50 protein-coding genes (2 of these 50 running past the window's edge) are annotated in these 57671 nt (G+C 57.4%); 29 read left to right on the top strand and 21 right to left on the bottom strand.

Annotated features, from left to right (window positions below):
- Positions 1-56, bottom strand: partial view of a bile acid:sodium symporter family protein gene (locus tag AU11_RS10855; RefSeq protein WP_043319340.1) — the 5' portion only. Its footprint begins 859 nt before the window's first position; 56 of the gene's 915 nt are visible here — the first part of the coding sequence; the start codon lies at positions 54-56; the stop codon falls past the left edge of the window.
- Between the two features lie 480 nt (positions 57-536).
- Here AU11_RS10855 and AU11_RS10850 point away from each other — a divergent pair, with 480 nt between their 5' ends.
- Complete coding sequence (locus AU11_RS10850; RefSeq protein WP_043319339.1) at positions 537-2042, top strand: DEAD/DEAH box helicase; 1506 nt, start codon at positions 537-539, stop codon at positions 2040-2042.
- 31 nt (positions 2043-2073) lie between these two features.
- Here AU11_RS10850 and AU11_RS10845 read toward each other — a convergent pair whose 3' ends face one another.
- The 7 genes from AU11_RS10845 to AU11_RS10815 form a co-directional block, all read right to left on the bottom strand.
- Entirely contained in the window at positions 2074-2928 is an 855-nt protein-coding gene (locus AU11_RS10845) for an SDR family NAD(P)-dependent oxidoreductase (RefSeq protein ID WP_043319337.1), read from the bottom strand.
- A gap of 61 nt (positions 2929-2989) precedes the next feature.
- Complete coding sequence (locus tag AU11_RS10840) at positions 2990-3793, bottom strand: DUF4437 domain-containing protein (protein ID WP_043319335.1); 804 nt, start codon at positions 3791-3793, stop codon at positions 2990-2992.
- Between the two features lie 77 nt (positions 3794-3870).
- Entirely contained in the window at positions 3871-4854 is a 984-nt protein-coding gene (locus AU11_RS10835) for a zinc-dependent alcohol dehydrogenase family protein (RefSeq protein WP_043319333.1), read from the bottom strand.
- A 131-nt stretch (positions 4855-4985) separates the two neighbouring features.
- Entirely contained in the window at positions 4986-5915 is a 930-nt protein-coding gene (locus AU11_RS10830; protein ID WP_043319331.1) for a LysR family transcriptional regulator, read from the bottom strand.
- Between the two features lie 71 nt (positions 5916-5986).
- Complete coding sequence (locus tag AU11_RS10825) at positions 5987-7303, bottom strand: M20 family metallopeptidase (protein ID WP_231491852.1); 1317 nt, start codon at positions 7301-7303, stop codon at positions 5987-5989.
- Between the two features lie 158 nt (positions 7304-7461).
- Positions 7462-9063 carry an AbgT family transporter gene (locus AU11_RS10820; RefSeq protein WP_043319329.1) on the bottom strand — a complete coding sequence of 534 codons (1602 nt, stop codon included), beginning with the start codon at positions 9061-9063 and terminating at the stop codon, positions 7462-7464.
- A gap of 282 nt (positions 9064-9345) precedes the next feature.
- Positions 9346-10083 (bottom strand): OmpW family protein, encoded by a 738-nt coding sequence (locus AU11_RS10815; protein WP_043319328.1) that lies wholly within the window; start codon positions 10081-10083, stop codon positions 9346-9348.
- 216 nt (positions 10084-10299) lie between these two features.
- Between AU11_RS10815 and AU11_RS10810 the strand changes: the two genes are divergently transcribed.
- Positions 10300-11007, top strand: a complete 708-nt coding sequence (locus AU11_RS10810) for a gamma-glutamyl-gamma-aminobutyrate hydrolase family protein (protein ID WP_043320415.1) — start codon at positions 10300-10302, stop codon at positions 11005-11007.
- A gap of 221 nt (positions 11008-11228) precedes the next feature.
- Here AU11_RS10810 and AU11_RS10805 read toward each other — a convergent pair whose 3' ends face one another.
- The gene (locus AU11_RS10805; protein WP_043319326.1) at positions 11229-11777 is read right to left on the bottom strand and encodes a thioredoxin family protein; all 549 of its coding nucleotides are present in this window, start codon (positions 11775-11777) and stop codon (positions 11229-11231) included.
- 196 nt (positions 11778-11973) lie between these two features.
- Between AU11_RS10805 and AU11_RS10800 the strand changes: the two genes are divergently transcribed.
- From AU11_RS10800 to AU11_RS10765, 8 genes are all read left to right on the top strand, one after another.
- Positions 11974-12885, top strand: a complete 912-nt coding sequence (locus tag AU11_RS10800; protein ID WP_043319324.1) for an urease accessory protein UreD — start codon at positions 11974-11976, stop codon at positions 12883-12885.
- A 36-nt stretch (positions 12886-12921) separates the two neighbouring features.
- A complete protein-coding gene (locus tag AU11_RS10795) occupies positions 12922-13224 on the top strand; it encodes an urease subunit gamma (protein ID WP_043319322.1) in 303 nt (100 codons plus the stop codon).
- 15 nt (positions 13225-13239) lie between these two features.
- Positions 13240-13575 carry an urease subunit beta gene (locus tag AU11_RS10790; protein ID WP_043319320.1) on the top strand — a complete coding sequence of 112 codons (336 nt, stop codon included), beginning with the start codon at positions 13240-13242 and terminating at the stop codon, positions 13573-13575.
- Positions 13572-15302, top strand: coding sequence for an urease subunit alpha (ureC, locus tag AU11_RS10785; RefSeq protein WP_043319318.1), 1731 nt, complete (start codon positions 13572-13574; stop codon positions 15300-15302). The genes AU11_RS10790 and ureC overlap by 4 nt, the downstream gene beginning before the upstream one ends.
- A gap of 47 nt (positions 15303-15349) precedes the next feature.
- Entirely contained in the window at positions 15350-15889 is a 540-nt protein-coding gene (locus AU11_RS10780) for an urease accessory protein UreE (RefSeq protein WP_197023823.1), read from the top strand.
- Positions 15870-16544, top strand: coding sequence for an urease accessory protein UreF (locus tag AU11_RS10775; RefSeq protein WP_043319317.1), 675 nt, complete (start codon positions 15870-15872; stop codon positions 16542-16544). Before AU11_RS10780 ends, AU11_RS10775 begins: the two co-directional genes overlap by 20 nt.
- A 72-nt stretch (positions 16545-16616) precedes the next feature.
- A complete protein-coding gene (gene ureG / locus AU11_RS10770; protein WP_043319316.1) occupies positions 16617-17258 on the top strand; it encodes an urease accessory protein UreG in 642 nt (213 codons plus the stop codon).
- A gap of 36 nt (positions 17259-17294) precedes the next feature.
- Complete coding sequence (locus AU11_RS10765) at positions 17295-17504, top strand: hypothetical protein (protein ID WP_043319315.1); 210 nt, start codon at positions 17295-17297, stop codon at positions 17502-17504.
- A gap of 184 nt (positions 17505-17688) precedes the next feature.
- On the opposite strand, the gene AU11_RS10760 is transcribed toward AU11_RS10765, so the two are convergent.
- Both AU11_RS10760 and AU11_RS10755 read right to left on the bottom strand, forming a co-directional pair.
- Positions 17689-18597 carry a response regulator transcription factor gene (locus tag AU11_RS10760; RefSeq protein WP_043319314.1) on the bottom strand — a complete coding sequence of 303 codons (909 nt, stop codon included), beginning with the start codon at positions 18595-18597 and terminating at the stop codon, positions 17689-17691.
- Positions 18598-18641: 44 nt separating this feature from the next.
- Entirely contained in the window at positions 18642-22094 is a 3453-nt protein-coding gene (locus AU11_RS10755; protein WP_231491850.1) for an ATP-binding protein, read from the bottom strand.
- Positions 22095-22518: 424 nt separating this feature from the next.
- Here AU11_RS10755 and AU11_RS10750 point away from each other — a divergent pair, with 424 nt between their 5' ends.
- The 6 genes from AU11_RS10750 to urtE all read left to right on the top strand — a co-directional run bounded on the left by AU11_RS10750 (position 22519) and on the right by urtE (position 29498).
- Positions 22519-23655: a hypothetical protein gene (locus AU11_RS10750; protein WP_043319313.1), complete on the top strand. Its 1137-nt coding sequence runs from the start codon at positions 22519-22521 to the stop codon at positions 23653-23655.
- A 141-nt stretch (positions 23656-23796) separates the two neighbouring features.
- Entirely contained in the window at positions 23797-25083 is a 1287-nt protein-coding gene (urtA, locus tag AU11_RS10745; RefSeq protein WP_043319312.1) for an urea ABC transporter substrate-binding protein, read from the top strand.
- A 59-nt stretch (positions 25084-25142) separates the two neighbouring features.
- Entirely contained in the window at positions 25143-26774 is a 1632-nt protein-coding gene (gene urtB / locus AU11_RS10740) for an urea ABC transporter permease subunit UrtB (RefSeq protein WP_231491848.1), read from the top strand.
- Positions 26771-27964 (top strand): urea ABC transporter permease subunit UrtC, encoded by a 1194-nt coding sequence (urtC, locus tag AU11_RS10735; protein WP_051687181.1) that lies wholly within the window; start codon positions 26771-26773, stop codon positions 27962-27964. Before urtB ends, urtC begins: the two co-directional genes overlap by 4 nt.
- A gap of 38 nt (positions 27965-28002) precedes the next feature.
- Entirely contained in the window at positions 28003-28806 is an 804-nt protein-coding gene (urtD, locus tag AU11_RS10730) for an urea ABC transporter ATP-binding protein UrtD (protein WP_197023857.1), read from the top strand.
- Positions 28803-29498 (top strand): urea ABC transporter ATP-binding subunit UrtE, encoded by a 696-nt coding sequence (urtE, locus tag AU11_RS10725; protein WP_043319308.1) that lies wholly within the window; start codon positions 28803-28805, stop codon positions 29496-29498. Before urtD ends, urtE begins: the two co-directional genes overlap by 4 nt.
- Positions 29499-29515: 17 nt before the next feature.
- On the opposite strand, the gene AU11_RS10720 is transcribed toward urtE, so the two are convergent.
- Complete coding sequence (locus AU11_RS10720; RefSeq protein ID WP_043319305.1) at positions 29516-30484, bottom strand: questin oxidase family protein; 969 nt, start codon at positions 30482-30484, stop codon at positions 29516-29518.
- Positions 30485-30713: 229 nt separating this feature from the next.
- Here AU11_RS10720 and AU11_RS10715 point away from each other — a divergent pair, with 229 nt between their 5' ends.
- On the top strand, positions 30714-33344 hold the full coding sequence (locus AU11_RS10715) for a chondroitinase-B domain-containing protein (protein ID WP_043319304.1): 2631 nt from the start codon (positions 30714-30716) through the stop codon (positions 33342-33344).
- A gap of 223 nt (positions 33345-33567) precedes the next feature.
- Here the strand turns inward: AU11_RS10715 and AU11_RS10710 are convergent, their stop codons facing one another.
- Together AU11_RS10710 and AU11_RS10705 are read right to left on the bottom strand one after the other, a co-directional pair.
- A complete protein-coding gene (locus AU11_RS10710) occupies positions 33568-34467 on the bottom strand; it encodes a FadR/GntR family transcriptional regulator (protein ID WP_197023822.1) in 900 nt (299 codons plus the stop codon).
- Complete coding sequence (locus AU11_RS10705) at positions 34464-35273, bottom strand: MOSC domain-containing protein (RefSeq protein ID WP_043319300.1); 810 nt, start codon at positions 35271-35273, stop codon at positions 34464-34466. The genes AU11_RS10710 and AU11_RS10705 overlap by 4 nt, the downstream gene beginning before the upstream one ends.
- Before the next feature lie 223 nt (positions 35274-35496).
- Between AU11_RS10705 and AU11_RS10700 the strand changes: the two genes are divergently transcribed.
- Entirely contained in the window at positions 35497-37212 is a 1716-nt protein-coding gene (locus AU11_RS10700; protein WP_081848064.1) for a diguanylate cyclase, read from the top strand.
- Between the two features lie 87 nt (positions 37213-37299).
- Here AU11_RS10700 and AU11_RS10695 read toward each other — a convergent pair whose 3' ends face one another.
- Positions 37300-37776, bottom strand: a complete 477-nt coding sequence (locus AU11_RS10695; RefSeq protein ID WP_043319298.1) for an NYN domain-containing protein — start codon at positions 37774-37776, stop codon at positions 37300-37302.
- 216 nt (positions 37777-37992) lie between these two features.
- On the opposite strand from AU11_RS10695, the gene katG reads away from it, so the two are divergent.
- Both katG and AU11_RS10685 read left to right on the top strand, forming a co-directional pair.
- A complete protein-coding gene (katG, locus tag AU11_RS10690; RefSeq protein ID WP_043319296.1) occupies positions 37993-40209 on the top strand; it encodes a catalase/peroxidase HPI in 2217 nt (738 codons plus the stop codon).
- Positions 40210-40510: 301 nt separating this feature from the next.
- A complete protein-coding gene (locus AU11_RS10685) occupies positions 40511-42202 on the top strand; it encodes a diguanylate cyclase (RefSeq protein WP_156035281.1) in 1692 nt (563 codons plus the stop codon).
- A gap of 13 nt (positions 42203-42215) precedes the next feature.
- Here AU11_RS10685 and AU11_RS10680 read toward each other — a convergent pair whose 3' ends face one another.
- Entirely contained in the window at positions 42216-44072 is a 1857-nt protein-coding gene (locus AU11_RS10680) for an ATP-binding protein (protein WP_081848062.1), read from the bottom strand.
- Positions 44073-44206: 134 nt separating this feature from the next.
- Positions 44207-45871 (bottom strand): energy-dependent translational throttle protein EttA, encoded by a 1665-nt coding sequence (gene ettA, locus AU11_RS10675; RefSeq protein ID WP_043319293.1) that lies wholly within the window; start codon positions 45869-45871, stop codon positions 44207-44209.
- Between the two features lie 185 nt (positions 45872-46056).
- On the opposite strand from ettA, the gene AU11_RS10670 reads away from it, so the two are divergent.
- The 4 genes from AU11_RS10670 to fnr all read left to right on the top strand — a co-directional run bounded on the left by AU11_RS10670 (position 46057) and on the right by fnr (position 50503).
- Positions 46057-47166, top strand: coding sequence for an enoyl-CoA hydratase/isomerase family protein (locus tag AU11_RS10670; RefSeq protein ID WP_043319292.1), 1110 nt, complete (start codon positions 46057-46059; stop codon positions 47164-47166).
- Positions 47167-47234: 68 nt separating this feature from the next.
- Positions 47235-48143, top strand: a complete 909-nt coding sequence (gene mmsB, locus AU11_RS10665; RefSeq protein WP_043319290.1) for a 3-hydroxyisobutyrate dehydrogenase — start codon at positions 47235-47237, stop codon at positions 48141-48143.
- A 115-nt stretch (positions 48144-48258) separates the two neighbouring features.
- Positions 48259-49707, top strand: a complete 1449-nt coding sequence (gene hemN, locus AU11_RS10660; RefSeq protein WP_231491846.1) for an oxygen-independent coproporphyrinogen III oxidase — start codon at positions 48259-48261, stop codon at positions 49705-49707.
- Positions 49708-49777: 70 nt separating this feature from the next.
- Entirely contained in the window at positions 49778-50503 is a 726-nt protein-coding gene (gene fnr, locus AU11_RS10655) for a fumarate/nitrate reduction transcriptional regulator Fnr (protein WP_043319286.1), read from the top strand.
- 64 nt (positions 50504-50567) lie between these two features.
- Here the strand turns inward: fnr and AU11_RS10650 are convergent, their stop codons facing one another.
- The 4 genes from AU11_RS10650 to AU11_RS10635 all read right to left on the bottom strand — a co-directional run bounded on the left by AU11_RS10650 (position 50568) and on the right by AU11_RS10635 (position 54589).
- Complete coding sequence (locus AU11_RS10650; protein ID WP_043319284.1) at positions 50568-50972, bottom strand: hypothetical protein; 405 nt, start codon at positions 50970-50972, stop codon at positions 50568-50570.
- A 102-nt stretch (positions 50973-51074) separates the two neighbouring features.
- A complete protein-coding gene (locus tag AU11_RS10645; RefSeq protein ID WP_043319282.1) occupies positions 51075-51626 on the bottom strand; it encodes a HugZ family protein in 552 nt (183 codons plus the stop codon).
- Positions 51627-51640: 14 nt separating this feature from the next.
- Positions 51641-52153 (bottom strand): heme utilization cystosolic carrier protein HutX, encoded by a 513-nt coding sequence (hutX, locus tag AU11_RS10640; protein WP_231491844.1) that lies wholly within the window; start codon positions 52151-52153, stop codon positions 51641-51643.
- A 258-nt stretch (positions 52154-52411) separates the two neighbouring features.
- On the bottom strand, positions 52412-54589 hold the full coding sequence (locus tag AU11_RS10635; protein ID WP_051687177.1) for a TonB-dependent hemoglobin/transferrin/lactoferrin family receptor: 2178 nt from the start codon (positions 54587-54589) through the stop codon (positions 52412-52414).
- Between the two features lie 191 nt (positions 54590-54780).
- Here AU11_RS10635 and AU11_RS17770 point away from each other — a divergent pair, with 191 nt between their 5' ends.
- The 5 genes in view from AU11_RS17770 to AU11_RS10610 are tightly spaced (at most 49 nt apart) and all read left to right on the top strand, a layout consistent with a single transcriptional unit that may run on beyond the window.
- Positions 54781-55467 carry an energy transducer TonB gene (locus AU11_RS17770; RefSeq protein WP_156035279.1) on the top strand — a complete coding sequence of 229 codons (687 nt, stop codon included), beginning with the start codon at positions 54781-54783 and terminating at the stop codon, positions 55465-55467.
- Between the two features lie 47 nt (positions 55468-55514).
- Positions 55515-56204, top strand: a complete 690-nt coding sequence (locus tag AU11_RS10625) for a MotA/TolQ/ExbB proton channel family protein (protein WP_043319278.1) — start codon at positions 55515-55517, stop codon at positions 56202-56204.
- Positions 56201-56638 carry a biopolymer transporter ExbD gene (locus AU11_RS10620; RefSeq protein WP_051687175.1) on the top strand — a complete coding sequence of 146 codons (438 nt, stop codon included), beginning with the start codon at positions 56201-56203 and terminating at the stop codon, positions 56636-56638. Before AU11_RS10625 ends, AU11_RS10620 begins: the two co-directional genes overlap by 4 nt.
- Before the next feature lie 49 nt (positions 56639-56687).
- Entirely contained in the window at positions 56688-57557 is an 870-nt protein-coding gene (locus AU11_RS10615) for a hemin ABC transporter substrate-binding protein (protein ID WP_081848061.1), read from the top strand.
- A 40-nt stretch (positions 57558-57597) separates the two neighbouring features.
- Positions 57598-57671 carry the 5' portion of an iron ABC transporter permease gene (locus tag AU11_RS10610; RefSeq protein ID WP_043319276.1) on the top strand. The gene runs 997 nt beyond the window's last position, so only the first 74 of its 1071 coding nucleotides appear in the window; its start codon is at positions 57598-57600; its stop codon lies off the right edge, out of view.

Raw genomic sequence — 57671 nt, 5'->3', positions numbered from 1 at the left:
ATGATGATAAACAGGGACAGGGGGAGGCCGATCGAGATAAGCGGGCTGGATTCCATGGGAAGCTCCGGATTTTTTATTTGCTCTTATTGGTATAGCCCAAAGTGCCGGAGCTTCCATTGCTTGGCAAGTTTTCTGAGGACATGGGTGCCGCACCGGGGAGGTGGCCGTGGCAACCGTCGCCTCGAGTAAGGCGTTGAAAATAAAACTGGGCAGTCTACCCCGCTGTGTTATAGTGCCGCGGCTGGCGTAACTGCCAGTTGCGTCATCTGTAGGCCGGATCGATTTTCGGCTCAATTCCGGAACACTGTTCTTAATCGTGTCTCTGAACCCATTTCTACTGAATGCCGCACCCAGCCGTTTGAGTAAATTCGGCTAACGCCTTTGGCGGCTACCAATCTCACTCCGTGGAACATCGGCCCTGCTAGGTAAGAGGGTGCGGCGGTTTGAGCATTTCTATTTTTGCCCGGAGCAACTGGCTCGGGCGCTACGCGAGCCGGCGTGATTGTTCCGCAGGCTGCTCTCAAGTAAGAAAATCTATGCTTTTTGAAGATCTCGGCCTTGTGCCGGAAATTGCCCGCGCCGTTGCGGAGCAGGGCTATACCAAACCCACCCCGATCCAGGAGCAGGCCATCCCTGTGGTGATGCGTGGTGGTGATGTGATGGCGGCGGCCCAGACGGGTACCGGTAAGACGGCCGGTTTTACCCTGCCGCTGCTGCACAAACTGAGCGCCGGTGAGCGTGCGCGCAACAACCAGGTGCGCGCCCTGGTGCTGACCCCTACCCGCGAACTGGCGGCGCAGGTGTTCGACAACGTACAGAGCTACAGCCAGTACCTGCCCATGCGTCACTCGGTGGTGTTTGGCGGGGTGAAGATCAACCCGCAGATGATGCGCCTGCGCGGTGGTGCGGACATTCTTGTCGCCACTCCGGGCCGTCTGCTGGACCTGTATAACCAGCGCGCGATCAAGTTCGACCAATTGGAAACCCTGGTGCTGGACGAAGCCGACCGCATGCTGGACATGGGCTTTATCCACGACATCAAGAAAATCCTGAAGGTACTGCCGGCCAAGCGTCAGAATCTACTGTTCTCAGCGACCTTCTCTCCGGAAATCCGCAGCCTGGCCAAGGGCCTGGTGAATGACCCGGTAGAAATCGACGTGGCGCCGCGCAACAGCACTACCAAGACCGTGCACCAGAAGCTGCACCCTGTGGATAAGTCCCGCAAGGCATCTCTGCTGTGTCACCTGATCAAGGAAAATGGCTGGCATCAGGCGCTGGTGTTCAGCCGTACCAAGCACGGTGCCAACCGTCTGGCCAAACAGCTGGAACAGAGCCGGATTCCGGCGGCAGCGATTCACGGCAATAAAAGCCAGAATGCGCGCACCAAGGCCCTGGCCGACTTTAAAGCCGGCAAGGTGCAGATTCTGGTGGCCACCGATATCGCCGCTCGCGGTATTGATATCGACCAACTGCCGCAGGTAGTGAACTTCGATCTGCCGAACGTGCCGGAAGATTACGTGCACCGCATTGGTCGTACCGGCCGTGCCGGTGCTTCCGGCCAGGCGGTGTCTCTGGTTTCAGCGGATGAAGCCAAGCAGCTGTGGGATATCGAAAAGCTGATCCAGAAGCCGATCGAGCGGGAAGAGATTGAAGGCTTTGAGCCGGATCACCAACTGCCGGCCTCCGGTGGCAAAGCGGGCAAAGGTAATCAGGTGCGTCGTGGTGGCGCCAAGCCGGCAGCGAGAAGTGGCGGCGGCAATAAAAGCGGTAACCGCAGCGGCAATGGCGGCCGCGGCGCCGCTTCTGGTAGTCGCTCCGGCGGTGCTGGCCGTGGTGAGGGCCGACGCGGTGATGGAAACCGTAGCGATGGAAATCGCAGTGACGGTAACCGCAGCGAAGGAAACCGTGGCAATGGCAACCGCCGCAACGGCAATGGCGGTAACCGCAGCCGGTCCGCGTCCGATAACGGTAATGGCAACAACAGTAGTAACAACAATGGCAACCGCGGTCGTCGCCCCCAGCGTCGCACGGAATCTGCGTAACACCACGATTTTCGCTTGCGCCAGCCGGTGTTCAACAACTGACGCCGGCGCGCTGTAAAATCGATCCGATACTGGCGACGACGGCCTGGCATTTTTCCGCATTCAATGCATCTATATGAGGTGCGGAAAAGGCGCCTTTGTCGTTGTCGAAATATTTCCCTGAGGCGCCCTCGAACTCACTGGAGAGGGCCGCACGGACAAGGATGTTCGCCCCTATCTGAATATCATTACCCGCCTGCCCGAATCCCTCTTTCACCATTTTGGTGGCGAGTAGGGAACCTGGATTCACCGCGACTATCAATGGGCCCTGACCCCCGTTCCGTCGAGCCTGGTGTGCGCTCCACATGGTCAGTGCCAGCTTGCTCTGGGCGTAAGCGTTAAAGGCGTCGGCGATAGGGCGCTGCCCTTCCAGTGCCTGGAGATCGACCGGTGACTGCGCGGCCGATGACAGGTTCACCACGCGCGCTTCCTCTGTGAGGGTTGACATCAATAACCGGGTAAGCAAAAAAGGCGCGAACGTATTTACTGCGAAACGGATATCGAGATTATCTGCAGTGCGTGTTTCCGCTGCCTGAAAGACACCCGCATTGTTAATGATGACGTCAATGGTGGCATGATCCCTGGCTACCGCTCGCGCGAAGGTTTTCACCTCTTTCAGTACCGATAAATCAGCGAGGTAACTATCAGCGGGGTCGAGGGGGGCGTCGCGATTCGCTGATGCCGTTTCATCGCTTCCCGCGATGGTATCCCGCACGGCGGCCAGCTTGGTGGCGCTACGACCGTGCAATAGAACCCGGTGCCCCTTGGCATACAGTGCTCGCGCCGTTGCCAGTCCGAGGCCATCGGTGGCTCCGGTGATAAGGATGGTTTTTTTGTTCGGATTCATGGGGCCTCCATTTGTGTTCACCGGTACACGGGCCTTACGCTTGATTATTCACGCGCAACGATCACTCAATACGGTATCGTCCGTTGGAGTTGATATAGAGCACCGTTTGACTGTCAGTTTTGATTCGGTGTTTGCCGTTCCCGTTCGAGCTGAAAAAGCTGCTTGGTGATAAAGCAGTCTTTGATTTCTCACTATTCCACTGATAGGTGGCATCACCACTCACCACGACGGCTTTAAGGCCTCGGTGACTTTCGATAGCACCGTTAAACCCTGCAGGTAATTTGACAAAGCTGCCATTGGCAGCCTCCGTTCTGCCCCAGAGGTAGGCCACCTGAGCATTGCCATTATCCAGCCAGGAAATATCGTTTGCGTCCAGCCAAACCAGGTTGCGTTCATCGATATTGATGGGGCGCTCGCCATTATCGAATGCTTTCTCCGCTGGCTGTACGAGATACGGACCGCTGTCGATTTCCAGGTAAATCAGATTGCTCTGCCCCTTGGCAGCGGTGATGTGTGTTTCACCCGCAGGCTGAGTCCAGAAAGAACCGGTTGAAAGCCACATCTTCTCGGCACCTGGGTCGTCATTGTGCATTTGCCCCTCGATTACCACGCCACGGTAACTGATGTTGTGGATATGCGGCGGCGAAGAGAAGCCTTTTTCGAATTTCACCAGCATACCGGTTGCCATATTTTTGGTGCGGTCCCCCCACAGGTCAGCGGCTTTGGGGCTGGCATCCCCTCTGAGCGGGTTTAGCAGGCCCCATTGGATACTGTCGGTGGCAATCACTTTGTGACTGTCTGCAACGCTCGGCAAAGCAAACAGGCTTACCGCGAGAGCTACAGCGGTTAATGCAAATTTTTTCATTTGGTTTTTCTCCCGATCATGAATAGCGCCCCGCCTTCGGAAGGGCGCTGAGACCTCGCGTGGGCTTGCGGGGTAGATCAATTTTCTACCACAACCTTGCCGACAGCTTTGCCCTGGGTGAGGTGATCCTGAGCGCGGCCGATGTCTTCCAGGCTAAAGTAGGTGTCATCCACTAAGGGTTTCAGTGCGCCGGTATCAATAATTTCTGCCAGCTCTTTCAGGATGGCGCCGTGGGTTTCCCGCTGCACGTTGTGCAGCATGGGGATCAGCATAAATACCACATGCAGTGATAATCCCTTGAAATGGGCCGGGCTCAGGTCCAGGTCGAGCAGTGCGACGGTGGTGGCGATTTCACCGTTGAGCGCTGCGGCCTCAAAGGAATTTGTCAGGTTCGTACCACCCACGGAGTCGAACACGATATCGAAGCCGGTCCCGCCGGTGTGTTTTTCCACATAGTCAGCGACCTTCTCTTTCTTGAAGTCGATGGCGGTGGCTCCGTACCCTTGGATAATCTCTAATTGCTCGCCGTGGCCGGTGGCGTATGTATCGGCACCGAAGTGTTGCGCCAGCTGGACTGCGACGTGGCCGACACCACCAGCACCGCCGTGGACCAGTACGCGTTTGCCTGCCTGTGCGCCGGCCCGTGTTAAGCCTTCGAAGGCGGTGATGCCAACCAGGGGGAGCGCAGCCGCTTCACGCATGGAGAGGGTTTTGGGTTTGTGCGCGACCAGGCGCGCGTCAGCCAACATGAACTCGGCGAGGCTGCCCTGCAGGTCTGCCAGCCCGCCGGCACAACCGTAGACTTCATCGCCGGGCTGGAAATCTCCGACACCTTCACCCACCTCTTCCACTGTGCCCGCAAAGTCCATGCCGAGGACTGCGGGCAGATCCGGTGACAGGGGTAGCTCCTTGCCCATCTGGCGGATCATGGTGTCGACAGTGTTTACGCTGGAGGCGGCGACGCGTACCAGCAGGTGGCCGGGTTTGACGTCCGGGCGCGGTAAGTCGGTGGCGTGAAAACTTGCGTTTGCGCCGTACTCATTGAGGATCATGGCTTTCATGGTGTACTCCTGTCGATGCCGGGACGCTGGATGAGCGGTCTCCACAGCAAATGGCTATTGAACGAAATCCGTCGAATAGCTCTACGATAGGCGTTTTATTTTTCGATAAAAACGGCCTAAATCGGAGTTCACTATTTGGTTTTTCTATATAAATGGCTTTGTAGCCAGATGGGTCGCTGGCCGATCCGGTCGAGCAGGAAGTCGATAAACACCCGGACCTTGGCGGTCAGGGCGTTGGATTGAGGGTAGACAAGCCACAGCGCCGCACGGGTTTCGGCCTGGTAGTCCGGGAGTACCTGGACCAGGGAGCCGGCATCCAGGTCCCGTTTGACACTCCATAGAGCGTTCAGGGAAATACCGGCGCCGGCGATGGTAGCAATGCGCTGGCTGGCGCCGTCGTCCATGGTCAGGCGCGAGCCAGCGGCACGGGGGGCGAACTCACCGCGGCGGCCATCTTCGGCGACAAGGGGCGTGGCCGCGAGTCCGCGAAAGGCGATCAGCTGGTGCTGATTCAGGGCCTCGGGGGTTTCTGGTATCCCGTAGCGGTCGAGGTATTCGGGGGACGCGCACAGCACCAGTACATCGTCCGCAAGCTTACGCCCTTTCAGGCTGCTGTCTGGCAGTGCCGCGTAGCGCAGTGCCAGATCAAAGCTCCCCTCGATCAGGTCGAACTCCATATCCGTGAGTCGCAGGTCCAGATGGATCTTGGGGTGGCGCTGCATAAATTCCGGCAGGATCGGCGCAATGTAAAGTTGCGCAAACGTACTCGGCGCGGTGAAGCGCAGGGTACCGGTGGCTTCGAGGTTGCCTTTACCGAGGGCTGCAAAAGCGGCGCTTTCCTGAGCGAGAATTTCGCGGGCAAAGGGCAGGAATTCGGCCCCCTCCAGAGAGAGGGCCACCTTGCGTGTCGAACGGTGCAACAAATCTGCCCCAAGGGACTTTTCCAGCTTGGCCAGTTTGGCGCTGGCCACTGCCGGTGCCATACCCAGCTCGCGCCCGGCGGCGCTGATATTCAGCATTTCTGCGGCCCGTACAAACAGGCGTATGGCTTCGGTATCCATCGGCAAGATTCATCTACTGTGAAATAAACGCGGCCGTTTGCCGCCGCGTTTGTGGAGCAATGGTTTCCGAATCAGTTTTTCTGGCTGTCGAAATAATCCAGCGCCAGCTGGGTAATCGCTTTGGTGCCGATGGCCAGTGCACTTTCATCCACATAAAAACGCGGTGAATGGTTGCTGGCGGCGGTGGCCGGGTCGGTGCCCTTCGGGGTGACGCCGAGGAAGTAGTAAAAACCCGGTACTTCATTGGCGAAGAAGGAAAAGTCCTCGGCGCCGGTAATTTTCGGGATCACCATGACCTTGTCATCACCGGCTGCCGCTTTCAGTACGGGGATGGCCGCTTCGGTGAGCTCGGGGTTGTTCACGGTTACCGGGTAGCCTTCGAGAATTTCCACTTCCGCTTCTGCGCCGCTGCTCTCGGCGATTTTCTCTGCGGTCACCTTGAGGCGTTTGAAAATTTCCTGGCGGTTGTCCATATCGAAATTGCGGATGGTGCCGTTCAGGTAGACGCTGTCGGGGATGATGTTATTGCGCACACCGCCGTCGATCACGCCGTAGGAAACCACCGCCGGCTCCTTGGTGATGTCGATCTGGCGGCTTACCAAGGTCTGGGTGCCCATCACGATCTGCGCCGCGGCGGTGATCGGGTCCACGCCTCCCCAGGGACGGGAGCCGTGGGTCTGGCGGCCTTTTACGTTGATACGAAATTCATCGGAACTCGCCATCAGCGGGCCGGAGCGGTAACCGATCACGCCCACCGGCAGGCTAGAGGTCACGTGCTGGCCAAACGCCACGTCCGGTTTGTATTTCTTGAACAGGCCTTCCTTCAGCATCAGTTCCGCACCGCCTTCCTCGCCATCCGGCGCGCCTTCTTCTGCGGGCTGGAAGATAAACAGCACATTGCCGGCCAGCTCATCGCGCATATCTGCCAGTACCTGGGCGGCGCCCATCAACATGGCGACGTGGGTGTCGTGGCCACAGGCGTGCATCACGCCCACTTCCTCACCGTTGTACTCGGTCTTGGCCTTGGAGGCGAAGGGAATATCCACCTGCTCGGTCACCGGCAATGCATCCATATCCGCGCGCAGCGCCACCGTGGGGCCGGGCTTGCCACCCTTGAGCAGAGCGACTACGCCGGTGTGGGCGATGCCGGTTTCCACTTCCATACCGAGGGCTTTCAGGTGCTCGGTGATGTACTTGGCGGTTTCGAATTCGCGGTTGCCGAGCTCCGGGTTCTGGTGCAGGTGGCGACGCCACTCGATGACCTTGGCTTCGGTCTGCTTCAGCTGTTTGTCCAGATCGGCGGCGTGTGCCGCAGGCACAAGGGCGAAGGCCGGGGAGAGGGATACGGCGAGTGCGAGGAGTGTCTTTTTGATCGGATTATTATTCACACGGATTTCCTGTGTTGCAGTGCATGGCCAACAATTAGGTAACCATGCGCTGCAGCAAGAATCAATCCTGATCGCCGAAGGCGGCTGTGACGGTTGCGCCGGGCAAAAAAAACCGCGCTCGGGGGCGCGGTTTCGGGAAGTCAGGAGGAGGTTGGGATTTACATATTGAAGTAAGTCGCCGCGCCCGGTCCCACCGGCATACCGGCCACAAACACCCACAGGAAGAACAGGGCGGTCCAGCCGATAAAGAAGAAAATGGAGTAGGGGATCATGGTGGAGATCAGCGTACCCATGCCCAGGTCTTTCTTGTAGCGGGTGGCGAAAGACACGATCAGGCCGAAGTAGCTCATCATCGGCGTGATGATATTGGTCACGGAGTCGCCGATCCGGTAGGCCGCCTGGATCACTTCCGGGGCATAGCCCAGCAGCATCAGCATCGGCACAAAGATCGGCGCGGTCACCGCCCACTGGGCCGACGCGCTGCCCAGGCTCAGGTTTACCACGCCACACATCATGATAAAGAACAGGAACAGAATCGGGCCGGTGAGGCCAATGCTCTGCAGCGCCTCGGCACCCAGCACCGCAAAGATGGTGCCCAGGTTGGTCATCTTGAAGAAGGCCACGAACTGCGCGGCGAAGAACACCAGCACGATGTACATGCCCATGGTGCCCATGCTCTTGGACATGGCGTCGATCACGTCGCGATCGTTCTTCATGGTGCCCACGGTCTTGCCGTAGACGAAGCCCGGGATCGCAAAGAACACCACGATCAGTGCCACGATGCCCTTCAGGAAGGGGGAGCCGGCCACGGCGCCAGTCTCCTGGTTACGCAGCACGCCCCACTCGGGAACGATGGTGAGTGCCAGCAAACCGCACACGCCCAGTACCGCGAGGCCAGCGAACTTCAGGCCGCGTTTTTCCTCGGCGGTCAGCTGGGTCATTTTGTCCTGGGACAGGTCCACGGAGGCTTCGCTGTTGTCGTATTTACCCAGTTTGGGCTCGACGATCGCCATGGTCACCCAGCTGCCCAGGGCGGTGATCAGGAAGGTACTGACGATCATGAAGTACCAGTTCACTTCCGGGCCAACTACATAGTTGGGGTCGATCATATGCGCGGCGGATTCGGTGATACCGGACAGCAGCGGGTCCACGGTGCCCAGCAACAGGTTGGCGCTGTAGCCACCGGAGACACCGGCAAAGGCCGCGGCCAGACCGGCCAGCGGGTGACGGCCGAGGGAGTGGAAGATCATCGCCGCCAGCGGGATCAGTACCACATAGCCCAGCTCAGACGCGGTATTGGAGATGATGCCGGCGAACACCACGATAATGGTGACGGTGCGCTTGGAGGCCTTCAGTACCATGCCGCGCACGGCGGCAGACAGCAGCCCGGAGTGTTCCGCAATGCCCACACCCAGCAGGGCCACCAGTACCGTGCCCAGCGGCGCAAAGCCGGTAAAGTTGGTGACCAGTGTTGTGACGATGGTTCTCAGTCCCTCGCCGGAGAGCAGGTTCACCACGTGGATCACCCCGTCTGCGGAGCGGCCCGCGGCGCCTTCCGGGCGCGGATCGATCACCGAGAGATCGAAGAAAGAGGCGATGCCGCTCAACACCACCACGCCCAGGGCGAACATGGCGAACAGGGTGATGGGGTGAGGGAGCAGGTTGCCCAGCCACTCGACCGTATCGAGGAAGCGGGTAAACGCGGTTTTCTTACCAGGCCCGGCAGGCTGGATGTCACTCGAGGAAGTGGATGTCGTCATTATTTCTCCTGTGGCTCGCCTGCCGGCTAAAAAATGATCAAATGGCGCGCAATCATACATGAAAAATGACAGCGATGCCTTTTGGCGCAGCGATACCGGTTTTTATTCTCTGGTTATGCAATTTTCGGGCAATGTTCCGCCCAATTGTCGGTTTATTAAAGGATATGCTGCCAGTTAATTGGCACACAATGCAATGTTTGTCAGGGACTGGCAGGGCTGAGTAGAACGGGGCAGTGCGATACGGCGGGCGCGGGCACCGGCGGTGCCCGCGTAATGGTATGGTCAGAATTTGTAGCCGAGACCGACGGAATACACCCAGGGGTCGATATCCACATCGGTGGTGATGCGGGTGTTGTAGCCCTGGTTGGTGCGGAAGTCGATTTTCGCCTTGGTATCGATGTCCAGATACCAGACGGCCGCGTTAAACAGCCAGTTGCTGTCGCGGCCGAACATGATGTCGATCCCCAGCTCGCCGGCCAGGCCCCAGGAATCGTCCAGTTTCAATTGGGCGTTGCTGCTGGCGTCGAGTACGTCCTCAAAGTATTCCTGGGCGACGTTGCTGATGTCCTCGTCCATAAAGGTGGTGAAATTCACACCGATACCCACATAGGGCTGCACCCAGGATTCCTTGCACACCGGGAACCACTGTACGGTGAGGGTGGGGGGAAGGTGCTCGATGCTGCCGAGATCGACTTTGCCCAGCAGGCCACCGTTTGGATCCGGCAGGCCAGCCACCGCGAGGTCGTGCTCAAATGGCAGGGCCGCCAGCAGCCCCAGAGCGAAGTGGTCGGCGAACAGCCAGCTGGCGGTAAAGGTTGCGCTGTCTCCATCGTCTACATAGACACGGGTATCGTCCAGGTAGATGCTATTGTCGATGCGCAGCAGGTCGGAGTCGTCATCCGGATCCACAAGGCCCCAGCCTATGCGGACAACAACGTCCCCCTGTTCATAATCCGCCAGGCAGTGATTGGCGCTCAGAGAGGCCGCTATTAGGGCGGCGGCGAGGCTGAGAGTTTTCATGAGGTCGCTCCTTGAACTACATGGCGTTGCAAAACATCGGGTTCCCGCAACACTCTGAGTCTAGACGGGCGTTGGTTTACGCAACCTTTTTGCGTCTTATCCGGTGCCAGCCTGTCAAAGGTTCCGTCTCCCGGTGCGCGCAGGGTTGTTAGAAGCGTGGCCTGGCGCAATAATGTGATCACAAATTCGGATCTCCGGCGTAATTTAGGTGAAGAGATGAAAATTGGTGTTCTGAAGACGGATGATGTGCGGCCACAGTTGGTGGATGAGTTTGGGGAGTACCCGGAGATGTTTGCGGCGCTGCTGCAGCGGGAGGATCCGTCTCTGGAGTTTGTGACCTATGAGGTGCAGCACGGGCAGTATCCGCAAGATATTGATGAGGTGGATGCCTATCTGATGACGGGCAGTAAAACTGGTGTCTACGATGATCAGCCGTGGATTGCGCCGTTGATGGCGTTTGTGCAGGAGCTGCACCGCCGGGAGAAGCCGACCCTGGGGATCTGTTTTGGCCACCAGCTGATTGCGCAGGCGCTGGGTGGCGAGGCGCGCAAGTCGGAGAAGGGCTGGGGTGTGGGTGTGCACAGTTATGAGGTGCAGGAGACGCCGGGCTGGATGTTGGAGCCGCAGGAGAACTTCAGTCTGTTGGTGAGCCATCAGGATCAGGTGGTGGCGTTGCCGCCGAAGACGAAGGTGATTGCGTCCAGTGATTTCTGTCCTTATGCGATGCTGCAGGTGGGTGAGCACATGCTTACGATGCAGGCGCACCCGGAGTTTACCAAGCCGTATTCGAAGGGCCTGATGGAGTTGCGGCAGGAGGTGTTCGGGGCGGATATGGTGGAGAAGGGTAAAGAGTCCTTGCACAACGATATCCATGCGAGTGCGGTGGCGCGCTGGATGCTGGCTTTTTTGAAGAGTGCTTCGTAGTCTCGGGCGAAAGATGCTATTTGAGTCCGGTGGCGGTGCCGCTACCGGGTACGGCCTTGCAAGACACGCCGTGAACCCATCCATGGGGGCTCTTCCGCGAGGTGGCCCGGCCGCTCCATGTATTCACGGCGCCTTCGGCCCCTCTCGCGGAAGGTTTCACAAACCTGTACCCGGCATCGCCCTCTTCGCATCTGACGCTGTGCTTCGTTAGCGATAGTGCTTTATTTCCACTTTATATTGCAGCCGATAGACGGCGTCTGATCTTCACTCGGTTTCTCGCCGGTTAGAACTTTATCCACAGCTTCCATTAAATCCTTTCCATTCACTGGCTCATCATTTCCCGGTCGACTGCCATCAAACTGGCCGCGATACGCCAGCTTTCCTTCCTGATCGAACAGAAAAAAGTCCGGGGTGCAGGCCGCGTCAAAGGCTTTGGCGATGGATTGATCCTCATCCACTAGATAGGCAAACGGGTATCCCCGCAGTGCAATTTCCTCGCGCATTTTTTCAGGGCTGTCTTCCGGGTAGCTGGTGAAGTCGTTGCTGTTGATGGCGACGATACCGAGGCCTTTGGGCATGGTCTGGTTGGCGAAGGCGGTGAGGGCGTCGGCAATATGTTTTACGAAGGGGCAGTGGTTGCAGATAAACATGACCAGTAGCGGTTTGCCGGCGTAGTCGGTGCTGCTGACGGTTTTGCCTTCCGCGTCGGGGAGGGTGAAGGCGGGCATGTTGGTGCCCAAAGGAATCATGGTGGAGGGAGTGAGGGCCATGGGGTGTTCCTTGCGGGTTCTATGGTGGCAGTTCCGCCGAGTGTACGGGGTTCAGAGGGCGAATGCAGCGGTGCGGGGCGCGGCGAGAGAACTACGTCAATTGACGCATACCGCCCCCGGGGGATTCTTGTTTTGATTGTCCTCAAATCCAACCAGTGACTTTGTGGCAGCGATTTGCCGTGCCACGCGACCTTTGATGAATCAGCTCGTTATTCCCGCTATTGCCAACACTCCCGACGCTACCAGTGCGACCCGCTGGCAGGCGGATCTGGAGTTGCGTTTTGAGCGCACGGTGCGGGGCTGTCGGTTGGCGCGGAATTACCACCGCGGGCCTTTGTATGTGCAGAAGCCGTTCTTTCCCGAGGGGCGGGATCTGGCCCATGTGTATCTGTTGCATCCGCCCGGGGGGCTGGTTTCCGGGGATCAGTTGGATATTCGGGTGGCGGTGGATGAAGGGGCGCAGGCGCTGGTGACGACGACCGGAGCGGGGCGGGTTTACCGGGCGCGGCCGGATGCGTTGCTGCAGTGTCAGAACACGTTTTTGCGGGTGGCGCGCGATGCCAGCCTGGAGTGGTTGCCGCTGGAGAATATTGCCTACCCCGGTGCCAATGGTGCCATGACCATGCGGGTGGATCTGGAGGCCGGGGCGCGGTTTGCCGGTTGGGAGGTGACCTCGCTGGGGTTGCCCGCCTGTGATGAGGATTTCAGCGGTGGCCGGTTGTTGCAGCGGCTGGAAATTTTCCGTGAAGGAAAACCGCTGCTGGTGGAGTCCCTGCGACTCGGTATCGCCTCTGGGGGCAATGGTGAGGACGGCAATATTTTACAGGCCGCGGCGGGGCTGCGGAGTTTTCCGGTGAACGGACTACTTGTGATGGGGCCGTTTACAAACGCCTTCTCCGAAGAGCTACTGGAGGATTGCCGTGCGCTGGTGGCGGATGCAGAAAAACGCTGTATCGGCGGCGTTACGCTGGTGGCCAATATGTTTGTGGTGCGGGTGCTCGGCCACTGTGCGTTTGAAGTGCGCGGGCTGCTGACCAAGCTCTGGGAAATTGTTCGCCCGGAACTGCTCGACCGGCCGGCCTGCGCGCCGCGTATCTGGCGCACGTGAATAACGAATCGCAGATTGTATTAAAAAGGTTTACCCATGGAATTGCTGCCGAGAGAAAAAGACAAGCTGCTGGTGTTTACCGCCGCGCTTTTGGCCGAGAGGCGCCTGGCGCGGGGCTTGAAGCTCAATTACCCGGAAGCGGTCGCGCTGATCACCATGGAAATTATCGAGGGCGCGCGGGATGGTAAAAGTGTTGCGGAACTGATGGGTTATGGCCGCGAAATTTTGAATGCCGACCAGGTGATGGATGGCGTGGCAGAGCTGATCCATGAGGTGCAGGTTGAGGCCACTTTTCCCGACGGCACCAAACTGGTGACCGTGCACAACCCCATCAGCTAAAGCGGAGACACGTTTATGATTCCCGGAGAAATCCAGGTCGCCGCAGACAGGGGCGATATTGAACTCAATCCCGGCCGTGAAACCCGCACCCTGCGGGTGGAAAACACCGGCGACCGCCCAGTGCAGGTGGGCTCCCACTATCATTTTTTTGAAGTGAATCCGGCGCTGCGTTTCGAGCGCGAACAGGCCCGAGGTTTTCACCTGAATATTGCCTCCGGCACCGCGGTGCGCTTCGAGCCTGGGCAGGGGCGCGAGGTGGAATTAGTGGCGTACGCGGGCGCGCGTGTGGTCTTTGGATTTCGCGGTGAAGTCATGGGACCGCTCGACGGCGAGGGAGCGGAAAAAGTATGAGCCGGAAGGATCGAGCCCATATGGACCGAGAGAGCTATGCGCAGATGTTTGGTCCCACCACCGGCGATCGTGTGCGCCTGGCGGACACCGAGCTGTGGTTGCAGGTAGAAAAAGATTTCACCCGCTACGGGGACGAAGTGAAATTCGGCGGCGGCAAGGTAATCCGCGATGGCATGGGCCAGAGCCAGCGCCCGTCTACGGAAACACCGGATCTGGTGATTACCAATGCGCTGATTCTCGATCACTGGGGCGTGGTCAAGGCCGATGTGGCGGTAAAGGACGGGCGTATTTCCGGCGTCGGCAAGGCGGGTAACCCCGATGTGCAGGAAGGGGTGGAAATTATTATCGGCCCGGGCACGGAGATTATTGCCGGTGAAGGTTCCATTCTTACCGCCGGTGCCATCGACGCGCATATTCATTTTATCTGTCCGCAGCAGGTAGAAGAGGCGCTGATGTCCGGCGTCACCACCATGATCGGCGGTGGCACCGGCCCGGCTACCGGTACCAACGCAACCACCTGCACACCGGGGCCGTGGAATATCGGCAAGATGCTGCAGGCCACCGACAGCCTGCCGATGAACTTTGGTTTTCTCGGCAAGGGCAATGCAAGTCTGCCGGAAGCGATCGAGGAACAACTGGAAGCCGGCGCCTGTGGCCTGAAACTGCACGAAGACTGGGGCACCACACCGGCATCCATCGACTGCTGCCTGACGGTGGCAGAAAAATACGATGTGCAGGTGGCTATTCATACGGACACCCTGAATGAATCCGGCTTTGTGGATGACACCTTGGGGGCCTTTAAAGGCCGCGCCATTCACACCTATCACACCGAAGGTGCCGGTGGCGGTCACGCGCCGGATATTATCAAGGCCTGTGCCTCGTCGAATGTATTGCCGTCGTCCACCAATCCCACGCGCCCTTACACCATCAATACCGTGGACGAGCATCTGGATATGCTGATGGTGTGCCACCACCTGGACACCAGTATTCCGGAAGACATTGCCTTTGCGGATTCCCGTATCCGCAAGGAAACCATCGCCGCGGAAGACCTGTTTCACGATCTCGGCGCCTTCAGCATGATCGCGTCCGATTCCCAGGCCATGGGACGGGTAGGGGAGGTGGTTACCCGCACCTGGCAGACAGCGCACAAAATGAAAGTGCAGCGCGGCACATTGGCCGAGGACAGCAGTGGTGATACTGCCGGTGCGGATAATTTTCGCGCGCGCCGTTATATCGCCAAGTACACCATCAACCCGGCCATTACCCACGGAATCGCCCACGAAGTGGGCTCTATCGAAGTGGGGAAACTTGCGGACCTGGTGCTGTGGAAGCCGGCCTTTTTCGGCATCAAACCGTCGCTGATCTTAAAGGGCGGCATGATTGCCGCCGCGCCCATGGGCGACCCGAATGCCTCGATTCCCACACCGCAGCCAGTGCACTACCGCCCCATGTTCGGTGCCCTCGGCATTGCCGCCGCAAAAACATCGCTGACCTTTGTGTCCCAGGCCGCCATGCAAAACAAGGTGGCGGAACAGCTAGGGCTATTGCGAACCCTCGCCCCCTGTAAAAACACCCGCACCATCAGCAAAAAAGACATGATCCTGAACGACTGGCAACCCGATGTCAGCGTCGATCCGCAGACCTACGAAGTGCGCGCTGATGGCGAGCTGCTCACCTGTGAGCCCGCCACCGAGTTACCGCTGGCACAGCGCTATTGTTTGTTTTGAATACCTGTTTTGATTGCTGTTGTTGTTTAGAAGAATAGGAGTAGACCGTGGCCCTGGAAATCTTTCAACGCCTCGGCGTCAAACCCGAGTTGAGCGCGGATTACCACGTAACCCTGGATCACCTGCAACGGGACCGCGGTCGTCTGCGCGTTTTTGCGAATGATGGCACCGAGGTTCGGATCTTTCTCGAACGCGGCAAGCCACTACTGGTTGGTGAAATTCTGCAAAGTGAATGTGGAAAAATCATCAAAGTGGTCGGCGCAGAAGAACCCGTGACCACCGCCCGCTGCGACGACTGGGTGACCTTCTCTCGCGCCTGCTATCATCTGGGCAACCGCCACGTAAAACTGCAGACTTCGGACAGCGCGGAAGATCGCTGGTTGCGCATTACTCCGGATCACGTACTGGAAGAAATGCTGGAATTACTGGGCCTGACGCTGACCCGAGAGCAGGCCGTACTTGTCCCCGAGTCCGGCGCCTACAGCGGCGGTCACAGTCATTCACACAGCCATTCGCACGGCCATGAAGAGAGCGGCCACGGACATCATCACCACCACGGCGAGCAGCATGAGCATCACCACCACTGATGCCGCCCTGCTGCGACTGCTGCAACTCTCCAGTGCCAGCCTGCCCGTGGGCGGCTATGCCTTTTCTCAAGGGCTGGAATATGCGGTGGAGGCCGGATGGATAAAAAATCTTGCGGATACGCAAGAGTGGCTGTCATTGCAGTTGGCAGAATCCTTCGCACAGGTGGACTGCCCGCTACTGCTGCGTTGCCATCGAGCCCTACAGGAAAACGATACCCAGCAACTGAATTACTGGAATGACTACAGCCTCGCCAGCAGGGAAACCAAAGAGCTGCGCCTCACCGACACCGCAACCGGTATTGCCCTGATGCGTCTGCTTTCTCAGCTGGACATTGAAACCCCGACGCTTGAAGGCGACAGCAGCTTTATCGCCGCCTTCGCCATCGCCGCCCACCACTGGCAGCTTAATGAAGAGGCCGCGGTGTTGGGGTTGGTCTGGTCCTGGCTGGAAAATCAGGTGGCCGCCGCCACCAAACTGGTGCCCCTGGGGCAGACCCAGGCCCAGCACTTGATCGGTGACATCCAGCAGCAGGTTCCGGCCGCCATCGCGCGGGCGCAAGCTATTCAGGATTTCGAAATCGGCGCAGGCCTGCCCGCACTCGCCATCGCCAGCGCCCGTCACGAAACCCAATACAGCCGGCTGTTCCGCTCTTAGGCGGAAGCCCCAAGAATTTTTTCAGAAACTCTTGCTGATAAAAATTTGTTGAATATAGAGGGAAACAAAAGAATGAGTACCGCAAAAAAACAGACCCTCCGAGTTGGTATCGGCGGCCCCGTCGGCTCCGGTAAAACCGCACTGCTGCGCGAACTCTGCGCCGCCATGCGCGACCACTACCATATCGCCGTCGTTACCAACGACATCTATACCCAGGAAGACGCCCAGTTCCTGACCCGCCACGAAGCGTTGGAAGCCGACCGCATCCTCGGCGTAGAAACCGGCGGCTGCCCCCACACCGCCATTCGCGAAGACGCCTCCATGAACCTCGCCGCCATCGACGAACTCATCGCCCGCCACGGCGAACTGGACGTCGTATTCGTAGAGAGCGGCGGCGACAACCTCAGCGCCACCTTCAGCCCCGAACTCTCCGACCTCACCATCTACGTCATCGACGTCTCCGCCGGCGACAAAATCCCCAGAAAAGGCGGCCCCGGCATCACCCGCTCCGACCTCCTGATCATCAACAAAATCGACCTCGCCCCACTGGTCGGCGCCTCCCTAGAAGTCATGGACCGCGACGCCAAAAAAATGCGCGGCGACCGCCCTTTCGTGTTCTCCAATTTGAAAGTACAGAAGGGCCTCAAGGACATCATCCAGTTCATCGTGCGCGAAGGCATGCTAGAAGAAAAAGCCATACCCGCAATCGCGTAAATTGATTACCAGAAAAGACCAGAAATAGAGACCATTATGAAACTGAAAAAACTAGCACTCGCACTGACCGCTTTACTCGCCACAACCCTAAGCCTGTTCTCCCAAGCCCACGAAGGCCACGCCCCGGCAGGCGTTGTACACGAATTACATCACATGCTGTGGGTGGTAATGGCGCTTGCAGTGAGTGCAGTAGCAGTATTCCTGATCCGGAATCACGGAAAGAAAAAAGAAAGTACAGAAGACTAATCGGCTACGTAGCAAGATATCCGATGAGAAGGGCGGGTGCCGGGTAAGGGTGTTCAGGAGCGTCGGCAACAGGGATGTTGCCGACGCAGCCTACAGGGACGTATTCACAGGGGGGCGCCTAGCTCGGTCCTGAACACCCTTACCCGGTGCCCGGCCGCCACTAAACGAAAAAAGAACGTATACCTCAGGAGTCCGGATTCAGTGCTCGAATCGCAATCCCCGCCGCAGCGGTCCGATTCTCAACCCCGAGCTTCGAAAAAACCCCCTCAAGATGTTTGTTCACCGTCCGAGGGCTGACATCAAGAATTTCACCAATCTCCCGATTCGTCTTCCCATTCCCAATCCAGAACAAAACCTCCGACTCCCGCCGAGTCAGTCCTAACTTTTCGCGAAGAACCTCCTCCCCAGCAGGCCCCCCATCATCCACCAATTTCAACAGACATGTCTGCGCATCCCGCCGCTCAACAAACACCACCGCCAGCGAACTCTGCAAACCCTCGAGCTTCAACTTGTGCCCCGCTCCCGGAGCGCGCGACAACCAAACCTGCAACGCCGCCCTCATCTTCCGCTGCTGTTGAGACTCCAACGCCCCCGCACTACTCAACAACGCATAGGTCTGCGGTGTAGCCCACTGCATTTGCCCCGACCCATCCACCGTAAACAGAAACTGCCCCGTAGAATCCAGAGCCTGATGGGCGCTCGACGTCAGACGCGCATTACTCAAATGCACCTTCATCCGCGCCAGCAGCTCACTGGGCTGAATCGGCTTGGTCAGATAGTCCACCCCACCGCTTTCCAGCCCGCGCACAATATCCGCCGAATCCGTCAGCCCCGTCATAAAAATAACCGGGATTGAAGCCAGCGCCGGATCGGCTTTCAGTAACCGGCAGGTCTCAAACCCATCCAGCCCCGGCATCACCGCATCCAACAGAATCATATCCGGGCGCAGGCGGCGGGCAATATTCAGTGCCTGGCTGCCATCCAGCGCCACCAGCACATCGATCCCCGCCTGTTCCAGGGTATCGTTAATCAGACTCAGGGTATCCGGGGAATCGTCCACCACCAGCACAATATCGCCCGTCTGAGAATCCATCCTGTTTCCCTGGGCGCTTGCTGATTGGGACTCGTCGCAAATCGTCATGGGTATTCCTTGCATTCAAGCGCTTCGCTCAATTGTTCGAAGCGCATGGTGTCTGCCAGCTGGCGAAATTTTTCGATGCGGTGTACGGGCACAACCGACTCGCTGGCCAACCGGTCCAGGGTGCGGTGCACACCGCTGCGATAGCCGATGCGGGAGTAGGCCAGCAGCTCTGCCAGTAGCGGGTGCTCCGGTAGTGGCCGTTCGTCGTCGTTTGCAGTGCGCGCCGGGTTGTTGGTGCTCTTCGGCGTATCGTCGTAGCGCCACTCCAGCTGCAGCAGTCCCGCGATGGTGTCGAACAGTTTCTGATTGACCAGGGGCTTCACCAGGTAGGCATCGTGGTGGGCGAGGGGTTTGTCACCGGGTTTCAGGTGGCGCTCCTTGGCGTCGGCGGAGAGCATCACAATGGGGGCATTGATTCCGAGTTCGCGCAGTTTTTCCGCCAGGGTCAGACCGTCCATACCGGGCATGGTGACATCCAGTAAAAACAGATCCGGCCGCTGCCGCTGTACCAGTGCCAGGCAGTCTTCCGCACTCTGCGCCTCCATCAGGGAGAACCCCATGGGTGTGAGCAGATCGCCGATCAGGCCGCGGTGAATGGGCTCGTCATCGACCACCATGACACTGCGGCGTGGGCCGTTATACCCGGTGATCTGGCGGGCCGGCGCCTCGACGCGCTGCTGCGAATCCACCCAGGACAACAGCAGGGAAACCGTAAACCGGCTGCCTTCACCGGGGGTGCTCTCCATTCGCAATTCGCCGCCCATGATCTCCGCCAGCAGGTAGGCAATGGTGAGACCGAGGCCGGTGCCGGTCACTGCGGGCGTCGCGCCATGGCGCACCCGTTCGAAGGGTTTCAGGATCCGCGCCTGGTCTTCCGGGTCGATGCCGACACCGGTATCGGCAATGGTGAACTCCGCTACCTGGTTGCGATAGCGAATATGGAAATCCACCTGGCCCTCACGGGTGTACTTGATCGCGTTCGACAGCAGGTTGATCAGTATCTGGCGCAGGCGTTTTTCATCGGCAATCACGGTGGAGGGCAGCGGGCTGTGGATATGACAGTGCAGCTGTATGCCCTTGGCTTCCGCCTGGGGGCGGAACATGTCGACCATTTGCTCAAGCAGTTCTGGCAAGCGCACATGGTTGCGATAAATATCCAGGCGGCCGGCCTCGATCTTGGAAATGTCCAGCAGGCCTTCAATTAGATCCGTCAGATATTCGCCGCTGCGCTTGATGATACGCAGGCCGTTGCGATGTTTTTCCGGAATATCCGGTTGCTGGTTCAGCAGCTGTGCATAACCGAGGATGGATTGTAATGGCGTGCGCAGTTCGTGGCTGATACCGGACAGATAGCGGCTCTTGGCACTGTTGGCACTCTCCGCTTCCTCCTTGGCATGTTGCAGGGCGCGGTCGGTTTCCTTGTGCGCTTCGATTTCGTTCAGTAACAGGCGGGTCTGGCGGTTGGATTCCATCTGCGCCACCACCCGGCTGTCGTGGGTGAGCAGGAACAGCCAGCCCAGTACACCGGCGATCAGCACCAGTATCACAAACAGGGTCCACAGGGTCTGCTGTAAAAGCTCCGCTTCTGCGGGTGTGGCCGGTGTCATCTGTCCGTAGATCAGTGACAGTATGCCGGCAATACAGGCACCGGCGCCGAGCAGTAATCCACTAAACCGTCCCAGGCGCGAGTCCACGCCGTTGACCACCCGCTCCGGGACCAGCATTTTCAGCAGGTTAAGCATCTGCTGGGAGAAGTGGGCTTCCGGTTTGCAGGCGTCCAGGCAGCGGGAATCCAGCGAGCAACACAGGGAGCAGATGGGTCCCTGATAGGCGGGGCAGTGGCTCATATCCGGTGCTTCGAAATCCTTTTCACAGATGCAGCAGGTCTTGGCGGTTTGAATGGTATCGACGGCCGCGGTGTCGTCGCCATTCAATGAGTTGCGGCGGCGCGCCAGATAAAAATGTCCGCGGGTCACAATGCCCAACAGTGGCACCGCGACAAAACAGATCGCCAGGCTGATAAAGCTGGCAAAGTTTTTTGCCCCGTCGCCAAAGTGCCCCAGATAACACAGGATGCCGATAATCGACGCCAGCAACATGGAGCCCACACCCACCGGGTTGAAGTCGTACAGGTGTGAGCGTTTGAATTCCACATAAGAGGGGCTGATCCCCAGCGGTTTGTTGATCATCAGGTCCGCCGCCAGGCAGCCCAGCCAGCTGATCGCCACCAGTGAAAATATTCCAAGCACACCTTCAAGCGCGCGATAAATTCCCAGCTCCATCAGAATCAGCGCGATGCTCACATTGAATACCAGCCACACCACCCGCCCGGGGTGGCTGCGGGTCAGCCGCGAGAAGAAATTCGACCAGGCAATGGAGCCCGCATAGGCGTTGGTCACATTGATCTTCATCTGTGAGATCACCACCATCACCCCGGCCAGAATCAGCGCCATGGTGGGAGACTGGGTGAGGTAGTTGAACACCATCTGATACATATACACCGGGTCCGCCGCCTGCACTGCTGAGGCGCCGCGGGTGATGGCGAGATAGGCGAGGAAGGAGCCAAACAGCATCTTGATCAGCCCGATCAGAATCCACCCGGGCCCCGCGAGAGTCAGCCAGAACCACCAGCGTGCGCGATTCTCGTGGGTCTTCTCCGGCATAAACCGCAGGTAATCCACCTGCTCACCGATCTGCGCCACCATGGCAAAAAACACCCCGCTGGCCGCACCAAACAGCATCCAGTTGAACTCGGCCCCCTGTGGATTGTGCTGCGGGGCGTACTGGGTCCAGTCCTGCACGCGGGAGATTTCAAACCAGGCGGCGATGCCCAGGGCCAGGCATTGCAGCAGTAGCCACAGGGGCTGGGTACCAATCTGGAATTTACTCACCGCGCGGATGCCGTGGGTCACGATGGGAATGACCGCGACCGCGCACAGGATGTAGCCGATCGCCGGTGGTATCCCCAGTAGGGCGTGCAGTGCGGAGGTGAGAATGGCGGCTTCGATGGCGAAGAAGATAAACGTGAAGCTGGCGTAGATCAGTGAGGTGATGGTGGAGCCGAGGTAGCCGAAGCCGGCGCCGCGGGTGAGCAGATCGATATCCAGGCCGTGTTTGGCGGCATAGTAGCTGATGGGGAAGCCGGTAATAAAGATCACGGCGGCCACGGCGAGCATGGCGGCGACGGTGTTGATAAAGCCGTAGTTGAGGGTGACGGAGGCGGCGATGGCTTCTAACGCGAGGAAGGCGGTGGCGCCGAGGGCGGTTTTGGCTACCTGTTCGATGGTAAAGCGGCGCCCGCGCACGGCGGTAAAGCGCAGTGCGAAGTCTTCGAGTGTTTCGTCTCCTACCCACTTGTTGTAGGTCCGCCGTACGCGGAATACCTGTTGTGCGGGTCGCATGGCCTGTTGTTCGTTGTCGTTATCGTTGCCCGTAAATATTCCAACCACCGGGTATCGCCTGTTACTGCTTGGTTCTCGTCATATTCTTTCTTTGCTTGCAACAAGAATACCGGAATTGCTTCTGTGCTCGCTGCATGAATTGTGGGAAATAGTTCAATACGCAGGTACCGATACCGGGTAAAGCCTTGCGAGACCTTCAAAAACAGGATGTTTTTGCAGAGCCCCCAGGGATGGGTTTACGGCGTGTCTCGCAAGGCTTTACCCGGTATCGGTACCGCCACTGAACCAGGTCCGGATCCGGCACCTTTAGTGTACGTCCATCCCTTCCCCTGAAAACCGTCAAATGACGTAGTCCTGTACCCCAATACGCGTATGGCTCCCCTGTCCGGTCGGTCGAATAATCGATAGCAACAAAAAATAACCAATCAGGGCCAAGACCAAGGGGAAACTTATGGAAAGGTTGTCAGGAGGTATGAGACTGGAAAGTGGTACCCAGTCGAATAAGTGGTATTTACGCAACGCGATTGCCGCGGCGGTAGTGGCTGGCAGTGCGGTGGCGACGCCGGCGCTGGCCAAGCAGTTTGAATCGGAAGGTGGGCAGACGTTCAGTATTGGGGCGGGGTTCCGCTCTCAGTTTCAGTCGGTGGAGGGGGATAGTGAATTTACCCTGCCGGATATCCGGGTGTATAGCTCGGGCCAGCTGAACGATACGGTGAAGTTTACTTTTAACCTGCAGCAGCGCGATAACGATACAGCGGATGTGCTGGATGCGATCGCTCAGTTTGAGTTTGCACCAGAGTTCAATATCTGGGTGGGGCGGATGTTGACGCCGGCGGACCGGATTGAGATGAGCGGCCCTTACTACGCGCTTTCCTGGAACCAGTATCGCCAGCCGCTCTACGCTTCCGACCAGGGTGGCCAGGCGGGGCTGATCGGGCGGGATGAGGGGATTACCTTCTGGGGTACCGCGGGCAAGTTTCAGTATGCGGCGGGCTCTTTTTACGGGGTGGACGGTTACAGCAACCAGGATGACAACCCGCTTTTTGCCGCGCGCTTTGCGTATAACTTCCTGAATATGGAATCCAACCCTGGCTACTACACCAGCTCTACCTACTACGGTGGCCTCGGTAATATTTTCACCCTGGCGCTTTCCCTGCAGAGCCAGGAAGACGGTGTGGGCTCTGAATTCGAAGCGAGGGATTTCTCCGGCTGGACCATCGACATGCTGTCGGAAACCGTACTCGGTGGCGGCGGTGTGGTGACCGTGGAAGCGGAATACAAAAGCTTCGATGCGGATTACACCCTGGCTTCCATGCCCACCACCGGAGACTGCTTCTGTCTGTTTGATGGCGAATCCGCTTTCGCCACTGCGGCCTACCTTTTCCCCAACGACGTTGGCCCGGGCAAGTTCCAGCCCTACCTGCGCCTGGTGGAAAACAGCCCTTCTGATGCCGCCAGTAGCAGCTCAACCGAGCTCGGCCTCAACTATGTGGTCAACGGCCACAACACCCGCCTCAATTTCAATTATGTCTCCGGCGATGCCAACGCCTCCGGCTACGCGGGCGCGGATGTGGATGTGTTAAGCCTCGGCATGCAGGTCCAGCTTTAAATCTACTGCGCGTGCGCCTGACGGCGTCCGGCGGTGCGCGGAATGCTCATGTATTAAAAATACACTCCGCTTCCTGTGCTCCGGCGGCCACCATCAGCCCCCCGCTCGCTACGATTTAAAAACCTTTAAAAGGAAAAGTTTATGAAACTCAAAAAATATTTTGCCGGTCTCGCCCTGGCCGCCGGTACCACTGTTATCAGCAGCGTGGCGCTGGCCGCGGAAACCATCAAGGTGGGAGTTCTGCACTCCCTCTCCGGCACCATGGCCATCAGTGAAACCACTCTGAAAGACACGGTACTGATGATGGTAGACGAGCAGAACCGCAAGGGCGGTCTGCTGGGCAAGAAACTGGAAGCAGTAGTGGTGGATCCAGCTTCAGACTGGCCACTGTTTGCAGAGAAAGCCCGCGAGCTGCTGACCAAAGAAAAAGTGGATGTGATCTTCGGTTGCTGGACTTCCGTATCCCGCAAATCTGTTCTGCCGGTGGTGGAAGAATTGAACGGACTGATGTTCTACCCGGTGCAGTACGAAGGCGAGGAGTCTTCCAGGAATGTGTTCTACACCGGTGCCTCTCCCAACCAGCAGGCGATCCCGGCGGTGGACTACCTGATGTCGGATCTGGAAGTGGAGCGCTGGGTGCTGGCGGGCACCGACTATGTGTATCCGCGTACCACCAACAAGATTCTGGAAGCCTATCTGGAAGCCTCCGGTGTGGCCAAGGAAGACATCATGATCAGCTACACCCCGTTTGGCCATTCCGACTGGCAGAGCATCGTGTCTGATATCAAGAAATTCGGCAGCGCCGGCAAGAAAACCGCGGTGGTCTCCACCATCAACGGCGATGCCAATGTGCCTTTCTACAAAGAGCTCGCCAACCAGGGCGTCAGTTCCGAAGACATTCCGGTAGTGGCTTTCTCCGTGGGTGAGGAAGAACTCTCCGGCATCGACACCGGCCCACTGGTAGGCCACCTGGCCGCTTGGAACTACTTTCAGGGCATTGATAGCGAAGCCAACGAGTACTTCGTACAGCAGTGGAAGAAATTCATTGGCGACGAAAAACGTGTAACCAACGATCCCATGGAAGCTACCTATATCGGTTTCAACATGTGGGCCAAGGCGGTGGAAAAAGCGGGTACCACCGATGTGGATTCCGTGGAGCAGGCGATGATCGGTATCGAGTTCCCGAACCTTACCGGTGGTGTGGCGAAGATGAACAAGAACCACCACCTGTCCAAGCCCGTATTTATCGGTGAGATTCAGGACGATGGCCAGTTCGAGGTGGTGTGGGAAACCGATGGCGTGGTTGCCGGCGATGCCTGGTCCGACTTCCTGCCGGGCTCCAAAGACCTGATTGCCGACTGGACGGCGCCGATCAAATGCGGCAACTACAACACCCAGTCCAAGGCCTGTAGCGGCCAGGCCCAGTAAGCTGAATGGCAAGCCGAACGGCAAGCTTACGGTTGAAACGTAAAAATGCGGAGAGTTTAGTGAAGGTTTTACTACTCAAGCTTTGGATGGCAGTAGCGGCGGTATTGCTGCTGCCAACCGGCAGTCCGCTGGCGCAACCCGAACCCACAGCACCCGCTGTGGGTTCTGTGCTCCAGCAGCTCCCAGGCGCCAGCCTGAAGAAAACCGGCGATCTGGTGCGACAGCTGGAGCAGGCCGGGGGTGCCGAGATGCGCCCTCTGTTTGAAGTGATGCTGGCCGGCGACCTCTATTATGTAAAAGAGAGCGGGCAGTTACTGCAGATTCAAAAAAACAGCGATGGTGCCCGCATGGGTATTTCGCTGTTTGAAGGCAAAAGTCTCGGGGAATTCAATTCCCGCGATATCAAAAAAGTACGGGTAAACAACCGTTTGCGCAGTCAGCTGCGCGACGCCATTGCCCGCATCGAACTGTTGCACGGCGATGAGGCGGCTCAAATAGCGGCGGTGCTCGCCATGCTGGACGATTTGAATGAACAGAATTTACGCCTGTTGCAAACCGCGCAACAGGCGGGGGTAAGCGCCGAGGTGAGCACGCTGATCGAACTGGCCGAGGCCATGGTTCAGTTGCGCACCAGCACCGATACCGCCGATCGACTCGCGGCCATTGAGGTGATGCAGGGGCGATTGGAGACACCGGTGCGCAATCAGCTACAGCGCCTGGTAAACAGCGATTCCGAACAGGATGTCGCGGTGGTGGCCGCCGCGCAAAAAGCACTGGATAAAATTTCCGGGCGCATGGAGTTTTACGGGCAGATGGAACAGCTGTTCTTCGGCCTGAGCCTGGGCTCGGTACTACTGCTTGCTGCCATCGGTCTCGCCATCACCTTCGGGGTGATGGGGGTGATCAATATGGCCCACGGCGAAATGATTATGCTGGGGGCCTATACCACCTATGTGATTCAACAGCTAATGCCAAACGCCATCGGCTATTCGCTGCTGGTTGCGGTGCCTGCGGCCTTTCTGGTTTCTGGCAGTGTGGGCGTGCTGATCGAGCGCGGAGTCATCCGACATTTACAGGGACGACCGCTGGAAACCCTGCTCGCCACCTTCGGTATCAGCCTGATCCTGCAGCAGGCGGTGCGCAGTATTTTCTCGCCGCTGAATATGCAGGTGGTTACCCCGGAGTGGATGAGTGGATCGCTGGCAATTAACCCGGTGTTTTCCATTACCTATAACCGCCTGTATATCCTGCTGTTTTCCCTCGCAGTGTTCGCCGCACTGGTGGCCATTCTGAAAAAATCTTCCCTGGGGCTGAATGTGCGCGCGGTATCCCAGAACCGGGATATGGCCAAAGCCATGGGTGTAAGAACGGAAATGGTCGATGCCATGACCTTCGGGCTCGGCTCCGGTATTGCGGGCGTTGCCGGTGTGGCGCTGTCGCAGTTGACCAACGTGGGGCCGAACCTCGGCCAGTCCTACATCATCGACTCGTTTATGGTGGTGGTATTCGGCGGTGTGGGCAATATGCTCGGCACTTTGGTGGGGGGCTTCTCCCTCGGTGTAGCGAATAAATTCCTCGAGCCTGCCACCGGTGCGGTGCTGGCGAATATTATTGTGTTGGTGTGCCTGATCCTGTTTATCCAGAAGCGGCCGAAAGGGCTGTTTCCCCAGCGCGGGAGGGCAGCAGAATGAGCACAGTAAAAACTGCCGCGCAACCCCTGTATCGCTGGTTTGCAGAATTCCGTCAACCCGGTCGCGGAACCTCATGGCTGGTGGGCGTGCTGCTGGTGGTTACCCTGGCCATGTCCGCCGCCAACCTGCTGTTGCCGCCGGAGTCTCCGCTCTATGTGAGCACCTACACCATCACCCTGATGGGCAAATACCTGTGCTTCGCCATGCTCGCCATGGCAGTGGATATTATCTGGGGTTACTGCGGCATTCTCAGTCTGGGACACGGGGCATTTTTCGCCCTCGGTGGCTACGGTATGGGTATGTACCTGATGCGCCAGATTGGCGACCGCGGTGTCTACGGCAATCCGGATCTGCCGGACTTTATGGTGTTCCTCAACTGGCAGGAATTGCCCTGGTACTGGTTCGGCATGGACCAGTTCTGGTTCGCAGTATTGGTGGCACTGGCGATTCCGGGCTTGCTGGCCTTTGTGTTCGGATGGCTAGCATTCCGCTCGCGGGTGACCGGCGTCTATCTGTCGATCATGACCCAGGCGCTGACCTACGCGCTGATGCTGGCGTTTTTCCGCAATGAAATGGGCTTTGGCGGTAACAACGGCCTCACGGACTTCAAGGATATTCTCGGCTTTGACCTGCAGGCGGATAGCACCCGGGTGGCGCTGTTGCTGGTTACAACCCTATTGCTGGTAATTGCTTTTCTGACCAGCCGCGCCATTGTCCAGTCGCGTCTGGGCCGCGTAATCGTCGCGGTGCGCGACTCCGAGGCGCGCGCGCGCTTTCTCGGCTACCGCACCGAACGCTACAAGGTTTGGCTGTTTGTCTACTCTGCGCTGATCGCCGCCGTGGCCGGAATGCTGTATGTACCCCAGGTGGGCATTATCAATCCCGGTGAATTCTCCCCGCTCAATTCCATCGAGGTAGTGGTGTGGGTGGCCGTGGGTGGTCGCGGCACCTTGTACGGTGCGATTGTCGGCGCGCTGCTGGTGAACTACGCGAAAACCCGTTTTACCGCACTGATGCCGGATGCCTGGCTGTTCGCGCTCGGCGCCCTGTTTGTAGTGGTCACCGTATATCTGCCGCGCGGTCTGGCAGGTCTGTTTGATCGCTTTACCAGCAAGAACGCTGAAACGGCCTGGCCGGAGCGAGCGAAAGAAAGCAATGGCGGGTTATCCACAGCGGAGGTAAGCGCATGAACAGCCTGAATCAAATTACCGAACAGGCGCGGGAAGTGATGCGCCGGGATACCACCTGGCCGTTTCTGGTGCCGCGCAAGCGCTCGGTGAATGTGTCGAAAAATGTGATTCTCTATCTCGAGGGGCTGAATGTCAGCTTCGACGGTTTTCAGGCGCTGAATAATCTGAACCTGTATGTAAACGATGGCGAACTGCGCTGCCTGATCGGCGCCAACGGCGCCGGCAAAACCACCTTGATGGATGTGATTACCGGCAAGACTCAGTGCGATAGTGGCAGTGCCTGGTTCGGCCAGAACATCGACCTGCTGGCCCACGATGAAGCGGAGATTGCCCAGCTGGGTATCGGCCGCAAATTTCAGAAGCCCACGGTATTTGAAGCGCACACGGTATTTCACAACCTGGAGCTTTCGCTGCAGGGCGCCAAGGGCGTATGGCGTGCGCTGACCGCCACATTGTCTGGCAGTGAACGCGATCGCATAGATGAAGTACTGGAAATTATCGGACTGGAAAAATCCCGTCATCAGCTGGCCGGGGCACTGTCCCACGGTCAGAAGCAGTGGCTGGAAATCGGTATGTTGTTGGCCGCGGAGCCGCGCCTGCTACTGGTGGATGAACCCGTGGCGGGAATGACCGCCGAGGAAAGCGAACGCACCGCGGAGCTGCTCACTTCCCTTGCCGGCAAGCACACGGTCATCGTGGTGGAGCACGATATGGAGTTTGTGCGCAGTATTGCGCGCACTGTAACGGTACTGCACCAGGGTTCGGTGCTCGCCGAGGGCACCATGGATCAGGTACAGAATAACCGCGACGTTATTGAGGTTTATCTGGGAGAGGAAGCATGATCCGGATCGAAAAGCTCAACCAGAAATACGGCGGCACCCAGATCCTGTGGGATCTGGACCTGGATATCGCACAGGGTTCCTGTACCTGCATTATGGGGCGCAATGGCGCGGGGAAAACCACATTGTTGAAATGCCTGATGGGATTATTGCCGGCCAGCGATGGGCGTATTCTGTATGAAGGAAATCCCATCGAGGGCAGTCCTGCGCAGGCGCGGGCCAAACTGGGTATCGGCTATGTGCCCCAGGGGCGGGATATTTTTCCGCTGCTGACCGTGGAGGAAAATCTGCAGATCGGTTTGCCCGCGCGCAGGGATGGACTGAAAAAAATCCCGGAACGGATCTTTGAACTCTTCCCTGTATTGAAAGATATGCTGCATCGCCGCGGCGGTGACCTGTCCGGCGGTCAGCAACAGCAGCTCGCCATTGGCCGCGCGCTGGTGATCGCCCCCAAAGTACTGATCCTCGACGAACCCAATGAAGGTATCCAGCCCAACATCGTTCGTCAGATTGGCGAGGTGGTAACGAAGCTCAATGAGGAGGACGGGCTGACGGTGATTCTGGTGGAGCAGAAGCTGGGCTTTGCGCGCAGAGTCGGCAAGGAGTTTCGTTTGATGCAGAAGGGAGCTGTGGTTGCAGCGGATAAAATGGCGAACCTGAATGATGAATTGATTCGCCAGTACCTGGCCGTATAAATTCCGTTATCTCTATTTTACCTGAGTACCTGCAGGTACTCGCTTTTCCCGTAATAATGGAATTCTTCCAGCGCGCTGTACGCCAGCTTGATGACATGGTCGTCGTCACTGTGCAGCGCCTTTTCCACAATCTCCGTCTGGCGTTGTGAGATGGCGCTCACTTCACTCTTCTCTACGGGCTGAATGTTTTTCGGTCCGGTACTCAAATACGCAATCACCAGCCCCTGCCAGAAATAGCGCAGTGCCTCCTCGCGATTGTCGCAGTAGGGCAGGATCAAACGCAACGCGTGACAGCCGGTTACGCCGTGGAGCAGGGTAAAATCGCCGGTACCGAGATAAGCGTGTATGGCGACATCCGCAATATCCTCCAGCGCTATCGACTGTGGCTGGATAGGAGTATCCATCCAACCCGGTTGTCCGGTAACCGATTGCATATGGTCGGCGATATTGCCGGGAGCGAGGGGAATATCTGCAAATTTATTGCCAACCGATGTGAGTATTTCACTGGCTGAAGCCGCGACCTTTTCGTTGCTACTGCCCAGCTCGTGGTAATCCAGCGTCCAGTACGCGAGCCCCATGGCCACTTCTTCCAGGTGACGGGCGTCTACGCCGTAGGCGGTGCGGATCAGACCGTGAAAAGCGGCAGTAGAAATGGAGGGTAGCAGCGGTGGCAGTTCCTGCTGCAGGCACTTGGCAATACCTAATTGCCTGAGTTGCCGCTCGTAGTAATTGAGTACGCTGGGAAATAGATCCTCGCGATTGCGCCCCCGGGCGGGGTCTGCAATCTGCTCTACCGGGCTGGCCGGACGCGGTTGCAGGTGCGGTACGCTGCGATCAAAGGTGTACTTGAGCCGTAACGGAGCTGCACCCAGCCGGTCCAGTGCAATCAACACCATCGGCAGATGATTCGCTAGGTGATCGCCGTAACGCACGTGATACCGGCTACCGGCCTCCAGTAACTCCACGCAGTGTCGGGTGATGCTCACATTGTCTTCCTTCGGTCGAAATTTCGCCGTTCTCTGGATTTTCCTGCATTTTCAATAGTTTATGTTGGCGTGCTGCGCCTCTCCAAGTCTGTGGTTTGGATAAACTGTGATCTGGCAAACAATAATATTGTCCAACAAATAGAGTTTTGCTAGCGTATAGGCTCTTCGGGCCTAGATGTACGAAGAAAACAAAAATAAATGAATAAAAATGTGATGAGAGGGAAACGCCTTGAATATCAAGTACTTGATAGGCTTAGTCCTGCTCGCCAGTCTGGCGGGTTGCGACAATGGTTCCAGTAGCGATTCGGATACCAACCCACCTGATGTTGTGGTTCCTGAGCCAGAACCCGAACCCGAACCAGAACCCGAGCCAGAACCCGAGCCAGAACCCGAGCCAGAACCCGAGCCAGAACCAGAACCAGAGCCCGAACCCGAAACAGGCCCCAATTTCGCCCGCGGTAGCCTGGGTGATAACGACTCTGTTCCTGCCATCAATTGCGATACCACAGTAAACAGTACTTCCGAGCTGGAAGACGCGGTCAGTTATGACATGGCTGCAGGCACTACCGTATGTCTCGCTGCCGGTGAATACACCGGTCTTGAGCTGAGCTTCGGTGGTATGGGTACCGAAGAAGCCCCCATCACCGTTGCTGCAGCGGAGTCTGGTGCGGTCACCATCGGTGGTGAAGTCAGCGTCAACATGAGCGGTGAATATGTGGTGCTGCAGGGCTTCGTCTTCAAAGATGGCACTTCTGCAAATAGTGACCTGATCCAGACTCGTGGTAACAGCAATACCCCTTGCAACAATTGCCGAATCACCGAAATATCCATTGTCGATTTTGACGTGGATAGCGAGGATTCCGGCAAATGGGTGCATATCTACGGTGCCAATAACCGCGTGGATCACAGCTGGTTTGCCGGCAAAACCACCCGCGGCGCGCTGTTGGTGGTGGATCGCTGGCTGGATACCGAAGGCGGTATGACTGTGGAAACCATGGAGGTGGACCGCGCGACCATCGACCACAACTACTTTGGCGATCGTCCGCCGGTGAACGGTAAAGCTTATGCCGATAATGATGACAACGAATACGAAGCGATTCGTATCGGCACCAGTGACTCCCACAAAGGCGACTCATTCTCCACCGTAGAGTACAACTACTTCGAGCGTATTCAGGGCGAAGCGGAAGTCATTTCCAATAAGTCTGGCAATAACACCATTCGCAATAACACCGTGCGTGACAGCTATGGTTCCATCACCACTCGTCACGGTTCCAGTGCCACCATCAGCGGCAACTTTATTCTGGGCGACGATCACCCGTTTGCCGGAGGGCTGCGTGTTGTGGATGACGGTCATACCATCGTCAACAACTACATTCAGGGGGCGCGTTATCTGAGTACCTTGCACCACGGTGGCATTGTGCTGATGGGCTCCGACGGTAGTGAGACGAACGGCTATCAGCAGGTCGAAAATGTTTTCGTTGCCCACAATACCATTGTGGATAGCGTGAACAGCCTGAATGTCGATGGCGGCGGCAAGTCTGCGAACCCACAAAATATCTATCTGCACAACAACATTATTGTCGATGCCGTTGGTCCGGTGATTGTGCAGGCGGCCGACGGTATGCCGTCCAACTCAGTGATCGGTGGTAACGTCTTCTACGGTGGTGCTTTCTCCGATAGCGAGGCACTGTCGTCTGTTGAGGGTATTACCTTTGCCGACGCACAGTTGGCAGCCGACGCGCGCGGTATTTTCCGTCCGGACGGCAGCGTCAATCTGGCGGCCGTCAGCGGGCTGGAAAGTGGCGGCTTCGGAGCGGTGACCGTGGATATGGATGGTCAAATGCGCAGTGAAAGCACCCTCGCCGGTGCAGACGAAGTGTCTGATGGCGCTGTCACTACAGGTGTTCTGACTTATGAGGATGTGGGTCCGATCAACTACACCCCGCCCATGAGTCGCGGCTTTGTCAAACAGGTAGCACTCGCCAACCACGATTTCGACAACGGCCTCGACGGTTGGACCAACAACGGCGCAGTACTGGCCACTGACCCTGCGGAAGTATTCTCTCGTGGCAGCAGCATCAAGCTGGATTCCCCGTCAGCGAGTGTTTCCCAGACCGTCACTCTGGAACCCAATACCAACTACACCCTGTCTGCCTTTGTAAAAGGGCACGCGAAACTGCAGGTGGTGATGGGCGAGGAAACCGTCAGTGGCGACCTGAGTAGCACCGACCAGTACCGGTTCGCCAGCGTGACCTTTAATTCCGGCGATGCCACCAGTGCAGAAATCTTCGCATTGATTGACGACGATGTTGCGAGTGAAGCCGCGATCGTGAATCCGAACTTCGACAATGGACAGGATGGCTGGGACGTGTACGAAGGCACTGGAATCGGCCAGGTTCAGGATTCCAGCAATTCGGCCAGCGGTGCCGATGGCTCCATCAAGTTTAAGTACAACGCAGATGATTTTGGCACTCCGGCGGACCCGAGTATTTCGCAAACCGTCAGTGTCGTCGCCAATACCGATTACACCCTGTCCATGTACATTCTGGAAAAGAATGGCTATGACGCAAAAGTGAAATTCGGTGTGAAAGGTGCCGATGGCTCGACGGTTGTCGCAGAAAAAGTATCGGATTACAGCCTGCTGGATGAAGCGCTGGAGGGCGACGACAGTTTCCGTCCCGACACCATCCAGTTCAATAGCGGTAGCAACACCTCACTGACCATCTTTGCTGAATACCAGGGAGATGGAAGTGAAGTGCGTGTGGACGATTTCAAGCTGGCGTTTGAAGGCGCACCTGCGGCCGATGCTGTGGTTCTGTTTGACAGCTTCCGCCTGGTTTCTCACAAGAGCGGAGAGTAATAGGTTGGCCGCGGTCACCACCGTGATGGCAGCGGCCACATCACTGGATACACAATGCACCCTTGCTATCGGGAGCATCCAATGAATTTATGGAAGCGAGGTGAGCTGGATATTCTCTGGGTCTGGGGGGCGCTGTTGCTTGCGACCTCTGCCTGGGAAGCATTTCAGTAAAACCATCAAAAAAGCCGGCGTACGCCGGCTTTTTTTTTGGCCCCCGGGGGGATTATTCATTATTACCAAGGCGGTGTTTGTGGCTTTCCATTAGTGAGATGCTGGATTGCCGCGCTTTTTCTGCATCGCCAGCCATAATCGCTTCGTAAATCTGACGGTGCTCCTCGATACACACACCGCCCTCCTTGGATGAAAATTGAATAAACCACTTCAGCATAGCAGCCATCACATTGCCGAAGGGGATAAAAAAACTGTTTCCGGTGGCGAGAAAAATAATTCGGTGGAATTGGGTGTCGACCTCGGTCCAGAGGGTTTGGTCAAAGCGCTGTGCAATCGTATCCATCTGCCGGAAGACTGCTGTTAATTCTGCGCGGTGCTCAGGGGTCGCGCGAATTGCCGCGAGCGCAGTTGCCTGAGGCTCAATAGATCGCCGTAGTTCCAGAAACTGGCGGTACACATTTTCTGTAGTTTCTATGTCTGCGAGCCATTCAAGTAGCTGCGCATCGAGGAAATTCCACTGGGTCTCGTTACATACCCGGGTCCCCACTTTGGGCTTCGATTCCAGCATGCCCTTGGATTTGAGCAGTTTTATCGCCTCCCGTAGTACAGTGCGACTCACGCCAAACTGGGTACAAAGGTACACTTCACCAGGAATGATCTCACCCTGGGGAAGGTCACCGGAAAGGATTTTTTGCGCGATTTCCCTGGCAATCTGAATGTTCAGGCTGCGGCTGGTCTCGGTAATCAGCTGGAATTGCGCGGTCATCGGTCGCTCGTATCTGGTCGGGATATGGGCGAAGATTGTATAGACAATCTCGGGCGTAAGAAACTCAAGTGTGCGATTACGGCGTTGCGGTTCTGGGGTTGAACACGGATGCACTCCAGAATCCTTGGTCGTGCTCATCGAACAATAGCTCTGCCTCGGTATGAATGGGAAGAAGTGCGCGGTCAACGCACCTCCACCCGATCGCCCAAGTGTATGGTCGCCATGGGCTGGTCGGAAAATGCTGGTGCCAGGTTCATGCCGAAGTAAATCTGCCCGTCTTCCCCGCGTCGGTAACTGGCCAGTGTGCGCAGCGGTTCTTTCTGGGCGCGGCCAGTGAACGGGTGTAACCCGGGAATGGCGCAGCGGGCGCAGGGGTGAGTGCAATCGAATACCAGTGGTCCATCATGGGTATGAACGGTCAGTGTTTTCCAGTGATCTTCGGCAAAAGGCTCGCAACCACTTACCACCAGATTGGGGCGAAAACGCAGCATGGATACAGGCTCAGCCAGGCGACTGTTGAGATCGTCAAGCGACGCCTGGCTGATAACCAGTAAAGGCGCCGCATCCGCAAAGCCCACCTGGCGGTCCTGGCGAGGAACCTCCAGTGGCCGCCGGAACTCCTCTCCCATGGTCACTAAACGCACAGGTGACTGTAATTGCTCACTCAGCCACCGAGCGGCGTCCGCGCCCGCATCCCTTGCGACGACATCATCATTCCATACGGTCACCCTACAGCGTTCGGCATTTGAGCCAGGATGATCGACTTCAAAACGTTCTCCATGCATGTTTTCCAGCAGTAGGCCCTTGGTGGTGACCGTTGCCTTTAATTGGGCCATGGCGCGGGTGCGGCGCTGAGTGACGAACTGGTTGTCGGCATCGACCAGCATCCAGCGGCGATCGTTCACTGCGCCAAAGTTGTCCAGAGGAAGAGACTTGGTCTTGTGTCCCTGTAAGGATTTGACGGGAAAATGGTAGAGCGCGGATATTTCCACAGTGGGCTCCAGGTTAGGGGAAGCGAGCTTTCGATGGGCAGTAACTTGCCTGCTTTATCTTGCCGGCGTAATGGTACAAGCGGCGGCCACCAAGTCCTATCCGAAAGTGCCCACTCGCGCTGCACCGCCCGTCTGGCGCAGTGAGCGGTCCAGTGTGATCAGAGAAAAAGGTGGTAGTATCCCCTGTCATATACGAGAAGAATAAACGGGAGTCGAGACGGCGATGTCTTTGGCGAGGTGGATCTGGGGGGTAGCACTGGTTTGTGCCTCAGTTTGTGGCTGGGGAAAACCGCTCGTTGTCGGCAGTGAGCAACCGCTCCAGGCACTTGCTCCGCACCTTCGCATACTGGTTGATACGCAGCGCAGCCTGACATTTCCTGAGGTTGTGGGGCCGCAGTTCTCCGGGCAGTGGCAGAGCATTGACGGGGATGGAAACAACTTCGGGTTCAGCGACGCTGCTTACTGGGTGGCGGTCACCTTACACAATCCTACCGCGTCGCCGCTCGGGCTGATATTCCGCCAGGATTATCCACTCATCGACCACCTGGATTTCTGGCAGCCGGCCGGCAACGGCGACTGGTCACATACCGCAACCGGTGATCGCCGCAAGTTTGACTCCCGTCCGGTAAATCTGCGGGATTTCGTATTTCCCGTCACTGTGCCGGCCAACACCACCCAGACCTTCTATTTTCGCTATCAGACGGCGGGTTCGATGAATATCGGGCTCAGTATCAGCAGTGAAACCACCTTTCTGCCACAGCTTGCGAAAGAGCAGTTATTGCTTGGGATCTATTACGGTGGATTCCTGGTACTGGTTGTTTACAACCTGTTTCTATTTTTGGCTGTACGTGATCGCGCTTATGCTTTTTATATGGGGTATGCCATCTGCTACGGGCTTTATTTTGGGGTGCACAATGGGGTTTCCTATCAGTACCTATGGCCGGGAAATCCGTGGCTGGCTAACCAGAGCCTGGTGGCGCTGCTTGGTCTTACCCTGATTTTCGGTATCCAGTTTGTGCGCACCGTGTGCGCGGGCCCGCGACTGGCTCCGCGCACTGATGTTCTCGCGCGCGTTTTGCTGTACGCCCTTTTTCCGTTGACTGCCATATCGCCGTTTGTCAGCTACGGCCCCATGATTCTGACATTGGCGATTCTGACCCTAGTGCTTTCAATCCTGTTTATGGTGATGGGGGTAGTCAGTCTGCTGCGGGGTTCGGTGCCCGCGCGGTATTTTCTTGTGGGATGGGCAGCGTTACTGGTCAGCGTGGTTGTATATATGCTGAAAACATTCGGCCTGCTGCCGCACAACAGTATTACCCACAACGCGTTTCAGGTAGGCGCACTGGTTGAGATGGTATTGCTCTCTCTCGCCCTGGGTGCGAGAGTCGGCGAGATTCAGCGGCACGGTTATACCGATCAATTAACCACGCTGTTCAATCGCCGCTACTTCGACGAACAATTACCCAAAGAATTTGCATTCACCTCGCGTAACGGCACCTCATTGGCTCTTCTGATTATCGACCTGGATCACTTCAAGATGATTAATGACCGTTTAGGGCATGTGCGGGGTGATGCCGCTCTCGCCGCGGTAGGGCAGTTGATCAGAAAGCAGGTGCGGAAGCCGGTGGTGGCCTGTCGTTACGGCGGTGAAGAGTTTGCTATCCTCTTGCCGCGCACGAACCGGGAGCAGGCGGTGGAAGTAGCGGAGCGTTTGCGCCAGTCAGTAGCGGGCCTCAACCTGAAGGATATTTCACTGACCGTGAGTATTGGCGTAGCGGCCAGCGAGCAAGACAACTACGCGTCCGCCATTCAGTTGTTTGAGGCCGCAGACGGCGCTTTGTATCGTGCAAAGCATGCGGGCCGCAATCGTGTGGAACTGGCGCCACTCAACCCGGAAAACGGGGCAACGCAACCGGCTTTTGTCGCGGCGACTTCTTAGGTCGGGGCGTTTAGTCCGGTGTCGTTCCTGTTCAGTGCCTGTGTCGCTTGATTGTACAAGCGGGCCATCTCTCATTACCGGCAAGCGTCAGCGCAACAGGAGGCGTTCCCCAATCGGAAAAAACTGATTGGCCGCGCTGATGAGGGATGTCGATGTTTGCGGGGCAACGCCGTATACCTCCACAGTTTTTCCGCGCCCGGTTCGTAACGTCTCCACCAGCAGGTCAAAGTCCCCATCCCCGGAAACCAGTACGATCACATCGGCTGCGGCGCTCCGCTCCAGAGCATCGATGGTGATTCCCACATCCCAGTCGCCTTTGGCAGAACCATCGGAGCGCTGGATAAAAGGTTTCAGTTTCACCTCGAAGCCGATGGCTCTGAGAATATTCTGGAATTCCCGCTGCTTTTTATCCCCACGGTCGATAGCGTAGGCGGCGGCGTAGATCACCTCCCGCCCCTCGGTAGCCTGGGCCCAGAATGCGTTGTAATCAAAGTTGCGTTGAAATGCCTGGCGCGCGGTGTAATACACATTCTGGACATCAACAAAGATCGCGACTTTTTGCATGCCTGTGGCACCGTACCGGTTTGGAGAAATGGAGCATTCTGATTCTTTTGCAAGGAAATTGTTAGAGGCTATCGCGTTGATATCCGTGGACTATAAGCGGAGTAACTTTAATTGCTACTGTTTATTGGGGCAATAATAACATCCAATTTCAAGGTGATTGTGTGGGCCTATAGGATTCAGTTGTCCGATAGATTATGCCGTAAGGAACGCAATCCAATGCTCAAGAAATCCCTTTCACTGGCCGTCGCCCTGTCGACTGCCCTCTCTGTCAACGCGAACGCAGCACCTTCTGGCGAGCCGATGTCCAACCAGGACTGGTGGCCCAACCGCATTGACCTGCAACCTCTGCGAATGAATGCGGAAAAGTCGAACCCCATGGGCGCCGACTTCGACTACGCGGAAGCGTTCAGCAAGCTGGATCTCGATGCTGTCAAGAAAGACATCGAGCAGGTGCTCACCACATCTCAGGACTGGTGGCCGGCCGACTACGGTCACTATGGCCCTTTCTTCATTCGTATGGCCTGGCACAGTGCCGGGACCTACCGTGTGTACGATGGTCGCGGTGGTGCCGGCGGTGGTCAGCAGCGGTTTGAACCGCTGAATAGTTGGCCCGACAACGTCAGCCTGGATAAGGCTCGTCGTCTGCTGTGGCCGGTAAAGCAGAAATATGGCAACGCTATTTCCTGGGCCGACCTGATGGTGCTGGCCGGCAATGTGTCCCTGGAATCCATGGGTTTCGAGACGTTTGGTTACGCCGGTGGCCGTGAGGACGATTGGGAAGCCGATGTTGTCTACTGGGGTTCTGAGCGCGAGTGGTTGGGCAATGATAAGCGCTTTGATGGGGGCAAGCTGGAGAAGCCATTGGCGGCAGACCACATGGGGCTTATCTACGTCAACCCGGAAGGCCCCAACGGTAATCCAGACCCGGTTGCTGCGGGTCACCGTATTCGCGATACCTTTGCCCGCATGGCCATGAGTGATGAAGAAACCGTGGCTCTGATTGCCGGGGGGCATACCTTCGGCAAGGCGCACGGTGCGCACAAGCCGGAGAAGTGTATTGGTGCGGCGCCCGGTGATGCGCCTATCGAGCAGCAGGGGTTCGGCTGGGAAAATAAATGTGGCAAGGGCCACTCGGAAGACACGGTGACCTCAGGATTGGAGGGTGCCTGGTCAGCAAACCCGATCGCCTGGAGCTCCCAGTTTCTCGACAACCTGTTCGGATTTGAATGGGTGAAAACCAAGAGCCCGGCGGGCCACACCCAGTGGGAACCCGAAAATGCGGAACAGGTGAAATTTGTCCCCGATGCACACGTCGACGGCAAACGACATGCGCCAATGATGTTTACCACGGATCTCTCGATGCGTTTTGATCCGAAGTACAAAGAGATTGCCGAGCGTTTCCACAAGAATCCGGATGAGTTCCAGCAGGCCTTTGCCAAAGCCTGGTTCAAGCTCACTCACCGCGACCTGGGTCCGCGTGCGCGCTATCTGGGAGATGAGGTGCCGGCGGAAGTTCTGAGCTGGCAGGACCCGATCCCGGAAGTGGATTTCAAGCTGGTGGACGATCGTGATGTTCAGCGCCTGAAAGCGCAAGTACTGGATAGTGGTCTCACGGTTCCAGAGCTGGTACGCACTGCCTGGGCATCCGCATCTTCTTTCCGTATTACCGACATGCGTGGTGGCGCCAACGGTGCGCGTATTCGCCTTGCTCCGCAGAAGGATTGGGCGGTAAACAACCCACAGGAACTGGATAAGGTTTTGACTGGGTTGGAGGCTATTCAACAGGACTTTAACCGCAAGGCACGCGGCGGCAAAAAGATCTCAATGGCAGACATGATCGTGCTTGCAGGAGCGGCGGCGATCGAGCAGGCGGCGAAGCAGGCTGGCTATGAGGTGCGCGTACCGTTCAAGCCGGGCCGCAACGATGCCACCCAGGAAATGACCGATGTTCAGTCCTTCGGCTATCTGGAGCGCAAGGCAGACGGTTTCCGTAACTACTACAGCGAGGAAGCGCACCTTGCGCCGGTGGATATGCTGATCGATAACGCCAACCTGCTGGACCTGAGCGTGCCGGAGATGACCGTTCTGGTCGGTGGTATGCGTACCCTGGGGGCCAACTACAACGGCAGTAAGCACGGTGTGTTTACCGACAAGCCGGGCACCCTCAGCAACGACTTTTTCGTGAATCTGCTGAGCATGGACACCAAATGGTCCAAGTCTGACCGCGAGAAGGGGCTGTACGAGGGTAAGGATCGCAGCACCGGCGAACTCAAGTGGACTGCCACCCCGGTGGATCTGATTTTCGGGTCCAACTCCGAACTGCGGGCGGTCGCTGAAATGTACGCAACCAATGACAACGACGAAAAGTTTGTCAATGATTTCGTTCAAGCGTGGACCAAGGTAATGACACTTGACCGCTTCGATCTCAAGTAACCCAGACCCTCACAGGGTGAATCTGCACGGATAGCGTATCGCCACAATCAGGACGTGGCAATTGACAAGGGCAGCCATCGGCTGCCCTTTTTCGATGCATATGGAATGGCTGCGCTGTCATTTTGCAGGCCTGCAGGAAGGTTGTGATAGTATTTCTGAACCTGTTCAGCAGGCGTAGCAGAGCTGGTGGCAAGGCACAATAATGAAAAGTGTGGGCTGCTGCGGAAGATTTGATTTCACTGGGTTAGGTTTTCGGATGAAACTGATCGGTGCTCTCCTGTGCTGTACCCGCGCAATACTAATGTGCACAATGTGGCTTGCCGCGCCACTTCTCGCCCGCGCGGAAATCCTTGAGGTCGCTCCCGACCAACCTCCGCTCTCTCTTACTCCCTATATACAGCTGTATGTGGACCGGAAACATGTACTGCCGGCGGATTCCCTGAACGCCGCAGCACTTGCCGACAGATTAACCCCACTCGATCGAAGCGCCGCCAACTTCGGCTTCAGCGATGCAGCCTACTGGGTTGCCTTTACCTTAAAGAATTCCAGCGAAAATGACCTACCCCTGGTCATCCGCCAGGATTACCCCTTGATGGATCATCTGGATTTCTGGGCACCGACTGGCAATGGTGATTGGCACCATATACGCACCGGAGATCACCAGCCTTTTACCAGCCGTCCGCTGGCATTGCGGGATTACGTATTTCCCGTCACTTTGCCCGCGCACAGCCAGCAGACCTTTTATCTTCGTTTTGCTTCTGCCGGTAGCATCAACATCGGGCTATCGGTGAGCAGTCAGCAGGCATACCTGCCACGCCTGGGCCTTGAGCAACTGCTGTACGGGATATATTACGGCGGGTTTCTGGTGTTAGTGCTGTACAACCTGTTTTTATTCCTGGCTCTGCGAGACCCCGCCTACGCCTACTATATGGGGTACAGCATCTGCTGCGGCCTGTTTTTTGCGGTATTGAACGGCTTTACCTTTCAGTTTATCTGGCCCGAATACCCTTGGCTGGCAAATCGCGCGCTGTTACTTGCCCTCGGCTTGACCCTGACGTTCGCCATTCAGTTTGCGCGCCTGATCTGCAACGTAAAACAGCTGGCGCCACAGGTGGATAAGTTCTGCGGCCTGTTGCGTTATGGGACCATTGCTTTGACGGTGCTTGCGCCCCTCGGTGACTATGCAACCATGACAGAGATCTTCTCGGTCGCCGCCCTGATCGTTTCATTGACATCACTGTCGGTGGGAGCCGTCAGTGTCTGGCGTGGCTCCGTTTCTGCGCGCTACTTTCTGATTGCCTGGATCACCTTGATGTGGACGGTGGTCATGTACATTTTCAAGACGTTCGGCCTGTTGCCCCACAATGCCGTTACCCACAACGCTTTTCAGGTGGGAGCATTGATCGAGATGGTCTTATTGTCCCTTGCCCTGGGTGCACGGGTTGGTGAAATCCAGCGCCAGGGGCATACGGATCAGTTGACCGGGCTGTTCAATCGACGCCATTTCGATGAGCTGCTTGCCAAAGAGTTTTCACTGGCTGCACGTCAGGAAACACCACTCGCCTTGGTCGTACTGGATCTCGACCACTTCAAGGCCATCAATGATCAACTCGGGCACGCGCGGGGCGATGAGGCATTGCGGGCTGTCGGGCAACTGGCAAGCAAGCTGGTACGAAAGCCGGCGGTTGCGTGTCGGTATGGTGGTGAGGAATTCGCGGTACTGTTACCCGGCTGTGATAAACAGACCGCTAACAGAATCGCCGGGCGACTTTTGGATGCTGTAGGGAAAATGAACTGCGATGGTGTTCCCCTGAGTGTCAGTATCGGGGTGGCGAGTTACGAGAAGGGTAATTATCAATCCCCCATACAGTTGTTTGAGGCGGCGGACAGCGCCTTGTATCTGGCTAAAGAAGGAGGGCGAAACCAGGTTGTGATGAGTGGAGATAGCGAGCCTTCACCTCAGCAGGCCGGGCCTTTAGTCGAAGTGCATTGAATGAACCGCGGGCTTAGTCGGAGGTCACCCGATTGAGCCGTGTGACATGACTCTTGATCGTGGCGATGAGCTGTGGGAATGCGATTGGTTTTGTCAGGTAGGCATTCATGCCCGCTTCCATGGCCATATTCTGCTGGTCACTAAACGCCGCCGCCGAGAGTCCGATGATCGGGGTATCGCCTATTTCCGGATCCTCCCGAATCTGTCTGGTTGCCTCGATACCGCTGAGGCCAGGTAGTTGCACATCCATAAAGACCAGATCCGGTTGCAATACCCGGGCCTTCTCAATTCCCTCTCGACCATCCGCCACAAAGGTGGCGCAGAGCCCGACATCGTCACAAAACGCCTGCATCAGTGCCTGGTTTAACGGGTTGTCTTCAAACACGAGCACTTGCCGGCCGACAAGTTCCGTTGAACGTGAATCTCCTGTGATTACCTCCGCTGGAGCGGGGTTACCTTCTTGCAACGGTAATTCGACCTTGAAACTGGTGCCGGAACTACCATCACTGGTAAGGCTGATATTTCCGCCGAGCAGTTCTACCAGGCTGCGGGTGATGGGCAGGCCGAGGCCGCTACCCCGTGTTTGCCCCAGGTGAGATTTGTCCACCTGCTCGAAGGGCTCAAAAATAATCGCCTGCTGCTCTGGCGCAATACCAATGCCGCGGTCCCTTACCTCGATCACCAGTTGCGCGTTGTTGTGATTTTTCAGACGGAGCTCGACGGTACTGTTGGCGGGTGAGAACTTCACCGCATTGGCGATCAAGTTGATCAGGATCTGGGAGAGTTTCCCCCGGTCGCACTGGATGTATTCTGGCAGCGTCGGATCGATATCGCAGTGGATACGCACTCCCTGGCGTATAGCCTCGGGCTCGCAGGAAACCAGAATACACTGCAGTAGCCGCTGCAGAGGAAAGTCTTCATTGACCGCCTCGATCTTGCCCGCTTCAATGCGGGAAATATCCAGCACATCGTTGACCAGTTCCGCCAGTCGCTGACCGCTGATGGCGATTTTTTCCAGAAAGGAGTGAAAATCCCGGGGTAATTCAACGCCTGCACTACGGCTTTGCAGCACCTGACTGAACCCGACGATGGCGTTGAGTGGGGTGCGGATCTCATGACTCATATTGGTCAGGAAGCGGGTTTTCGAACGGCTGAAAAATTCCGCCTTTTCCTTTGCCGCCAGCAGATCGCGCTCCAGTTTTTTGCGCTCGGTAATATCCAGAATGACGCCGATCAATCCCCCAACGCGACCATCTTCCAGTGTGTAGGCCCCTTTGTTGAAGACCACATCGTGCAGTGTGCCGTCCGCGTAAACGACCTGGGATTCATACACCTGATGGCCACGCTGGTGCATCAACTCGAGGTCCTTTTCGTGATAGATCTTGGCCTGGGGGCCGGGGGATACACCAAATACGGAGCGGCCAATAATTTCGCTGCGGGGTTTACCGAGAAACTCCTCAAACGCCCGGTTGCAGCCGGTGTAGATCCCCTTGGCATCCTTGTAGAAAATTGGCGCAGGAATGGCGTCTGTAAGAACCTGCAGAAAGTGCAGTTGATCGGAAAGCGCCAACTCGGTGGCTTCCCGCTCCAGCAGTTCCCGCTGATAGCGTGCATTCAGCTTTTCCTGATGCTGCAGCAACTCCGTCAGTTGCCGGTTGAGCTTGCGCTGTCGGCGCAGCAGATAATGCCAGAGGGTGACCAGAAGGAGAGTGACGAAAACGATTCGAACGGTCAGACCGAGAGGGGCGCTACGCTGTGGAACCCAGGTATCCACCGCCCACTCACTGATGCCGATCAACGTTGCCGTGAGCACCGCAATAGGAAGCAATTTGTGCCCTGAGGGACGTTGGACACCTGTGGAGTTATTCATAGGCCGGTATTGATCGGGATTGTTTTTTTCACCACATTACGCAATTCAGTGAATACCGGCAATATTGCAATCTGGTTACGCGCCAATAAAAAAGCCCGCGGGTGCGGGCTTTAATTCTGCCACCTGGGGATGGCTCAGGTCTTCAGTTTCTTGTACTGCATCCGATGCGGTGTGGCATTCTCACCATTGCGGGCCACGAAGTCCTCGTGGTACTCGGTGTAGTTGCCCTCAAAGAACACCACATTGCTGTCGCCTTCGTAGGCCAGAATGTGGGTGGCCACCCGGTCCAGGAACCAGCGGTCGTGCGAGATCACCATGGCGCAACCGGGGAAGCTCAGCAGGGCTTCTTCCAGTGCGCGCAGGGTTTCGATGTCCAGGTCGTTGGACGGTTCGTCCAACAGCAGCACGTTGGCGCCCTGCTTCAGGGTGTAGGCCAGGTGCAGACGGCCGCGTTCACCACCGGACAGTTCGCCCACGCGTTTCTGCTGATCGGAACCCTTGAAGTTGAAGCGGCCGATGTAATTGCGCGACCCAACTTCGTAGTTGTTGATCTTGAGCATATCGTGTCCGTCGGACACGGCTTCCCACACGGTCTTGTTGTCATCCAGGTTTTCGCGGCTCTGGTCGACACTGGCAATCTGTACGGTTTCCCCGATCTTGATTTCACCGGAGTCCGGCTTTTCGGTACCGTTGATCATACGGAACAGGGTGGACTTACCCGCGCCGTTACCGCCAACGATGCCGACGATGGCGCCCTTGGGCACACGGAACGACAGGTTGTCGATCAGTACGCGGTCGCCGAAGGATTTACTCACGTTGACCAGCTCGATCACATTGTCACCCAGGCGCTCGCCCGGTGGAATGTAGATCTCGTTGGTCTCGTTGCGGGCCTGGAATTCCTGGGACTGCATTTCTTCCAGGCGGGACAGACGGGCCTTGTTTTTGGACTGGCGGCCTTTCGGGTTCTGACGGGCCCACTCCAGTTCTTTCTGCATGGCCTTGGCGCGGGCCTGCTCACCTTTCTGCTCCTGCTCCAGGCGCTTCTCTTTCTGTTCCAGCCAGGTGGTGTAGTTGCCTTCCCAGGGAATGCCGTGGCCGCGGTCCAGTTCCAGAATCCAGCCGGCGACATTGTCGAGGAAGTAGCGGTCGTGGGTAATGGCCACCACGGTGCCTTCGAAGTCGTGCAGGAAGCGCTCCAGCCAGTACACGGATTCCGCGTCCAGGTGGTTGGTGGGTTCGTCCAGCAGCAGCATGTCCGGGCGCGACAGAAGCAGACGGCACAGGGCCACACGGCGTTTCTCACCACCGGACAGGTTGTTCACGTCGGCGTCCCAGGGCGGCAGGCGCAGAGCGTCGGCGGCCACTTCCAGGCGATGCTCCAGGTTGTGGGCATCCCAGGCCTGGATCACGTCTTCGAACTGCTGTTGTTTCTTGGCCAGGGCGTCGAAGTCGGCGTCGGGTTCTGCGTAGTCGGCGTAGACCTGTTCCAGGCCGGCGAGGGCGTCGATGGCTTCGCGCATGCCGTCTTCGACGTTGCCGCGCACGTTTTTGGATGGGTCCAGTTGCGGTTCCTGGGGCAGGTAGCCGACGTTGATGCCGGGCATGGCGCGGGCTTCACCGTTATAGTCCTGATCGACCCCGGCCATGATGCGCAGCAGGGTGGATTTGCCGGCGCCGTTCAGGCCCAGTACGCCGATTTTGGCGCCGGGGAAGAAGGACAGGGAAATATCTTTCAGAATCTCACGCTTGGGCGGAACAACCTTGCCCACGCGGTTCATTGTGTATACGTATTCAGCCATTAGAGCTCTAATCCAGTCGGTCAGAATTTGCGCGCAAGTTATCAGTTTGTTGGAAAACTTCAACCTGCGCTTAGTGGTGCTTTTTTAATCGCCGGTAAGGTCACCTTTCGGGGAAGCCCCGGGTAATGCCACCATCACCCCAACTATGTTTAACTTTATCCCAAGTAAAACAGTTGGGAACCATTATGACCCAGGAATCACCCGTACTCGTTGAGCGCCAGGGCGCGCTTGGTAAATTGACGCTGAATCTGCCCAAAGCACTCAATGCCCTGAATCTCGATATGATCGATATTCTCGCCGCCCAGCTCGATGCCTGGGAGCAGGATGAGAGTGTTGGCTGTATCTGGATCGACGGGGCAGGGGAGAAGGCATTGTGCGCCGGTGGCGATGTGGTGGCGTTGCACCGGGAGTCCGGCAGCTACGGTGAGCAGGGTGCGAGCCGATTTGTGCAGGACTTTTTTACCCACGAGTACCGGCTCGACTACCGCATTCATACTTACTCCAAACCGATCGTGGTGTGGGGCAATGGCATCGTGATGGGTGGTGGTATCGGCATTATGAGTGGTGCCAGTCACCGCATCGTTACCGAGTCCACCCGCATGGCAATGCCGGAAATCACCATTGGCCTGTTTCCGGACGTGGGCGGCAGCTGGTTTCTGAACCGGATGCCCGGCCGCACTGGTCTGTTTCTCGGCCTCACCGGTGCCCAGTTCAACGGCACCGATGCGCTGTATTGCGGCATGGCGGACCGCCTGTTGCCGAGTGATGCGAAACAGGCGTTGATCGACAAACTGGCGGTGCTGGAATTTGCTGGGGGGGATCAGCAGGACCACGCCCGGGTCAGCCGCGCGGTGCAGTCCCTGGAATTGGACGCGGCGGATCACCCGGCGCCGAATCTGCGCGAACACTACGATGTGATCCAGCAGCTCACGGATGCAGCGACGCTGCCGGAGGTGTACCGGGATATCGTCGGCTACAGCGGGGAAGATCCCTGGCTGCAGCGTGCCGCCAAAACCCTGAAAGCAGGCTGCCCGCTTACCGCGTGGATCGTGTGGGAACAACTGCGCCGGGCCCGGCATATGTCTCTGGCGCAGGTGCTGCAGATGGAACTGGCGCTGGCAATGAATATGTGCAGCAATGGCCAGGTAAAAGAGGGCGTGCGCGCGCTGTTGATCGATAAGGATCGCAACCCGCAGTGGCAGCCCGCGCAGATAGATGAGGTTACCGCGGAGCAGGTTGAGGCTTGTTTTGTCGAGCCTTGGGAAGGAGAGAATCCACTGGCGAACCTTGAGTAAATCGGTGGATAAGCGCAGCGCATCCACGAGCTAAACTAGAAAAATAATAAATAAATGGAGAGGGAAACATGTACCCAATCAAAAACATCGCCTTTATCGGCCTCGGCAATATGGGCGGTCCCATGGCGGCGAACCTGGTAAAGCAAGGTTTCAGGGTAACTGCGTTTGATCTGTCGGCACCGATGCTGGACAGCGCGGTAGAAAACGGTTGTGCGAAAGCAGACAGCGCGCACGCGGCAATCGAAGGTGCCGATGCGGTGGTGTCCATGCTGCCGAGTGGTGAGGCGGTGCGCTCTTTATATCTCGGAGTACACGGCCTGTTGCAGGCGATGGATGCCAAGACCCTGCTGATCGATTGCTCCACTATCGCCGCCAACGATGCCCGCCAACTGATCGCCGCTGCCGGCGAGCGCGGTATTGATGCACTGGATGCGCCAGTATCCGGTGGCACCGCAGCGGCCACTGCCGGTACGCTTTCTTTTATGTGCGGTGGTGATGAAAGGTCCATCGAGCGGGCGCGGCCGGTGCTGGAAGCCATGGGGGCGAATATCTTTCACGCGGGGCCCGCAGGCTCCGGGCAGGTGGCGAAAATCTGCAACAACATGCTGCTCGCCATTCATATGATCGGTACCGCTGAAGCTCTGCAGCTGGGGGTGGATAACGGTCTGGACCCGGCGGTGCTGTCGGAAATCATGGGCGCCAGTTCCGGTGGCAACTGGTCGCTGGAGAAGTACAACCCCTATCCCGGCGTGATGGACAATGTGCCTGCTTCGCGGGAGTATCAGGGTGGTTTTTCCGTGGCGTTGATGCTGAAAGATCTGGGGCTGGCCATGGATACCGCGGCGGGTAGTGCCTCGTCTACGCCCTTGGGTGCCCTGGCGAAGAACCTCTATCAACTTCACGGTGGCGATCCCATCAATCGCGCTCTGGATTTTTCCTCCATTCAGAACCTGTTCCGTCGGCCAGCGGGAGACTGATAAAAGCAGCGGGGAATTTCCTGGGGATTGATTTGGATCAAGTACCAGGGCCCGCTACTGCGTAACGTACGCTGATCCAATTTCCAGAGAAAAAACGGATCAGAGGTATTTCCAGATGGCCGATGCAGACGGTTCTACAATGCCCCACCCGGGCAGGTCGAGCGACCTCACGGGTAACCAGGAGGGGAGTCCGGCAGCGGTCCTCAACACCGGGTTGCTCGAGCGCTATGCTGGCCCCTGTCCGCGCTATACCTCTTACCCGACCGCAGACCGGTTCCGTGCGCTGTGCGCAAACGATAGCGGCACACAACCCTGGGATGCGCTGAATTCTGTACAGGCGCTGTCGCTGTATGTACACATCCCGTTCTGTCGGTCCCTGTGTTATTTCTGCGCGTGCAACAAAGTCATCACTCAGCAGTACGGTCTCGCCTCGAGTTATCTCGACCATGTGCTGCGTGAAGCCGAGTGGTATCGCACACGTGTGGCGCGTGCGCCGGTTGTGCAGTTGCATCTGGGTGGCGGTACACCAACCTTTCTGAACGACGGTGACCTGCGCCGCCTGATGTTCGGTTTGGGGGACGTATTCGATTTGCGCAGTGGTGATCAAGTGGAATACAGCATCGAGGCGGACCCGCGGGTGCTGGAGTGCGAAACGTTGGAGACGTTGAGAGAGCTTGGATTCAACCGCCTGAGTCTCGGAATTCAGGATTTCAATCCGAGCGTGCAGCGCGCAATCAACCGCATCTGCAGTCCGGAACAGGTGCGCCTTCTGACCGAAGCGGCCCGCCAGTGCGGATTTGGGTCCATTTCCTATGACCTGATTTACGGTTTACCCGGGCAGGATGTGGCAAGCCTCGATAAAACACTGGATACGGTACTGGACCTGGCGCCAGACCGTATTGCGCTGTATCACTACGCGCATTTGCCGGACCGGTTTAAGGCGCAACGCCTGATCAACTCGGATTTAATGCCGCCGCCGTCGCATAAGATAGCCATGCAACTCGCGGCCAGCCAGCGCTTGACTGGGGCCGGCTACGTCTTTCTGGGGATGGATCACTTTGCGCGACCCGATGATGCGCTTGCCAGGGCCGCAGAAGAGAAGCGGCTGGCGCGGAATTTTCAGGGGTATACGCTGATGCCGGCGGATGCTCTGGTGGGGCTGGGAGCGTCGGCGATCAGTTACAGCCGCGATGGCTACTGGCAGAACCATCACAGTAACAAGGAATATGCGGCGGCTATCCAAGAGCGTGGAGAGGCCATCGCTCGAGGTTGGAATCTCAGTGATGACGATCGACTCCGCCAGTGGTTGATCATGGAGTTGATGTGCCATCTGCGAGTGAGCCGATCGGACATCCAGGCCAGAACCGGGCAGCCATTTGAGCATGCTTTTGCCGTGGAACTGGCGCGGTTACAGCCGATGTTTGCCGACGGGCTGCTGGGATTAAATAACCGTGACCTCTACGTCACCGAACGCGGGCGCTGGTTTTTGCGCAATGCGGCCGCTGCATTTGATACTTATCTGCATCGCCCGGACCAACACGCCCGATACTCGCGGGTGCTTTGACAGCATGCTGGGGATACAATTCATGCAGGCATTGGTGCCTGTCCATAAAATATAAAGTCCCGGTAACGAGATGAAAGAGACTTCTTCAGCCGTCAGTTGTGGCAACTGTTCCGTTCGACGCCTGTGCCTGCCCATGGGGCTGAGCGATGGGGATATCGAGCGCCTGGAGCAGGTGACCCGCAAGAAAAAAATCATCAAAGCCGGGGAGACTTTGTTCCGCGCGGGAGACCCTTTTACCAACCTTTACGCCATTCGCTCGGGCAGTTTCAAGTCCGCGGTCATTGGCGCCGGAGGCGATGTACAGGTTACGCACTTTGCGTTACCGGGCGAACTGCTGGGGCTCGATGCTTACAGCGGCAGTATTCACCCTGGGTATGCTGAAGCGCTGGAAGAAAGTAGTGTGTGCGTACTGCCGTTTACGCAGCTGGAAGGACTTGCGCAGCAAGTGCCCGCCTTGCAGAAGCAGATATACAGCATTTTTTCCGAGGAACTGAAACAGGAAAATGAAGCCCTGCTGCTTTTGGGCAAGCGCTCGGCGGAAAGTCGGCTGGCGGCTCTATTGATCAATATATCCAGCCGCTATTCCCGCCGCGGTTATTCCGCCAGCGAGTTTGTGCTCTCCATGTCGCGTATGGATATTGCCAACTACCTCGGTCTCACCGCGGAAACGGTCAGCCGCCTGATCAGCCGTTTTCAAAAACAGCAGCTGATCAGTGTGCAGGGACGGTCGGTGTCGATAAAGGATCTTATTGCCCTTAGTGAACTGGCGGGAACACACTGTAGTTACGAGGGCTAGTTTGTCTGTACCCCTATGGCAGGGGTACAGACGGGAGCTATCACGGACCGGCCACCACTGATGATCAGAAGTAGTAATCTTCCAGCTCGATCTCTTCCCAGTCATAGACCAGGTGGGCACCATCGGCGGTTATCAGGCTGACCTTGTCGGCCTCCAGACATTCGGACCAGTCAACTCTGTTTAAATCCACCATCTCTGCGCCACCGTGCACTTTTACCAGGGAATCCTCCCAGGCCTGGTGACAGTAGCGGGGTATTTCCCCCTGAACGATCAACTCCCGGCCGAGGTACTTTTCGTAATCCAGTTGTGGAACCGAATTCAGGTGATAGCGTTCTTCCGAGCCCATCAGATAGAACTTGCCGTTTTCCTCAACCAGCAGACCTGTCGCGGTCAGAGGCTGCGGAGCCTGATTTGTCGCGCATCCGGCAAGAAGCAACAGCGGAAGCAGGAAGCCTTTTCGAGAAGTCATAATTATTACTCTTTAGTTACTTGTTACTAAAAAGTAACAAACGACGATTGCAATAGCGTTGCAGTTTTGTTGCGCTACTTCAACCCTCGCCGGCAAGCCGGGTCAGGCCGCGTCGCTGTTCTTCTCCTTGTGGCCATCCTTCAGATGCAGGGCAACCTGCTTTTCCAGACCTTCCAGTGCGTACGCCTGACCGAAACCTTTCACGTAGCGGCCGGCGCTGGGTTTCAGTTCGAACAGATGGAAATCTTCCAGATCTTTCAGATGATCCATTACCGGGCCAAATTTTTCCCGTAGCTGCTCGATACGTTGCAACCACAGTTCCTCACCGCGGCCGACAATACTGGCTACCACATTGAAGGTGACACGCAGGCGGGCGAAGGCCTGTTTGGTGTCCGCTTCGTCGGCATTGAATATCACCGACGCCTTGCTGTTGGCCTTGAGGTTGGCACAGTGCTCGGACAGATCGGAGATGTACAGGTAGAAATTGCCATCGGCGGCCAGAAAGGGCGCGGTGCTGGCGTGGGGCTGGCCGTCTGCGGCGAGGCTGGCAAGGTTCAGCAGTTTGCGGGTGGCAATAAAGTCGCGAACTTCGGCCACCAGGTCGGCGCCGTCACTGGTTTTCTGCGCTGCTTGTTGTTCGTTGTGTTCGGTCATGTCCGAATCTCCCCTCAGGAATGTGCAGCACTGGCGCCTGCCAGTTGCTGTTTTAATTGTTTGAATCGCTCGACCTGCTCTGGAATGAGTTTGCGCTCGGCATCCCGGCCCAGGAATACTTTGAATACACAGTTGCCGCTGGGGGCGAGAAAGACCATGGAGTGACTTTCGGACCCGCGGTGGGGTTTGCTGACAAAGGCGACTTCGGCCAGCGCTTCGACCAGCAGGTGGCCGTGGAAGGGGTTTTTGTGGTGCATGAAGTTGTAGTAGCCGTGGGCAATGCTGCCTTTGGGAAACTCGCCTTTAAATTCAAACACGGAGCCTTCGTTCTGAACGATGGCGGTGACTTTGCCCCAGGTGGGCAGTTCTTCAATCAGTTGCCAGACGGCGTCGCTGCCGGCGAGGGATGCCATTTCGGTCGGCAGGTTGGCAATAATCTCGCGCACGCTGGTATCAAGCTGTTTCGCCATTTGCTCCAGAGTAAAGCCAGATTCACTGGCAAGCAGTTCCTGTACTTTGTCTTGCATAAGCAATACCAATAGATAATCCGTTTTAATCCGCTACCACACATATAGCCGAGTCAGTGGTGGCCATTGCGTAAACGATTGCCGATGAGGTTGTTTGCGCGGTGGCCACCACTGATTCGGCGGGCTACGGAGCTGTCGACTCCGCGAGCCGCGGCCTTCGGGGTACTTACTAGTCAAACAACCTAGCGGCAATCGTTTGCCAAGTAAGTCCCCCGGAGGTCGCTCGTTTGTGGTGGATTTCGATTTTGACTGTTTCGATCAGAAACGGTAGCTGGCAGACAGTTTAATGTTGCGGCCTGGCATATACAGTTCCTGGAAGGCTACTCGGTACTCTTCGTCCGTGAGGTTATCCAGGGCCAGGCCCAGCTTGATACCGTTCAGGCTGCCAGCGGCCGGTTCCCAGGTTACATAGGCATCGGCCAGGGTGTAGCTGTTGTACTCGTTGGTCACTTCTTCCGGCAGTTGGTCCTGGGCAGAAACTACAGAGGTGCGCAGGCCTGCTTTCAGGTCGCGCTGCAGGAAGTAGTGGCCTACATCCAGCACGAACTTGTCCGCGGGAATACTGCTCAGATAACTGTCGTCGGACAGGTCTTTACCTTCGGTCTGACCGTAGCTTACGCCCACCGCCAGGTCGTTCACCAGATAGTTGGTGCTCAGTTCAAAACCCTTCAGTTCCGCTTCGTCCACGTTCAGATACGTCGTATTCATCGGGAAACCGAAAACCGGGTGCGGGTTGATCACCACCTGCTCGATAAAGTTGTCCACTTTATTGCGGAACACAGATGCACTGGCGGTCAGCTGGTCGTTTTCGGTGGCGAGGCCGCTGAAGGCGAAGTCGGCGCGCAGCTCGGTGTTGGCGGCTTCTTCAGACTCCAGGTCCGGATTGGGGATAAACGTGTTGGCGAGAAAGCCCATACCCATGAAGCTGAAGTCGCCGTAGGCGTAGTGAGTGCCCTGGGTGTACATCTCCTCCACGCCCGGTGCGCGGAAAGCTTTGGCGTAGCTGGCGCTCAGGTTCAGCCAGTCGGTGGCTTTGACGGAGGCGGCGATGGATGGGGAGACGGCGGTGTCTTCGCGGGCGGATTCGCTCAGCTGCTGGCTTTCGGCTTCGAAGCGGTCGTAGCGCACGCCCGGGGTCAGGGTGAATAGGTCACCGAAGGTGAAGGCGGCCTGAGCATAGAGGCCGAGGACGTTTGTGTCGGCATTCAGGTTTTCGGGACGGTTGTCGCCGTCGCGCACGGTGGTGACGTCATCCTGGTACCAGTCGAGGCCGTAAACCCACTGGGCGTCGAGGCCTTCGGTGGCCCAGTTGGTGGAATTGGTCAACGCGAGGCCGGTGGTGGTGACTTCGGTGTTGTCGTTCTGCCCATCCTCACCCTGGGTGGGGCGGAATTCGTCGAACTGGGTGTCGTTGCGATAGAGGGTGAGCTTGGAGGTGTGTTTGCCTTCCAGTGCCTGTACCCAGTAATTTGCAGTGACGTTCTGATCGGTAATGTCGCGCTCAACCAGCGGGGAGCTGGTACCAACGTTGGTATTGGGGTTGGAGGGTACGCCTTCTTCGCGGTTGTTGTGGCGGAAGGACAGGTCGATGCGCTGGTTGTCGCTGATCTTGAAGCCGCCGCGAGCAAGCAGGGCGGTGTTTTCACTGGCGCTGTTTTCCAGCTCTTCGCCACTGCCGATTTCCACGTTGTCATGCTCGGATACGGAGCCGTTTACCAGATAATCGAAATCACCAGCCAGGCCGTAGACGGCGGCGGTGGTTTCGGTGGAATCACCGTTGCTGCCCAGTTCCTGTTTCAGATAGCCGCCCAGGGTGTCGCTGCTTTTCAGCAGGTCCGCAGAGCTCTTGGTGGACATGGCCACCACACCGCCGATGGCGCCGGAGCCCCACAGGCTGGAGGCGGGGCCTTTCTTCACTTCTACCTGTTTCAGCAGTTCCGGATCCAGCTGGTAGGTGCCGCGGTGGCCGGAATTGAAGTTCTGGCGGGCACCGTCGATGGTTTGTAGTACACGCACGCCGGACAGACCGCGGATATTCGGAGCCTGGTTGGAGTAACGAGGGCCGCCGATCACTTCGATATTGGGCTCGTATTTCAGGGCCTGGGCAATGGATTCCGGTTGCTGTTCTTCCAGTTGGGTGCGCTCAATCGCTACCGTACTGGCGTCTTTCTCCCGTGCTGCGGGGTTACGGTCTGCGGCGACCAGTATCTCGCCAAACCGGATTATCGGCTCTTCGCTATTAGTGGCGGTTGTCTGTGCCGCGGCGGTCCCCGAGCAGAGTGCCAGTAGTACTGCGGCAAGTGGATTTAATTGCAAACTCTTGAATTGGCCCATGGTGGTGTCCCCTTTTTTCATTCCCTGGTGATTACCGTTGTGGCGGTATGTCGCTGTTGCCAACTGGTACGGATGCGCCGCATCATATTCCTGGTAAATCATATTGTAAATGCAAACAATTATCGTTTGATGTTTTTTTGGCGAGTTGGTAGCCTTCGCGCTGCCGGGTGTTCAATCGGGACATCTGTACCGGTGAAGGGCGGGACGCCTTCAATCTTATCGGCAAACCGGAAGCGCAAATACAGGGCATCGGGAGTTGCGGGGCAGGTGGACAGAAAGTGCGGGGTATCACCGTGAAATGGCGCATGGTCACAATGATGGCCCTGTCCTTCATGCTGCATGGATGGCTGCTCTGGGCTGCGCCGGTACGGGAATTACAGGCGCCCTCGGGGGTAGTGGCACTGAAGCTGGGGCAGGTAAAGCTCGCCTCTGCGGTTGCGCCGGAGAGGGCAGTGGCACGATCGGAGAAAGTCGTCGAGCAACCACTGCCAGAAGCGCCTGAGCTCTCCAGGCCCCCAGTGAAACCGGCTAAAAAGAATCCGTTAGAAAAAAAAGTCGAGGCGGAAGAGGCAGACACGGAAAAGCCAGAGTTGGTTGAGCCACCCAAGCCCTCGTCGGTTGAGGGGGGCATTGCCGAGCCCGCGCTAAGCCAGTCATCCAGCGCACCGGCCCCGGCAAAGTTGCAGAGTGTCAGCGAAGAACCGGTACTCGTAGAGCGCCCGGCCTTTGCCAGCCCGCCCGGCGCGCCGGTCTATCCGGAACTGGCGCGGCAGCGCCGTCAGCAGGGTACGGTGGTGGTGGAAGTACAGCTGGATCACAACGGCGCGCAAGTGGTGCGACGCCTGTTGCGGTCTTCCGGCGTAGACAGCCTGGACGAAGCCGCACTGAAGGCGGTAGCGGGGTGGCGGTTCCTGCCCTACCGGGAAAATGGTCAGGCGCGGCTGTCGCGCGTGCAATTGCCCATTCGGTTTTCTTTGTAAGTCTTAATGGCAAACGTCGTAATGTCGTAATAAAGAACGAGAGCGATATGTTCGAGCATCAAACCTGGCGAGAACTTTTCCTTCAGCTTGGCCCCATGGGCTGGCCTTTATTGGTGGTGTCCGCGGTAGCGTTGGCGCTGCTCGGCGAGCGCCTGTGGTTCCTGCTGACCACCGGCCATCGGGGAATCAGTAGTTCTTTCCGGCGCTTGCAATGCGCCGGTGCTCACGAGCTGGATGCATTGAGCGGCCAGTGCGAACGGGAGCAGGCACTGGCCAGCCGCGCTATAGCGCTGCTACTAAAGCATCGGCAGGCGGAGAGGCCCCAGCGTGAAGAAATTGCCGCAGTGTGGCTGCAGGATCAGCGCCGACAGTTACACAGCGGCCTGCGTCTGTTGATGGTGATCGGGATTGTCAGCCCGTTGATGGGGCTGCTGGGCACGGTGTTGGGATTGATCGGTATGTTTGCCGGTCTCGCCGGCAGCAGCGATCCAGTTACCCCGGCGCTATTGGCGGACGGGTTGGGAATGGCACTGAGTACTACGGCCGCGGGCCTGATGGTCGCGCTGCCGGCCATTGCCGGCGCGCACTTGCTGGCGATCTGGAGCGACCGCGTGGTGGCCGACCTCGAACACCTGTTCAATCGCGGCAACCTGTGGCTGGAAGGTCTGGATCCATGCTGCAACACACCTGACGCCTGCGTACGTGAGGCGGACCGTCTTGCGGTGCCGGCGCAGTGATCAATATCAATCCGCCAGACAGGCGGGAGTACTCCCTAGCCAATCTGACACCAGACCTGACTCCGCTGCTGGATATTATCTTTATCGTATTGGTGTTTTTGTTACTCACCGCCAATGTGCGGCTGTCGTCATTACCCATGGATCTACCCGCCAGTGAGTATACGACGGCCATATTGCCCGCTGATCCCATTACGGTTTCCCTTACCAACCACGGGCCGAATCTGTGGGGTATCGGAGATCGCGGCTACAGTAATCAGACGGAGTTTGAACAGGCGTTACTCGCCGCTCTGGCCGCAGAGCCTGCGCGGCCGGTAGCTCTGGCCTCGGATCGCAATGTGCCGGTCCAACGTATGCTGGATTTATTCGCGCTGCTGCAGAAGCAGGGGGTGGACGTCGCGGAAATTGCCATGCAGCCCCCTGCGGTAGTGCCCTGAAACTGAAAACTACTGTTTGGGAAATGTGCTTCTAATCGATTGGACTCGAATGATGATTTTTTCAATAACCCGTCCTCTGAAACGTTCTTTCAATCATATCGTCGCTGCGGCCGCACTTCTTTGTATGGGCTCGGTGGCGGACGCCGCGCCGGAGCGGGTGATCAGTACCGGCCACTCCATCACTGAACTGGTGCTGGCCCTGGGGGCCGGTAACAGCCTCATCGCGGTGGATTCCTCCACACGTCTGCCGGCGGGTTTCAAAAAAGTACCGGTGATCGGTTACTACCGTCAGTTGCCGGTGGAAGGAATGCTGGCACAGAACCCGCAGCTTTTAATTGGTGGTGAACATATGGGCCCGGCAAACACCCTGACCCTGCTGGAAAATGCCGGTGTAAAAATTGTGAAACTGCCGGAAGCAGAGAATGGTGAGCAGCTGATTGCCAATATCGACCGACTGTCTAAAGTGCTGGAAAAGCCGGCTGCTGAGTTGACCAAAAATGTAGTGGCTCAGTTGCGTGAATTGAAACGTGCCCGTACCTCTCTATCTGAAGCACCGCGTATTTTATTTGTCCGCGCTCAAGAGGGCCGCGGTCTCAAAGCCGCCGGCACCGGCACCAGCCCGGATAGCCTGATCCGCATGGCGGGCGGTGCAAATGCGGTGGATTTTTCCGGTTACAAACAACTCTCTGACGAAGCGCTGATTGAGTTGCGCCCGGACTGGATTCTGTTTTCCAGCGATCAGGATGCACAGTTGCAAGGCGGCGCGGCATTGTTGGAATGGCAGCCGCTTTTAAAGCTGACCCCGGCCGGCAAAAACGGCGCTTTCTTTTCTGTAGATGGTTTTGCGCTGCTCGGCGGTATGGGGCTTGCCAGCCTGAAGGAGGCGAAAAAGTTGAACGAAAAGTTTTCCGGAAACTGATCTTGCTATGTAGCGTCACCTTCGCCCCAAAGTAATTTACATGGAGCCCCCACCCTTGGAATTTCGCCTGAGTGACAAAAGCCTGCTGCCAGCACTGATCGCGCTGTTGCTGTT

Origin of the sequence: Microbulbifer sp. HZ11 (assembly GCF_000708675.1) — a bacterium.
Classification (GTDB): Bacteria; Pseudomonadota; Gammaproteobacteria; order Pseudomonadales; family Cellvibrionaceae; genus Microbulbifer.
This window is presented reverse-complemented; position numbering and strand designations above follow the sequence as displayed.

Coding starts and splice junctions, on each gene's coding strand:
- AU11_RS10800 (WP_043319324.1), top strand. CDS start 11,974: ATGAATCAGCTCGTTATTCCCGCTATTGCCAACACTCCCGACGCTACC.
- ureC (WP_043319318.1), top strand. CDS start 13,572: ATGAGCCGGAAGGATCGAGCCCATATGGACCGAGAGAGCTATGCGCAG.
- hemN (WP_231491846.1), top strand. CDS start 48,259: ATGGCCGATGCAGACGGTTCTACAATGCCCCACCCGGGCAGGTCGAGC.
- AU11_RS10775 (WP_043319317.1), top strand. CDS start 15,870: ATGAGCATCACCACCACTGATGCCGCCCTGCTGCGACTGCTGCAACTC.
- AU11_RS10795 (WP_043319322.1), top strand. CDS start 12,922: ATGGAATTGCTGCCGAGAGAAAAAGACAAGCTGCTGGTGTTTACCGCC.
- AU11_RS10650 (WP_043319284.1), bottom strand. CDS start 50,972: ATGACTTCTCGAAAAGGCTTCCTGCTTCCGCTGTTGCTTCTTGCCGGA.
- AU11_RS10790 (WP_043319320.1), top strand. CDS start 13,240: ATGATTCCCGGAGAAATCCAGGTCGCCGCAGACAGGGGCGATATTGAA.
- AU11_RS10805 (WP_043319326.1), bottom strand. CDS start 11,777: ATGGCCCTCACTCCCTCCACCATGATTCCTTTGGGCACCAACATGCCC.
- ettA (WP_043319293.1), bottom strand. CDS start 45,871: ATGGCTGAATACGTATACACAATGAACCGCGTGGGCAAGGTTGTTCCG.
- AU11_RS10810 (WP_043320415.1), top strand. CDS start 10,300: ATGAAAATTGGTGTTCTGAAGACGGATGATGTGCGGCCACAGTTGGTG.
- urtD (WP_197023857.1), top strand. CDS start 28,003: ATGCGCCGGGATACCACCTGGCCGTTTCTGGTGCCGCGCAAGCGCTCG.
- AU11_RS10760 (WP_043319314.1), bottom strand. CDS start 18,597: ATGGATTCTCAGACGGGCGATATTGTGCTGGTGGTGGACGATTCCCCG.
- AU11_RS10625 (WP_043319278.1), top strand. CDS start 55,515: ATGTTCGAGCATCAAACCTGGCGAGAACTTTTCCTTCAGCTTGGCCCC.
- AU11_RS10670 (WP_043319292.1), top strand. CDS start 46,057: ATGACCCAGGAATCACCCGTACTCGTTGAGCGCCAGGGCGCGCTTGGT.
- urtE (WP_043319308.1), top strand. CDS start 28,803: ATGATCCGGATCGAAAAGCTCAACCAGAAATACGGCGGCACCCAGATC.
- AU11_RS10835 (WP_043319333.1), bottom strand. CDS start 4,854: ATGAAAGCCATGATCCTCAATGAGTACGGCGCAAACGCAAGTTTTCAC.
- AU11_RS10635 (WP_051687177.1), bottom strand. CDS start 54,589: ATGATTTACCAGGAATATGATGCGGCGCATCCGTACCAGTTGGCAACA.
- AU11_RS10750 (WP_043319313.1), top strand. CDS start 22,519: ATGAGACTGGAAAGTGGTACCCAGTCGAATAAGTGGTATTTACGCAAC.
- katG (WP_043319296.1), top strand. CDS start 37,993: ATGCTCAAGAAATCCCTTTCACTGGCCGTCGCCCTGTCGACTGCCCTC.
- ureG (WP_043319316.1), top strand. CDS start 16,617: ATGAGTACCGCAAAAAAACAGACCCTCCGAGTTGGTATCGGCGGCCCC.
- AU11_RS10685 (WP_156035281.1), top strand. CDS start 40,511: ATGTGCACAATGTGGCTTGCCGCGCCACTTCTCGCCCGCGCGGAAATC.
- AU11_RS10850 (WP_043319339.1), top strand. CDS start 537: ATGCTTTTTGAAGATCTCGGCCTTGTGCCGGAAATTGCCCGCGCCGTT.
- AU11_RS10840 (WP_043319335.1), bottom strand. CDS start 3,793: ATGAAAAAATTTGCATTAACCGCTGTAGCTCTCGCGGTAAGCCTGTTT.
- fnr (WP_043319286.1), top strand. CDS start 49,778: ATGAAAGAGACTTCTTCAGCCGTCAGTTGTGGCAACTGTTCCGTTCGA.
- mmsB (WP_043319290.1), top strand. CDS start 47,235: ATGTACCCAATCAAAAACATCGCCTTTATCGGCCTCGGCAATATGGGC.
- hutX (WP_231491844.1), bottom strand. CDS start 52,153: ATGCAAGACAAAGTACAGGAACTGCTTGCCAGTGAATCTGGCTTTACT.
- AU11_RS10830 (WP_043319331.1), bottom strand. CDS start 5,915: ATGGATACCGAAGCCATACGCCTGTTTGTACGGGCCGCAGAAATGCTG.
- AU11_RS10700 (WP_081848064.1), top strand. CDS start 35,497: ATGTCTTTGGCGAGGTGGATCTGGGGGGTAGCACTGGTTTGTGCCTCA.
- urtA (WP_043319312.1), top strand. CDS start 23,797: ATGAAACTCAAAAAATATTTTGCCGGTCTCGCCCTGGCCGCCGGTACC.
- AU11_RS10680 (WP_081848062.1), bottom strand. CDS start 44,072: ATGAATAACTCCACAGGTGTCCAACGTCCCTCAGGGCACAAATTGCTT.
- AU11_RS10695 (WP_043319298.1), bottom strand. CDS start 37,776: ATGCAAAAAGTCGCGATCTTTGTTGATGTCCAGAATGTGTATTACACC.
- AU11_RS10615 (WP_081848061.1), top strand. CDS start 56,688: ATGATGATTTTTTCAATAACCCGTCCTCTGAAACGTTCTTTCAATCAT.
- AU11_RS10845 (WP_043319337.1), bottom strand. CDS start 2,928: ATGAATCCGAACAAAAAAACCATCCTTATCACCGGAGCCACCGATGGC.
- AU11_RS10645 (WP_043319282.1), bottom strand. CDS start 51,626: ATGACCGAACACAACGAACAACAAGCAGCGCAGAAAACCAGTGACGGC.
- AU11_RS10820 (WP_043319329.1), bottom strand. CDS start 9,063: ATGACGACATCCACTTCCTCGAGTGACATCCAGCCTGCCGGGCCTGGT.
- urtC (WP_051687181.1), top strand. CDS start 26,771: ATGAGCACAGTAAAAACTGCCGCGCAACCCCTGTATCGCTGGTTTGCA.
- AU11_RS10815 (WP_043319328.1), bottom strand. CDS start 10,083: ATGAAAACTCTCAGCCTCGCCGCCGCCCTAATAGCGGCCTCTCTGAGC.
- AU11_RS10765 (WP_043319315.1), top strand. CDS start 17,295: ATGAAACTGAAAAAACTAGCACTCGCACTGACCGCTTTACTCGCCACA.